Below are 51,103 nucleotides of genomic sequence, written 5' to 3'. Positions count from 1 at the left end.
ATGACTACGCCGAACCAACCGATGTAAATCCGGTTGTTGGTGCTGGTGATCCACTCACAGAATCGATCCCATACGTTGGCGCTTTCGCGGCGTTGTAAGGTTGCTGTCATTGTTTTATAAATGCGATTATTTGCGGATGAATTAGGTAGGTTTAACTACCTGTTACACATCTTAAATAATTTATTGCGTTTTGTAAAGTACTTTCAGAAAAATTTTCTGTTGGGATTTACGCATCCACAACACAAAACCCCCAGATCGCCGAAAGAAGGAGGCTCTCGATATTTACGAACGGCTATGCTACGCACTTTTATCATTTAGGTGCGTTGCCCCAAAATTCTCATACTTGCTCCTGGCATTGAAGCTTAGTGATAAATAGAAGAAATCTATTACCGATTAGCTATTCAGCCATTCTTCACCTAACACAAAACCATAGGCGAGTAAGCCAACAGTGCTTAAACTCAAAACAATCCCAAAAAAACGAGAATCCAGCAGCCGTAAAAAAGTGCTTTAATTTGCGGCTGGCTGCTGAGTGGGTATTGATTCGACACCCATCTCTGCTAAAGGTGGACGCAGGCACAAATAAATCAATGGACCGAATAACGGTATCAACGCTATTAACCAGAATATCTGTGGATTTTTCCAACCGCGACGCGCCATATCATCCCCTAGTAATGCGGGAAATAAAAGGCTAAGTAGGGAAAAATCTAAACTCATTACATTGATAAAGCGGTTTGTTTGCCACTGTTGCACAAAACTGCCCCAATCTCCTCCTTTTAAACCGTAGGCAACTAAAAGAACTGTGGTTACAGTCAACACAATCCCAGTCACACGAGAATCTAGCAGCTTGAGCAAGATATTCTTTTTACCGACAAACTGATTATTAGGTTCTCTAAGGGTTAGGTAGGGTAACAAGGCAAACATTCCGACTCCGAAAGAGGCTGTAGCAAATAGCCAAGCAGGTATTTTTTGCCCTCTACCATCAATAAACACTACTGCGCTGTAGATGAGAGGCCAGATGCCCATCAGGTTAAATAGTGCTATGACTAACGGGTTAACACCTTGCCACTGGCCAGTAGAAAGGTTTTTAATTAACTCGAATGTACCGGGTTGCTCAGGAGGAGCGAGGAAAAAAGCATAGATAGTGAATCCTAACCACAGGAAGCCAAAGGCAATTTTTCTAACCATGAAAGATTTAAGTAGGATTAATTATTGATTTTGCCACTATAAATTGGGTTATCTGCTTGCGATCGCATTATTCACTTATCTAAACTTGTAGCAGGTTATCCCTAAACATTACCTTAAGGATTGAAATAACTGAAGGCTTCTGAGAGGTAATCAGCAGCAGATGCCACAACTGCGATCGCACTTTCATAATCTAGGCGCGTTGGCCCCAAAACTCCCACGCTTCCTACTGGTATTGAACCTCGGCGATAGGTGGAAGAAATTAAGGTACAGGTGCGGATCGGTTCTAATGGATTTTCTGCACCAATACGAACCGTTACCCTTGATTTCCCCGCATCCTCTGGTTCTGGTTCCTCAAATATTAATCGCCATAGTTGGTCTTGTTCTTCTTCCAACAGGTGGATAATCGTTTGTACCTGCTGTAACTGAGAAAATTCTGGCTGGCGCAAAACTTCTGATACACCCCGAACCATAATTTGGGTTGCAGTAGGTGCATGAGTACGACGAGTCAATTCGGCAACTGAATTTTTCAAAAATTCCCCGTAGCGTTGGAATTCCTGATCTAGTTCGCTCCAGTTGAGGCTGGCTAATTCCAACAGACTTCGCCCCCGTAAATGGGTATTCAAAAAGTTAGAAACAATCTGTAACTCGCGATCGATTACCTCTGAATCCCGTTGTGTTTCTTCTGATATTGGCGACAAATCCATCAATTTGGAATGCGTCTCATAACCTTCGGTAACAACAATTAACATAATCCGCCCAGCTTCAATTTGCACTAATTGCAGATGTCGCAATAGCGCTGTTGTAGTTTGCGGCATCGTAATCAAGCTAATACAACCACTCAAGGTTGCTAAAATTTGTGCGGCTCCTTGCAGTAGGCTTTCTAAACTCCGATCTTCCCAGTGGAGATGCTTTTGCAATGCCGTCTCTACTTCTCGTCCTAAAGTTTCTGTCCGTGTAGCATCTGTTTGGGACACACTGCGCGAACGCAGAGAAGGTGTAATTAGCTGGTCAACATAAATGCGATAGCCTGAATCTGAAGGCACTCGTCCGGCAGAAGCATGTGGTTGGTAGAGTAATCCAGACTTTTCTAAAACGCCCATTACATTGCGAATTGTGGCTGAACTTACACCCAAGTCGTACTCTTCGACCAAAGCCTTTGAACCAACAGGCTCTGCTGTAGCAATGTAGTGACGTACCGTTGCCCAAAGTATATGCTGTTGTCGATTTGTTAACTGGACTTCCATAGGATATGTTTTGCTAGAGGCAAATTTTAATCAAAGTCTGGAAAAATTTCTGGATTTGATCGAAAAAAAAGAATATTAATAATTAATTAAGATAACAAATTATAGAATTATATTGTGATAATTAATTTTAAGGTTCACGCACAACACTTTTTAAAATTGCACTCTAAATAGAATTTAGGCTTTTGCAGCCAAAGCTGAAAATTTGGATTTATAACACCCTCTATCAGCTTATTTTTGCATTATTCTACACTGATAAAAGTATTATGGGATACGTATTTTTGCGGCGATCGCAGCGAAGATTTGGGTGGAAAAGTTCCGTAAGTATGTAGCAAGTTTCTCAACCTGCTAACTTGATATAGTGATGTTTTCACAATCACAAAAGCCAGATGGAAGAGTTAATTTCCATTCCATCTGAGTAATGCACCTAAACACAAGCTAATACTGGGGAATTGAATGGTCTACTAAGATGGAGTAAGCGTCAATACCGCCAGAAATATTTTGCACATTTGTAAAACCTTGAGCAATTAACCACTGGCACATCTGGGCAGAGCGAATGCCGTGGTGGCATAATACAAGGGTTTCAGCTTGGGGATTGAAGAGGGTAGGTACTTCATCTCCCCATTCGGCAAATTTACTCAAAGGTAGGTTGAGAAAGCCTTCAATGCTAGCGATCGCCAATTCTTCTGGTTCTCGCACATCCACTAGCTGTATACTTCCATCACCAGAGGAAAGACGTTTTGCCAGTTCTTCTACACTAATCTGGTTCATGGGTTGACTAAAAAAATTCCCTATAAACAGTCCTAATCTAATTTTATGGTGACAGAAAATCTCTGTCTTTGCATGAGTATCCATTCTCAAGAAGGCTGATAAATTCTGCTAGGCTTTCTGCTTAAATGGCTGTAAACCGTCTTTTTTAAAGGTTTAATGTGAATAGTCAACGTTCATTTATCGGTTTTATCGTCGCAGGTACGATCGCACTGCTAGTAATTGCGATCGCTGGCTTTTACTGGTTTTTCGCCAAAAGTCCAGCTAACTTGATTGCTTCTACCTCTCAGCCTGGTGCAGCCATATTCGTGTCGAAACTATCTCCTGCAATGGTTTCATTGCTGACTAATCCCGATCGTTTGCAGGCGTTAGAGCGTGAAGAGGAACTATCTAAACTTAAAACCAGTTTATTCGCCAAGAGTGGCATAGATTATAAACAAGACGTGCAACCCTGGTTAGGGAACGAAATTACATTAGCGATCGCCACCTTAGATATCGATCGAGATTCAGAAAACGGACAGCAGCCAGGGTATCTGTTAGCACTAGCAACCAAGCAACCAGAGAAAAGCCGCGAGTTTGTGGAGTTGTTGTTTTCCAAACGGGCGTTAGCTGGCGCAACCTTAGCTGTTGAACAATACAAAGGCGTGAAACTGATTTCTGATAATCAACCAAAGGGGGATTTGCTTGCAGGTGCGGTTGTTGGTGAAGGCTTTGTGTTGTTTGCTAACGATCCGAAAGTGTTGCGAGATGCAATCAATAACGTCCAAGCACCCGATCTAAACTTGACTAGCTCCCCCGAATACCAAAAAGCGACTAAAGAACTACCTAAAGGGGGTTTAGCTGTAGCGTTCTTGAATCTTCCCGTTGTGGCAAAATGGCAAGGCTTAGAACTACCAGAACAACTTTATAATAGTGAAATTATTTCTCTGGCGTTAAATCCCAAAGGATTGCTAGCAGAAACCACATTTTTGACTTCATCGGAAATTCTTTCTCCATCCTCGCCACTATCTAAACCTGTGGGAGCATTGCAGTATGTTCCAGCGTCGGCAGGTTTGGCAATTTCCGGCTCCAATTTGAGTAATTTGGGTAACAGTGATTTAGCTAAACTTTGGAGACAAGCAACAGCTACTGTATATGGTTCTGGTGAAGATGTTGTTTCTCGGTTAGCAAAACCTTTGGTAGATGTTCAAAAACGCTGGGGGATAAACTTACCAGAGGATATTTTTAGCTGGGTACAAGGAGAATATGCCGTAGCATTGTTACCTGAGAAAGAGCAAGCAACACCTCATTGGGTTTTTGTGGTGGAAAAATCTGAGAGTGTAGAAGAAGGCGTTGCTCGATTAGATGCGATCGCATCATCCAATGGACTGAGCATTAATACTCTGACTATAGACAAGCAAGACAAGCAAGACAAGCAAAAAATCTCGGCTTGGACAGAGTTAACTACGGCGACTAAAAAAAGTGATGTTAAAGAGGGAGCATCTTTCACTATTGAAACAAAAGTGCGGGGATTGCATACAGCTTTAGGAAATTACGAAATTTTCACCTCTGACTTAGAAACTATGGATGAGATTCTTACAAATAAGGATAATTCCTTAATTGACAATCCGAATTTCAAAGATAGTATCGCTGCTATTCCCTTACCCAACCAAGGCTACATATATCTTGACTGGATAAAGAGCCAGGATTTGTTAGAGCGTCAAGTACCAATTCTCAAACTAGCAGAAGTTTTAGGGAAACCGTTTTTTGATAATTTGCGATCGCTCACAGTCAGCAGTTATGGAACTGACACGCGATCGCTTAAAGGTGGCGTTTTCTTCCAACTTAATAATTCCTGAGATTTTCATAAAAGCTCAAGTGCAGAAACTTAAAAATTATTTAACTTTCTGCACTTTCTTAAATCATGATATTTATGTAGAGTTCCTGTAGTGTTTACTATTTGTAATTTCTGGATAATTACCGGCTACTAACCTAAAATTGTCTATCAAGTTGCGATAAATAGTATTATTTTAAAATTTTTGAACAGCCTTGTAGTCTATTTTTTGAATTCCACGATCCAAAATCTAAAATTGGTAGAAATCATCAGTTGGGAATTGTAGCTGCTGTTTATATTAAGAGAGAGCCTAGCAATTAGCTGCTTGTTTTAAAAACCCTTGATTGTGGCACATTTTAATGTGGCACAATCAACTGCAATTTCACTGGAATTTTTTCATTAGAATATGTATATATCATTACTAACTTAACAGCCTGTTGGAGGGCTACTATGAAATACTGTTGCCCCCGACTTCAGTTTACCGGCGGCTGGTTGTTGGCTATACTTACCGCCATCACAGCAACTCCTGTAATAGCAGAGACAGCGAATTTTGGTACTTTCAACTTGTCCGCAAACTTTAATGCAGCCCAAGGAACAGTGCAGGGGTTTACAGGTGGTTCTTACTCATTGTCTGCTATAAGTAACCGCGATCGCGATCAAAAAGCATGTATAGGCTTTGCCGATCCCAATCCAGATCACATTATGGTTTTGGAAAAGGACTTTTCCCAGTTGACAATACAAGTAGATAGCGGGGGAAGCGACACCACTTTAACCATCCAAGGCCCAGATCAAACTACGATTCGTTGCGGTGATGATACTGGCAAAAGTAAAGATGCTAGCGTTAGCGATCGCAACTGGAAAAGTGGCACTTATCGGATTTGGGTAGGTACATTTAATCCTGGGGTCAAACGCGATTACACTCTGACAGTAGAGCAGCAGTAATGGGGAGAGACGCGATTAATCGCGTCTGTACAAGAGTTAGGAATTAAGTGATTAATAACTAATGCCCAATTCCCCATTCCCAATTTTTACGTGCAACACCTGAGAGGATAATATGGGAGAGTAGCTTGTTGTGCTTTCCGAGGGTGCTATCTCGTGCTATCTATACTGCGTGCTGACTTTCGTATCATATTTGAACGTGACCCAGCTGCCCGTAACTGGTTGGAAGTTTTATTTTGTTACCCTGGTTTGCAAGCCCTGCTATTCCATAGGCTGGCTCACTGGCTGTATACTCTTGGTCTTCCCTTTTTTCCCCGCCTGATTTCTCACGTGGCTCGGTTTTTGACTGGAATTGAAATCCACCCTGGTGCAGCAATTGGGCAAAGCGTGTTTATTGACCACGGGATGGGTGTAGTAATTGGTGAAACTGCGATCGTAGGAGACTATACGCTAATTTATCAAGGTGTCACCCTTGGGGGTACTGGTAAAGAATGTGGCAAGCGCCATCCGACTGTGGGCGAAAATGTCGTGGTTGGGGCGGGAGCGAAAGTGCTGGGTAATATCCAAGTTGGCGATAATGTCCGTATTGGCGCTGGGTCTGTTGTTCTAAGGGATGTTCCTTCAGACTGCACTGTAGTCGGCGTACCTGGGCGGATTATATATCGTTCTGGAGTCAGGGTTGCACCTCTAGAACACAGTAATTTACCAGATTCGGAAGCTGAAGTGATTCGTGCTTTAGTAGACCGGATTGAGGCGCTAGAAGAACAAATACAAACTCTTCAACGCAGCAAGTATTCTGAAAAAACTCTTGTATTGGCAGGTTGTGTAGCTTCTAACCAAGCTGATGTATTACAACATGCTCCTGTGTGCAGCCTTAAAGATAAGGCAATACAGCAGTTTTTAGATGGTGCGGGTATTTAAATCAAGTTATACCGTTTCTTTGTGAAGCTGCATATCATTTACCCCCCGGCTACGCCGTCCCCCCTTGTGAAGGCTACGGTGTACACACATCTTTGTACAAACCCAAAATCGTTGGAGATCCCCCTAAATCCCCCGATAAATTGGGGGACTTTAAGAGACTTTTGCCCCCCTTTTTAAGGGGGGTTGGGGGAATTAAAAGCCTATGAGGCCACTCTCAAAGACTTGTGTGTACACCGTAGCTTGTGAAGGGGGGACTTATTATGTGCATCTTCATAAAGAATTGGTATTAGGAGTTAAGAGTTAGTGTGAAGAATAAAAATTATCTTTGCACCTCATAACTCCTAACTGAAAAAATTAAGGATTAATTTCTTCACAAAACCATTCCTGATTTTCATCGCGGCGATAAAACCTTCTATTTTGTGGTTCGCCGCGTAATTCTAAGTGGTCTACCTGCGCAGGGTCGAGTAGCAGTAGGCAAAAATTAGGTAATGGCTGCACCGAGTCGGGTGTTGGTGGTGCAAAAGCTTCTGGGGTTTGAACTCTGGGTTTACCAGGATGAGGCCAAGCAAACTGTAAACGTGCAGCATCACTCAATTCTTGCCACATTGCGATTCTGGCTGGCTGTAATTTCTGGTGAGAATCATCACTGCTAACTAGGGTCAAATCGCCATTGATGCGGAATTGTTCTCGTGTATTGGGGAAGTACCAGCAAATTTCTGCCCAAGGTTGTTGCTGTATCTGGTCGGCTTTAGCGCTACGGGCATCAGTGATAAATCTTAGCTGGTTTGTATCTTCTAGGAAGCCGCGAAAGACTAGGGTACGATTAGCGGGGCGACCGTTTGGCTGCACCGTTGCTAGTTGCAGGTAACGAGCATAAACAAGGCTGCGGTTGCGATGGAGTGCATGAGCGATCGCACCTCGCCAAGGAGCAAGAGACATTATACAATTCTGTTGGTAATCTAACGCCAGGTATTCCTGAACATACTACCACTTCAATACTCCTAGTTGAGCGCCAGTGATTCCTAAAAGTTCTCTAAGGCTAAGAGGGTGAATGAACAAGTATTTCACTGTGATTTTAGGCACTTTTAGATCCCCCCTAGCCCCCCTTAAAAAGAGGGGAACCCGGAGTCAAAGTCCCCCTTTTCAAGGGGAGCCACTGCGGTCTTGGGGTCTCCCCAAGTGAAGTAAGTGGCGTGGATTTAAAGGGATCTAAAACTTTTGATACCGACAAGAGAACTTTTCAAACATCCTCTAAGAAGCTTTAAGATTCCACTGCTGTAATATATATGTAAATTCTTAATATAAATAACATCTAATGAGTTCCTTACCCGCTAATCGTGCTAATACCCTCAAAGCTGCTTTTCGTGTTTGTGATGTAGCTCCTCTAGTTACTAGTAGAGATATTGAACGTTATTATGTTAATTTATAAAAAGTTCGCAAGACAGAGGCAATTAAAAAAATTAAAACTCGCTTAGATTTTCTTGAACCCGCAGAATTTTGTAGCCTTCTATTTACCGGACACCGGGGATGTGGTAAAAGTACAGAATTAAGGAAGATTCAGCAAGAATGGGAATCTCAATATAAAGTTATTTATATAGAAGCAGACGCTGAACTAGATATATTAGACGCAGAATACACAGATTTATATTTGGTAATTATTAAAAAAGTTGCTGATGTTTTATACAAATCAGAATTAAATTTTGATACAAACCTTTTAAATAATTTTGAATCTTGGTTTAAAGAAATTACTTAAGAAACTGAACAAACAGTTGAAAGGTCAGTAAGTCTCGCTGCTGAGGCAGAAGCAGGAATAAAGATTCCTTTTATATCAAAGCTCTTGGGTAAAATACAAGCTCAAATTAAAGGTGGTGACAAACAAAGAAAGACTGTTCGCCAGAATTTGCAAAAAGATATTGGGCGGTTACAAGCTGATATAAATTTGTTGTTGGGTGATGCTTTTGTCAAGCTTAAATCCAAATACCCGGAATATGAAAAAGGATTTCTAATTATTTTTGATAACTTAGATAGGGTTCCTCCCAATGTAGCTAAACATTTATTTTGTGATTACTCATTTCAATTGCAAAGTCTACATTGTACGATTATCTATACAGCGCCAATTTCTATAGTTTATTCTGAAAATAATTTGAGTAATTCCTTCGACACACCCAATATTGTGCCGATGGTCAATATATATGAGTTTGAACAAGACAAAAACGAGCTAGATTATAATCATGAGGGGATAACAGCAATTACGAGTTTAATTGAACAAAGAGTTGAAGTAGACGCAGTGTTTGAATCGCGTCAATTATTAGTAGATTTAGCGAAAGCAAGCGGCGGCCACATCCGTCAATTGATGCAAATAGCATCACAAGCATTTTTGACAGCAGCAACTCGCGATCGCAACAAAGTTACTGCCGATGATATCACTTATGCGATTAAGCAAGAGCAGTTTAATTTTGAGCGGAGTATCCCAACAGAATACTATTCTGCTTTGGCTGCGGTATATATTAATAAGGATGTTTCTAAAGATGAAATCGGCAGATTAATGCTGTTCAGCCTTTGGGTTTTTGAGTACAACGGCAAAAATCGCTGGAATTATGTTAATCCAGTTGTGAGGCAAATCCATGCTTTCCAAGAAGCAGTCAAATCAGCTACAAGTAACCCCTGAGTGGAATTTAGAAAAAGAAACTTTTGTGCAAATAAATCAGCAGTCATTAGCGGAACTATTAACCTTTATTGACTTTGCTGATACTCAGCTAACGATTGGGTTCGTTGCTGTTAACTTTGCTGAAGATAGAAATACTTTAATTGAAATCCTCAAAAATCATCCTCGATGTGATGATATTCAGTTTGAAATTCTCAATTTTGCCGATCCTAATTTGCGTTTTTTAAGGGATGAGATTGTTCGGGATTTAAAAGAAGTTGATTTAGAACCAGATAAAAAATTAGTTTTAATTGCGATCAGTTTAGAAAAATCGATTGGTTTGTCTGGGGAATATCCCCCTGTACTGCAAGATTTGAACTTTGTGCGAGACGCTTTTAGTGATAGCGTTCCTCACCCTGTACTGATATTTTTGCCAGATCATGCACTAATACGTTTGGCAAAATATGCCCCAGATTTTTGGGCATGGAGAAAAGGAGTATTTTATTTTCAAACAGTCAAGTCTACTCAAGAGTTGGCTATAAAAAAAACTATTCAGTCTGAGAGAATATTAGGAAGTTTAGATTTACCAGAAAGGCAAGAGCGGATTGATTTACTTGAACGCTTGCTAATGGAACAATCAACAGATGTACGTAGCCGTATTAATATTTTGAAGGAGTTAGGGGTAGCTTATGGAAGTATTGGTGAGGTACAAAAAGCAGAGGATTTTTTGCTAAAAGCTTTGAAGTTGACTGAAGAAGATGAAAATTTAGTAGGAATCAAAGCCAGCGTTCTCCACGAACTAGGTTACACATATCATGATTTGGGAGAATGGGATAAAGCGATCGCACTCTACAATCAGTCTTTGGAAATAAAAGAACGCATTGGGAATATCCAAGGCAAAGCGGCGACGTTGCACCAATTAGCAGGTATCTACGCCAAGAAAGGGGATGTGGATGAAGCGATCGCACTCTACAATCAGTCTTTGGAAATAAATGAACGCATTGGGAATGTCCAAGGCAAAGCGACGACGTTGCACCAATTGGCAATTATCTACTCCGACAAAGGGTATGTGGATGAAGCGATCGCACTCTACAATCAGTGCTTGGAAGTTTTTGAACGTATTGGTGATGCCTATTGGAAAGCACTAACGTTGCATAGCATAGCAAGTATCTACGCCAACAAAGGGGATGTGGATGAAGCGATCGCACTCTACAATCAGTCTTTGGAAATAAATGAACGCATTGGTAATGTCCAAGGCAAAGCAATGACTCTGTGGTGTTTAGGAGATTTGGCAGAAGAGCAGGGTGAATACACTAAAGCGATATCTTATTTGCAACCAGCTTTAGAGATTTTGCAGCGATTGAAGTCACCGGATGCTGAAAGTGTGAGTGCAAGCCTTGATAGGGTAATGGGTAATTCGTAATTCGTAATTACTAAAAGATTTTTGTCTCACGCAGAGGCACAGAGGAGAATGCAAAAGTGTAATTTAAGTAAATGAAAACTGCTGTAATGAGTCTTTGATACTCGCCGACGAGTGTTTGAGCTTCGTTCGTGAACCTCAGAGCTTTGTTAATGAACCTCAGAGCTTCGTTCGTGAACCTCGGAGCTTCGTTCGTGAACCTCGGAGCTTCATTCGTGAACCTCGGAGCTTCATTCGTGAACCTCGGAGCTTCATTCGTGAACCTCAGAGCTTTGTTCGTGAACCTCAGAGCTTTGTTCGTGAACCTCAGAGCTTTGTTCGTGAACCTCAGAGCTTTGTTCGTGAACCTTTGAGCTTCGTTAATGAACTTTGACAGCTATTTAGGTGAGAGAATCAGGATCTACACCAAGCGGTAAGTAGGTAGGCGTAATAAAATATAAGATCAAACCTCACCCTCAATCCCTCTCCTTAGTAAGGCTACGGTGTATACACTGTACAGGAGATCCCCCTAAATCCCCCTTAAGAAGGGGGACTTGAAGAGGCTTTTGCCCCCCTTTTTAAGGGGGGTTGGGGGGATCAAAAGCCTATGAGGTAACTCTAGAAGACTTGTGTGTACACCGTAGCCTTAGTAAGGAGAGGGAAGCCGGAGGCAGGGTGAGGTTTTATATTTAATTTTATCCACTTACTTAGACTCTTTAGTAATTCGTAATTCATATATGAAAACCTATGACTGGATTGTAGTTGGCGGTGGAATTGCGGGTGCTGCACTCGCTTATGAATTAGTCAAAACAGGTTTTGCTGTACTTTTATTGGAGCAATACCAAACACCACAGAATGCAACTCGCTATAGTTATGGTGGGCTTGCTTATTGGTCGGGGAATACGCCACTAACTCGGCAATTGTGCGAAGATGCGATCGCGCGTTACCATATCCTCTCTCAAGAATTAGACGCTGATATCCAGTTTCGGGAATTAGATTTATTACTGACTATTTCAGCCGCTAATGACCCAGAAGCAACGGCTGCATCATATAATGATTCTGCCATTCCACCCCGTTTACTCAGTGTTGAAGAAGCTTGTGAGTTGGAACCACTGCTAAATCCAGAAGCGATATCTGGTGCTTTAACTGTTAAACACGGTCATATTCACCCAGAAAAAACATCACTTGCTTACATCCAAGCTTTTCTGCGGGCTGGCGGTGAAATGCAGATTACCGAAGTATTGCAAGTACTGCAAGATGGTGTAAAAACCACCTCTGCAACTTTCCACAGTGCGAACGTCGTTATCTGTGCAGGTGGACTCAGCCGCCAACTCTTAAAATCTGCTGGTATTCCCGTGAAGCTGTATTTTACCCACGCAGAAATCATTGAAACCCCACCTGTGGATGTGCAGTTACGCACCTTAGTTATGCCAGCGAATCAGCAACGGTTTCAACTAGAAGCTGAATCTTCTCAAGTTGATGAATTGTGGGATGAACTAGGTAATGAGTTAGTAGCACCGATTTTAGATGCGGGTGCAATTCAGTTTCAAGATGGTAGTATCCGCATTGGTCAAATTAGCCGTGCGATCGCAGATCCTCATGCCAAGGTAAACTCAGAAGATAGTGAAAAGTGGCTGCGAAAAAGTGTTGGTCAAGTTTTACCAATATTGGGAAATTTACCAGGAACTTGGCATCATTGCTTGGTGGCATTTAGTAGCGATCGCCAGCCGTTGATTGGTACTATCCCAGGATTTGACAGCATTCATTTATTCTGGGGATTTAGCAGTCCTTTGGTGATTGTACCACCTTTAGCAAAGCGCTTTGCTAACTTTGCTTCTGGCAAGAAAGATGAAATTATTCTTCAGCTATCTATTCATCATTGACAATAATTTCAGAAGACCAAGCTGAACAAAGATTAATATTGGAAAGTTAGAGGAGGGGAGGAGGGTTATTAATTGAGGTGGGGGTGGTGGTTGCGATCGCACTCTTCCTTATAATTGTTATGCCAATGGTGCTGTCGGAGTTTCGCCTGAATTTGTTGGGGCGATTTCTGTCACTGGCGATTGTGGCTTTGGGTATTGATTTGATTGGGGGTATACTGGTTTATTAAGTTTGGGACATGGTATTTTCTTTGGTTTGGGTGGATATGCGATCGCAATGTACCTGAAACTGCAAGTCCCTACTAATGAATTGCCTGATTTCATGGGGCTTTATGGGGTTACGGAACTTCCGCTTTTTGGAAACCTTTTTATTCGTTTACGCTATGCAAAAAGGCGGTATTGTCGCCTCCGGTTCCACAGCCGAACTCAGCCAAGATGTGATTCAACGCTTCTTAGCTGTTTAATTTGGGATATTTCTATATCAATTGTGTCAGAAGCAATCAAGTCTGCTGCTTCTTGTAAAAGCTCATGCTGTTCCTTTTGAATTACTTCCAAGCGACTAGAAATTTCTGCTAATCGTTGTTGTTTATTTGGTTGAAAATTTTCCGGTGGTAAAGCTGGCAAGATATCAGTTGTTTCAGTAGCTGTAATTTGTTGAACAGCAAAACTACCAACTTTAGTTAAAGATAAAAAACCAACTTTAATCAAAACCTGAAGCAATTTTAACGGAACTTGGAGTATTGACCAACTAGCTGTTTCAATCAAGCGGACAATTGCTTTGATGATGCTCCAGATGATCGCGATCGCAAACAGCAAAATCACTATACTAATAATTGGGTGATTAGTCGCCCAACCTAGTATTTGAACTAACCTAAAAAATATCGGGTGTTGTGTCAGCCAATCACTTACAGAAGATGTCATTGCATCTTTAACTGCCCCAGATGTTGTACTTTTAAATTTCTCAGCAGTTTGCCAAGTTTGCTCTAAACTTGTTGCAACTGTATCAGTTGTTGTAGTTGCTGTTGTCTTTAAAGACTCTCCAACTAGCTGTGCTGAGTTACTTAGAGAGTTAACGCTTCCACCTACAAAATCTTTTACATTTTGCAAGCGTTGTAAAACTCCATTAGGCAAATGTATGTCTATTTGGGATTCCATAAAATGTTATAGACTTGCAAGTTGCAATTGTTCTTCTCTAGCTTTTTTGAGTACTTCTGGATGAGAATTTGATTACTTTTCATATTTCTCTAACTCGAAGCACTAGTATAAAACCGTAATGCAAACCGCCAAAACCAAGTAGAAGCGAAAAACAACGCTACTGCTAGTATTGCTGCACCTATCAACCAGCTAATTTCACTCTGACCCAATAGCGCTTGGGCTGGTACTGTAGTTAAAAAGGCTACTGGCATTACAAAGGTGAAGAAAAAGCGGTAAGCAGTGGGATATGCAGCAATGGGATATCGTCCAGCTTCCAATAAACCACGCAACACTTCGGTAACGTTGTATATTTTTACGAACCAAATACTCATCGATCCCAGCATAAACCACAGACTGTATAAAATTACGAAGCTGAATAATAACGGCAGCATCCCAAGTAGATAGCCGTTTATCCCTACACCGAGGCGTTTACCTGCATAGCCAATAATAATACAACCAAAAACTAAGTCCGGCAGTCCCCAAAGTGAAAGGGTATGAGTGGAAAGCCAAAACTGACTGCGGATAGGCTTTAATAATATAAAGTCCAAAGTGCCTTCCTGGACATGGCCGACAATGCGATTCAAGTTCGACGCTAAAAAAGTGGCAGAAAATCCTTGTAGTAAGGTAAAAATTCCGAGAACTACTAAAGCTGCTTCCCATGACCAGCCACTAAAAGTATAGCCAGTGCGGTAAAACAAGAATAGTCCAAAAAGGCTCCCCGCAAGATTTCCCAAGCTGGTGAGGCTAGCAATGAAAAAGTTAACACGATATTCTAACTCAGCTGCGATCGCAGCACCCCAAAATAGTCTTAGTACTTTCAAATATCTTTGCATCTTGCACCTCTATCTCAAAACGTGCTATTTGTCACTACATTTATCAAGATTACACAATAAAATTATGTAAATTTAATATTACTTTTTATTCAGGAAAATTGCTAAACGTTAAGATGTTGTGGATCTAATTGTTGAAAGCTAAAAAATTCTATGCATTTCAATTTACAAGACATAGCAAAAATTGGCTATTTTGGGGTGTGGGCGATTATCTTCGCAGAATCTGGCTTGCTAATTGGGTTTTTTCTACCCGGAGATAGTTTGTTATTTACTGCTGGATTTTTGGCATCGCTTCCGCAATCAGGGTTTAACATTTGGGTTCTGATTTTTGGTGCTTTTGTTTGTGCAGTCCTTGGTGATAATGTTGGCTACGCTACAGGATACAGATTTGGGAGAAAATTATTTCAGAAAGAAGATTCATGGTTGTTTCATAAAAAACACTTGGTAAAAACCCAGAATTTTTATGAAAAGCATGGCAAAAAAACGATAGTTTTGGCGAGATTTACACCGATTATTCGCACTTTTGCGCCAATTGTGGCTGGACTTAGTGCGATGCATTACCGAACGTTTATGTCTTACAACTTAATCGGTGGCTTTCTTTGGACATTCGGTATTACCATTTTAGGATTTGTATTAGGCAAATCCCTCCCACCTGAACAGGTAGATAACTATTTGTTACCCATTATTGGATTAATTATAGTTGTTTCTTTAGTGCCGTCGATTATTCATATAATCCAAGAAAATAGAGCAAATAAAAGTTAAAATATTTTTCGCAATTTATAGAGATGGGAACGAGTTAATTTTGGAATTTGGAGCCAAGCATGAAGAGTGCTGAGTTCCGAGTGCTGTTAGCGATAGCCGGGCGTTTAGCCCGTGCTGAGTTAAAAATTGAAGATTTACTCCTTAATTTTTAATTCATGATTTTTAATTATTTCGGGGGCTTATTGATTTTTGAATTGGTACTATGGATTGTTAACTACGCCATATATGTATCTCAATTGCCACGGCTGTTTCGTTGGGAAGTAGAATCCAACTCTGACGTTAGTTAAGAATTAATCGCAGAATTAGCCATTTTGATCAAAGAAGTGCGATCGCCTGCTTTCAACCCAACAACATATTGCACACCCTGTTGTCTCCAAGTCAAGGTAGCATCTGAGCAACCGGCACCACAAGTAAAATCTACAAAATAGCCAGTGAACCCCTTAGCTAAAGATACACGTTTCCCAGTCAGACGGGGTGTTTTGTGGGTTACAGCTTCAGCCGTAACCGCGCCCAAACGACAAGCAGAAGCACCATAACAATCGGGAGTGAAAGCCAGTAAAATCTCGTAGTTTTTTGGCGTAGCAGTTTCTATATTTGCATAGATTGGATTTTCCCCATCCGACTCAGGAATAAACTTCGGTAAGAGAATCCGAATCTGAGTCTTTTGGTTTAATTTTGGCAAAATAGATTTAAAAACTGGGTGTGGCTGGATTTTACTTTGCTGTGCTATTAGTTGGGACTGATTGTTTATATTGGCTATAGCTGAATTGTGAAAGCTGCTAATGCTGACTAATAAAAATACGCCACACACAGCACTGATATTTCTCAAGCTTAAAATCATCTTTGAAAACCTCTTTCATCTAAAGTCTTTATTTGTAATACCCATTTTGAGGATCAAATTACCTATTAAAGAGCGCTTAGAGTCAGCTAGACTAAAGAAGAAATTACTTAATAAGTTTTAATAATTCTGTGATGAGTACTGATTCACCTGTTAATTCTCCAGATAAGCCTGAATCTCCATTCTGGAAGCGTTTGAGAAACTTCTTAATTGTAATGGTAGCGATCGCTCTTAGCGTTGCCCTAGTCTTAGGATTGCAAACTGAAACAACTTCGGCAACCCTAGCCAAATTAAGCGAATCGTCCACACCACTAGAAGTAGCCGTCAGCAACGGTAAACCATCTTTAGTAGAGTTTTATGCTGACTGGTGTACTGTCTGTCAGAAAATGGCACCAGATATCACTCAACTGGAAACAGAGTATGCTGACAAGATGAATTTTGTCATGCTGAATGTGGATAATACCAAGTGGCTACCAGAGATGTTGAAATATCGGGTAGATGGGATTCCCCATTTTGTATTTTTGAGTCAGCAAGGGGAAACCATAGCCCAAGCAATCGGCGATCAACCCCGGACGATTATGGCTAGTAACTTAGAAGCTTTGGTTACTGGTTCGTCTCTCCCTTATGCCCAAGCTAGCGGGAAAGTTTCTAAATTTTCAGCCCCAGTAGCGCCAACTGCTAATCAAGACGATCCCCGCAGTCATGGCAGCCAAGTAGTAAATTAGCACTTTGGAAGCATGGGGTAGGAGTGCAGAAAAAGAGCGATCGCGCACCTTACCCTTTTCATTGGTACAGGCAGAAACCTCCAATCAAACCTGCCAAGCTTTGTTGAACAATGAGCGCAGTTATGTCAACAGCTTTTGTATAAAAACACCTAAATCTATTTTCTAATGGTTATGAGTAATTTTAAAACCGAGTTTCTCCATCCCCTTCATCGAATAGATTCCCGCTTGAGACGTTTGTGAGCGTACATTAATTCGTCAGATATAGCAATTAGCGCTCTTTTATTACTTTGAAAAAATAAAATATTTGTAGGTTGGGTTGAACATTCGTGTTACCCAACAGAAGCAGGGATTATTGGCGTTGGGTTTCGTTCCTCAACTCAACCTACCCATAGATTTATAGAAAATAGTAACAACAAAGGTTTCTGATTTTTATCTCGTGAGAGTCATAAAAGAGCGTTAGTTGTTCTAGTGACATATTACTTCCTGGTGAGTAACGCTCTATCCCCATACTCATCGAAAGTTCATAGCTACGGTTTTGCTGTTGATTAAAGTTAGCAATATTTTCTTGCAGACACGATTGGATGCTATTGTTTGTTTAGTTTGTTGATCAGCGATCGCGTAATTTTACAGCCCAGTCGAGATCATCTGGGCGCTTTTATGCAGAGATGATCCGATATAACATGCTGCTAAATCTCTCAACCTAGTGAAATAATTTTCTCTCCCTGGAGTAATTTTAAGTAACATATCAAACTTTAATTAGAGACTATTGATCAAATAAATCAAAAGTTAGGGTGTGTTATGTTGCGGTGCGTTAGGCGCTTCAATTATCTTTTTTGTAACCAAAATTCTCGAAATATGCGCCTCAATGCGGTTCGGTTAAGGTGTTTATTCCTCGAAGATCCCCCCAACCCCCCTTAAAAAGGGGGGCTTATAACCATCTTTTACCCCCTTTTTAAGGGGGTCGCCGTAGGCGGGGGGATCTTAACCGAACCGTATTGATATGCGCCTGACACACCCTACAGAGATTTTATTTTTCCTCGCTCAAAAATCTCTTAGTCTTTATACGACTCCAAAATCCCACTGCGAATCATTAATTGTGGCCAAAATAACACAAAAAATCCCATCCACGTCACTATAGGGATCGAGACAAGAATTGTTAGCCAGATAGTTTTAAATAGTAACCAGCTACCACTAATCAGGGTTACACCTGTGAGAACTATAGACCAGGGCTGACACCACCAAGGTTTATAGCTCCAAGGACTTATGGGCTTTTGTTCAGACATTAATTTTATTTAATAAAATTAAAAGTTTCCCTTTAAGCATTTTTAAGCTAGACGATCTACTAGGGTTCCAGAGTCAAACGCATCGCTATTAATATTATCAATATTTTGGCAAAGTTCGTCAGAAATATAACAGTAGAATCTAGATTAATTTTGGTTATCGTCCACTTCCACAAACTAAAAAAAATTAACAAGGGGATTTTGCCCCCTGTTATTAGTCTTGGTAAACTTACAAAAGTACTGATTCTGCTTCCAACTTCTCGCTTCTGTTCTTCAAGATGGTTGGTAATTCGCTGCTGAACGCTTCACCTTCAACTACTTGCGATCGGAAACCATCGGGCCCAACTGGAACGTCACCAGTTATCGTGGTGCGATAGAGGACGCGCTCGACTTCCAGATGATCCAGATCCTGCGGGGCTAAATGCGAGGTGGCACGATTGTCCCAGAAGGCAATATCACCGTTATTCCATCGGAAGCGGGTGGTGTAGGCAGGTTTGGCGATCTGGTTGAAGAACAACTCAAGCAGCAGGTCGCTTTCTTGTCGTGACACGTCAAGAATGTGCGACGTGAAGCCAGGATTCACATACAATGCTCGTTCGCCCGTCTCAGGATGAACACGTACTACCGGGTGGATTGAAACTAGGGGATTGGCTGCAATCCGTTGGGCAATTTTGCTATTGCTGGGCAGATTCAAACGCGCATTGAAGCGATGTTCGGCTTTCAATCCGTCTGCTAGCGCCCGCAAAGGTGCTGATAGACCCTCGTAGGCTGCAACTAGATTAGTCCATTGTGTGTCACCCCCGAAGTTGGGAACGTTAACCGCACGCAAAATTGATGCTGCGGGTGGGTTGACAACTGCTGTCACATCGGTATACCAGCGACTCTCGTAGCTGGAACGCCGTAGACCATTACGCCGTTCGTAGCGGCTGCGGTCAATTGGGAGAATTTCTGAAAAGCCATCTATCGGCTCATCTTCGTGGGGATGTGCGTAAGTCACTTCGCCGAAACGAGATGTGAATGCAATTTGTGCAGCATGATCGATGTTCTGACCACGAAAGAACACGACTTTCCACTTCAATAGTGCTTGACGAATTTCTTTGACTGCATCATCGTGCAAAGGACGTGAAAGGTCTACACCACTGATTTCAGCACCAATGAAACCAGCTACCTGTTTGACTTGAATGTGTTTGTTGCTCATGTGAATTCTCCATAGTTTGATTTGTTTCCTTTGGTATGTTGTTTGCACTTTATGGTTACATCCCAAAGGAAGCGATCGCATTGAAAAACATCATACTATTAATCGATAGATTTACAGTAGTATGAGAGCATAGAATTTTAGACTGCTAAACCTTCCCCGCAAGTGGCGCGAAAAAATCCTTGTTTCCCAAGGTAGGTAGAAACCCCACCCCAGGTATCTGGCTGTATTTAGGAACGCGGATTAAATAAAATACAAAACTTCATCCTATCTCTAGCTTCCCTCTCCTTTATAAGGCTACGGTGTACACACAAGTCTTTGAGAGTAGCCTCATAGGCTTTTGATCCCCCCAACCCCCCGATAAATTGGGGGGCAAAAGTCTCTTAAAGTCCCTCAATTTATCGGGGGATTTAGGGGGATATCCAACGATTTTGGGTTTGTACAAAGATGTGTGTACACCGTAGCCTTTATAACGAGAGGGATTGAAGGTGAGGTAAGCGAGGGACATAAACTGTATGTTATTTAATTCTTATTCCTTAATTTTGAATTTTGAATTGATTCATGGGGATTCCTCCTGTCTCCTTAAGAATTATTCGTTAAGGATTTCCAAGAACTGCGCCTCGCTTAACTGCGTAATTCCTAAAGAGAGAGCTTTTTCTAATTTAGAACCGGCATCTTCTCCTACCACCAAATAATCTGTTTTTTTACTCACAGAATCAGTCACTTTTCCACCGGCTTTTTGAATCAAAGCCTTTGCCTCATCTCGCTTTAAGGTTGGTAATGTCCCTGTAACTACAAAAGTCTTACCTGCAAACTTTTGATTACCATCACCAACTGTTTTTGTTTCTTCTGGGGCAGTTAATTGCAATCCTTCTGCTTGCAAGCGTTCTATCAAAGTTTGGTTGGCATCAATCCGAAACCACTGGTACACAGATTGGGCAATTTCAGCACCGATACCGTAAATTCCTTCAATATCTGATTGCTTTGCTGTGGCTAACTGGTCTACGGTGAAATATTTCTGAGTCAACAATTGGGCATTCACACTGCCAACGTGACGGATGCCTAAACCATACAATACCCTTGACCAAGGTTGATTTTTTGATTGAGCGATCGCATCCACTAATTTTTCTGCTGACTTTTCCCCCATCCTTTCTAACGCACACAATTTGTCTGGTGTCAACTCATATAAATCGGCAACGGAATGCACCAAAACTTTATCAACAAGTTGATGCACGCATTTTTCGCCTAAACCTTTAATATCCAAAGCATCACGACTTACCCAATGTTCAATAGAACCTTTGAGAATCGCTGCACAGGAAGCATTAACGCACCGAGTCACCGCCTCACCTGATTCTCGCACCACAGGTTGATTGCACACTGGGCAATGGGTGGGCATAACGAAGGGTTCGGTGTCAGCAGGACGGAGTTCTTTTAATACCCTCACCACTTCTGGAATGATTTCTCCAGCTTTGCGGACAATGACAGTATCACCAATGCGAATATCTAATTGAGCAATGCGATCGCTATTATGTAAAGTTGCGCGAGAAACTGTTGTTCCCGCCAGTTGCACAGGGCGCATCTCGGCTAACGGCGTTAACGCCCCCGTTCGTCCGACATTTACAGCAATATTTTCTACACGAGTAGGCGCTTCTTCGGCGGGGTACTTTAATGCAACTGCCCAGCGAGGAAATTTCTGGGTAAAACCTAACTGTTCTTGGAGTTTAAAAGAATTCAGCTTTACTACCACTCCATCAGTCATGTAGGGTAAATTCAGGCGTTCCGTATCCCAATATTCATAATATTTTGCCACTTCTGCGATCGCGGGACAAAGTTTGTGGTTGGGGTTGACTCGAAAACCCATCTTTTCTAACAACTCCAACGCTTCCCATTGGGTATTGGCAATACTGGTGTCATCTCTACCAGGAATATGCAAAGTGTAGCCAAAGAAATCTAACCGCCGTTTAGCGACAATGCGCGAGTCTAATTGTCTGAGTGTACCTGCTGCGGCATTCCGGGGATTGGCGAATAATTGCTCGCTCGCTTTTTGCCTTTCCTCATTAATTTGTTTAAATACTTCCAAAGGCAAAAACGCCTCGCCTCGGACTTCCACCCTTTCGAGAATTTCTAACCCTTCAAAATTCAAACGTAAGGGAATTGAGCGAATTGTCCGTACATTTTGGGTGATATCTTCACCCATCACCCCATCACCCCTAGTTGTCCCTCTAACTAGAATCCCATCTTGGTAGGTAAGAGCCAAAGCAGAACCATCAATTTTCAGTTCAGTGACATATTCCACCGAATCTATTTTCGGCACTTGTCGCCGCCAACGCTGATCCCACCCTTGCAACTCATCAATATTGAATGCATTCTCTAGACTGTACAGGGGGATATTATGCCGCACCGAGGTAAACTGCGTTGCCGGTCGCTCACCCACGCGCTGAGTCGGACTATCGCGTGCTGTCAACTCTGGATATTGAATTTCTAGTTGTTGCAATTCTCGATATAGCTGGTCATAGACTGCATCCTCCATCATTGGAGCATCTAAGACGTAATAAGCATAACTAGCTTGTTGTAATAACTGGCGCAATTCTTCTGTGCGCTTTACTTCCGGCTTAATCTGTGTCATTAGAATAATTACAAAATATCTAGCGAATAGAATTTAAAGATAATGAAGCCTATTGTTTGGATAGTCGCAACTAACCAGTGAAATCAAGGCTTTTAGGAATTAATCTTTATTATATTCTACCCAAATTGGATGTCTTGGTAGGCGATCGCCACAACAAGGGCAAGGAAGTATCGGATATCTTTCAGCAGCTTTCATCAGAGTAAACCGATCCTGATTTATCGCATCTCCACAATATAGAGTCGTAATCATAGGATTAGCTGTTTTTCCTCGCCAATTGCAAAAATTACAGCTTAAAGTTTCTAACTGGACTCTTTGAAACTTTGATTCTATTTCTAGAAAAATATATGGCATCCAATTCTTGAAATTTGATATCTTTCCAAGCCCTAAGTGAATTTCAGGATATTTTTGAGTCAACTCAAGCGCCGGCCAAAGCAAATCTAAAACAGCTAGTGGCATATCATCAATAAAGGGGTTGAATCGCAAAGTTTCCCATTCTTCTTGGCTGGGGAATAATATCTTTTGACCGTCAATATAAATGTGTTTTGTACTAGATTTCTTTGAGTTCATGGTCTTGTATTGCGACTTTCATTAGCTATTATCGGCAGAAACTAAGCTAAAAATACATAGTAAAGCTATGCTAAAAAAATACAAATTAAACATCAGTATCCTGAATTCAGGAATCGACTGTAAATCAGGGGTATACACAATTGCCAGCATTGCTAACTCAATACGGTTCGGTTAAGATCCCCCCGCCTGCGGCGACACCCTTAAAAAGGGGGTAAAAGATGGTTAAAAGCCCCCCTTTTTAAGGGGGGTTGGGGGGATCTTCAGACATATTAAAACGTTAACCGAACCGTATTGGCATTGCTAACTGGGTATTGCATAAAAAAATAAATCCAAACCTATTTAGTAAGCACAGTCCAAATTTAGAGTTTTATTTTCCTAATATGTTTATCCGCTCTTTAACATTTACTGCCTCTAGTGCAGCGTTACTTGCAACTTTAATCAGTTCCGCTTTTGCCGCTCCTATTAACTTTGCTAATAGTGTCAGCAATACCAAGACAAACACAAAAGTAATTGCTCAAAATGTTGTCCAGTTACAGAGAATTCCTCATGACACAAGACAAGCAATAGCTAATGGACAAAACCGATATGCTGCTATTTGGGTCAAGTCTGGTGGTTCAGCTTGGGAAGCACGACATGGATTGACCTCAGCCCAGTATCAAGCGACTTTTGACAAACTGGTTGGTGAAGGATATCGGTTGGTTGATGTCAGTGGTTATGATATCAACGGACAAGACCAATACGCGGCTATTTGGGTGAAGTCTGGCGGCCCAGCTTGGCAAGCGCGACATGGATTGACTTCATCTCAGTATCAAGCGACTTTTGACAAACTAGTTGGCGAAGGATATCGATTAGTTCACGTTAGTGGTTACAGCGTGAATGGACAAGACCGATATGCCGCTATTTGGGAAAAGTCTGATAGCCCAGCTTGGGAAGCACGACATGGATTGACTTCATCTCAGTATCAAGCGACTTTTGATAAACTGGTTGGTGAAGGATATCGATTAGTTGATGTCAGTGGTTATGATGTCAACGGACAAGACCGATACGCGGCTATTTGGGTGAAGTCTGGCGGCCCAGCTTGGCAAGCGCGACACGGATTGACTTCAGCCCAGTATCAAGCGACTTTTGACAAACTGGTTGGTGAAGGATATCGCTTGGTTGATGTCAGTGGTTATAATGTCAACGGACAAAACCGATACGCTGCCATTTGGGAAAAGTCTGGTGGTTCAGGTTGGCAGGCGCGACATGGATTGACTTCAGCCCAGTATCAAGCGACTTTTGACAAACTGGTTGGTGAAGGATATCGATTAGTTGATGTCAGTGGCTATTAGTACAACATCTCCAATTATCATTGCACACCGAGGCGCTAGCGGCTATCGTCCAGAACATACTTTTGAACTGAGTAAATTGCGTAGACGCGGAGCGGCTTGTCGCCAGACATCGCCTACATCTTTAGTGACAGATGCTCATGTGGCTGGTTTGCTGGTTCATGTCTGGACTTTCCGCAATGAAGACTGTTTTTTACCACTGGATTTTCAAGGAAATCCTGAAGGAGAATATGAACTAGAGCGTATTGCAGGTAAATGAAGTACACGTGTAGGGACACAACATGTTGTGCCCCTACGATGATCTGTACCTCACGCCTGTTGCAATCTGCTGTATTTTTCAGCTTAGGTGTTGATGGCGTATTTAGCGACTACCCAGATACAGCAGGTTTCCACTTTAGTGTTTGGCGATCTAGTGTTCAGTGGTAATTTAGTAGACCAATAGAAAATCGCAGAAAAGTAACATGATTTTACTTAAGTGGAAATCTTGTATCACAGCAACTGCATAATCACTAATCTGGGTATCCTCCCTATAGCTTAGGTGCTTAGACGCGCAGCGACTTGTCGTCAGATATCGCCCTTGAACAGGACTATTTTTTACTACGATGCAAATTATATCAATCTCTAATTTACCCATTCATCAAATCCAGTATCTGACAGCAGCTTCTGGTGGTATTGGTGTTATTGTGAGATATTTACCAGTTTTATTAGGAGAAGTTGATTATTTACCGAATATTTTAGAGGCAATTACGATTACAAGCGATTTACAAGGAATTGACCCTAAAAATCAACAACTTCTCAGTTATCTTGTCATAGAAGAATTAGAAAAATTGGCAGATATCGGAAAAATACCCTCGCTAAAAAATACAGGTATTATATTAGCAGGTGATTTATATGCAGAGGTCAATAGGCGTAGTGGAGTAGTGGGCGACATCCGAGACATTTGGCACGCTTTTAATGAACAATTTTGTTGGGTGGCTGGTGTTGCTGGAAATCACGATAGTTTGGGAAATACACAAGAAGAAATTCAGGTTTTTAAACAAAATCGGAGTATTTACTATCTTGATGGTGAAATTAGAAAAAATGGTGAGCTTAATCTTGCCGGAATCTCTGGTATTATTGGTAAAAAAAGCAAACCCTTCAGACGTTCTGAGAAAGAATTCATTAAAGCAATTCGGGAACTTATAAAGCAGTCACCAGATATTTTAATATTACACGAAGGCCCAGATTACCCACAAGGTAATTTGGTTGGTCAAGAATCTATCCGCAAGGAGTTAGAAAAAATCAATCTAACTAATAACTTATTAGTTATCTGTGGTCATTCTTATTGGAAAATTCCGACGATCGCTTTAGAAAATGGTATCCAAGTCATCAAAGCCGATAGTCGCGTTATTGTACTTCAGGTGAAGAAATAACGGCTTCATTTGGATCTGCCAAATAAGTGTATGGTTGCATTTTTACAAGAGAATTAATGGCAAATTTGCCTTGATTCTCAGAAGAATAGCTAATTTGCCCAAACTTTTCTTGAATACTTTCCCTCAAAATAGAAGAAGCTAGTTCTTCTACAGATATTTCTTTGAAAGCAGCAGCTTTAATTAGAGATTATTGAGTTTCTTGATTGATGTAAATATTAGTACCAATCATTTTTCACTCTATCTACTTTTTTAGATGATATCAAATATCATCAGCAAAAATTTTAGTCATGTAATGTTGGGTTTCCTTCCTCCAATCAAGTAACGAGATCGGCGATCGCTTCTGATGTAGAAAGTGGGGCTTCAGGTTGATAGCGGATACCTGCTTGCTTGAAGCGGTGTAAAACTTCACCCAAGCGATCGCAATCTGCAATCAAACTTATCCGTACATAACCCTCACCTGCAACCCCAAAGGCATTACCTGGGGTAAGAACAACACCAGTTTGCTGCAATACATTCAAAGCAAAATCTGTGGAACCCATGCCAACGGGACACTTCACCCAAAGATACATTGTCGCCTTGGTTTTGGGAATATCCCAACCCAACTCTCCTAACCCATCAATAAGAAAATCACGGCGGGTACGGTAGCGTTGTTGTACTTCGTGCAAATAGACATCTGGTAGTTGCAAAGCTGTTTCGGCTGCTGTTTGCAAAGCGGCAAAAATGCCGTAATCCAAGTTAGTTTTTAGTGTCCGTAAACCTTGAATTACATGGCGGTTCCCCACCACAAAACCAACGCGCCAACCAGCCATATTGTAGGTTTTAGATAAGGTGTGAAATTCTACACCAATATCTTTTGCGCCGGGAATTTCTAACAAGCTAGTGGGTTGATAACCATCAAAAGCTAACTCGGCATAACACAAATCATGCACCAGCAAAATCTCATATTTGCGGGCAAAGGCGACGATTTCTTCAAAAAATTCGCGGGGTGCGGTGGCAGCAGTAGGATTACTGGGATAGTTGAAATAGAGAATCTTAGCTTGTTTTGCAACCTCATCAGGAATGGCAGCTAAATCAATTAACCAGTCATTTTCTGGTTTGAGAATCAAGCTGTGGATTTTCCCGCCTGCGATCGCTGGGCCACGAAAATGGGCAGGATAAGCTGGGGAAGGAACCAAAACTAAATCACCAGGGTTAACGTAGGCAAGTGCTAGATGGGTTAATCCTTCTTTAGAACCCAGCAATGGCAAAGCCTCACTATCAGGATCGAGAACCACACAATAACGGCGATGATACCAATTGGTGATGGCACGGCGAAAACTAGCAGTCCCCTCAAAGGGCGGATAACCGTGATTGGCGGGATCTTTTAAAGCAGCGATCGCCGCTTCTACAACCGGTGCTGGTGTTGCACCATCGGGGTTTCCCATCCCCAAATCAATTAAATCTAACCCTTGTTCCCGTGCTTTCGCTTTTAGTTCATCTAAACGGGCAAATACATAGGGTGGCAGTTTTTGTATACGTTCTGCTGGGACAATCCAATCTAAACTCATGCTTCAACCTCGTCACTGATTCCCTTGGGCGAAACTCGATTTGTAGTGTCTCTACTATCTATAGGTGCAGTGGTAGAAACCATTGCTGCCATCAACTGTTCTGGCGCGACTTTAAATGGTAGTCGATGGATGTCAGAATTAGGAACTAGAGCAATTTCAGAGGCTGTTTGCAACTCGCCTAATGTTATATTGCCCAATCCCAAATCACTTAATTTTTGGGGTAGTCCAATTTCTGTGTAGAACTTTAACAGCTGTTGTCGTGCCGATGCTGCTAGTTGATTGGCTTGTAGCATTTCTTCTAAACGCAGTTGCACCAAAATTCCAAAAGCGACTTTTTCGCCATGAATACTGCCATGTCCTGAAATATGAGTTAAACCATTATGCACGGCATGGGCAGCCACTGTGCGACACTGCGCCCCTCCAAGTCCTCCAACTACCCCAGCTAATAAAACACTTGCGTCTACCACTTCACGCCAAACTTCACTACCTGGTTCTTTCAATGCGGCGGCTGACTTTTGCAACAATATATCTCGCAAAACTCTTGCTTGTTGCACCGCAGCAATAATTAAAGTGTCTTGCAAATGCCCGCTACTAACCGAGGCTTCATACCATTTAGCGATCGCATCACCAATTCCAGCGACTAAAGTCCGTTGTGGTGCAGTTTTAATCAAGTCATAATCCAGTATCAGTAAATCGGGACAACGAGACAACCCTACATCATAGAGAAACGCTCCATCTTCCGAATAAACATTCGACAAAGCACTCCAAGCGGCACAGGTAGCGCCTGATGTCGGAATTGTCACCACTGGCAATTGTAATTGCTGCGCGAGTAATTTCGCTGTATCTAAAGCTTTGCCGCCACCAACACCGATAATTACATCAGCTTTATGTTCTTTTGCCTTCTTCTGTAAAGATTTCAGGCTAGCTTCACAACAGTCTGCACCATAAGAAGCTTGGACAGGATCTAACTGTTGCGCTTCTAAAACTGGTTGCAAATTCTTTCGGCTGATGGCAAGAGTCGATTCACCTGCCACAACTAAGGGACGACTTCCCAAACAGGCGATTTCTGTTGCGGCTGCTTGCAACACCCCAGAACCACGGATAACTTTTGCTGGGGCAACTGTGAGGGTAAAGAATGAACTAGAGGTTTGAGTAGACAAAGAAGGTTGAGTAGAAATTTGATTAGACATATAATCTAGTTTGCCAAAACCTTGATATTTCTTAATCTAATAGACTTACATTGAAAGATGCTTGTTGCCAAATAGCTACAAACTTGTATCTGACTCAACTAGGTTTTAACCGATATAGTCGCGCCAACTGGTTAAGCCATTTAACGACGTTGCTCGAATCTGTAATGTCCATTAGCCTGAAATTCCGAACTATCAAAGTTTTGAATAACCGTATAATTAGTTAACATTACCACTCTCAGATTCTCAAGAAAAGCGACTGAGAACTGAATCATCTAATAATGGTCATTCCAGCTAGGGATAGGTGCGTCAGAGAAATGTACATTCCCACACGGTTACCCTTAATGCAAAAAAATGTAAAAATGTCAATAGTTGCAATTTAGGATAACAACCTGAGACAGACGCTGCAAGGTATCTGTCTTAAGTGGTCTCGGTGAACCAAGAATCCTCTCTTCGAGACGCTAACGCGAACGCGCCTTTAGGAATAGGAGTGTCAAAAATGTCAGTATCCATTATCCGCACGCTGATTGATCTTTTTCCACAGTAAAATCACGAAAGTGTAAATATCTTAATCTAATAATAACTATTAATGTATCGGTAAATACAAAATAAATTATGTCATTCTGAAAACAAGCATTGGGAATTGGGAATTGGGAATTGGGCATTGGGCATTGGGTATTGGGGAAGAAACTTGTTAAATAATTAATTCCCCCTTGTCTCCTTCACCTCCCCCTGCTCCCTGCTCCCTGCTTCTTTCCCATTCCCAATTCCCTTAAACGTTAGGTTTTGGCAATTGGGCGAATTTGTCTGTGTAAATTTCCACTGTGACTGGTGAATTTTGGTGAGAAACTAGCGATCGCTTGGCCTCACCCAAGTAAACTGGTACAGAAGCCCCTGGTTCCGGGTGAATAATGGTGCGGGCGCGAACTGTCAAATTTTCGTCTTCTCGTGTACCGGAACGACCATAAGAAAAAAGATTACTAGCTGCTTGACGTAAAGTTGCTTCTAATTGTGTGGGTGTAATTTGGGGTGATGTAGCAATCACTGCTTGGTTTGAGCCATTGTCATAGACTAAAGTGTACTTGGTTGCTCCTGGAATCACAGTCCGGCTCAAGGGGACTATTGACAGTCCAAATAAACCACCTGTCAGTACCAGCATAAAGCCAGTCGTACCCACCAGCCGAAAGCGGATGCCCCATTTGAGAATAAAAGCCAAAGCTGTTAAGGCAGCGAATGCCAAGGTAGCGATGCCTGACCATTGGGTGTACTGAAGAAAATTAGCTGTTGTGAGCATAAGGTTGGTTATGGATGCGTCTTTTTTTCGTTACCGACACACCCATTTTACCGAGAGCTTACACCATAAGCGTTATCGTAGTCATTAATGCCAATCAAAATATTGGGTGCGTAGACGCATACTCTTATGGATGAAACAGTTATACAGAGAGTTGACTTGGCTAACGTTCAAAACAGTATTGGCTCACCAGAGACGAGATGGGAATTTTTAGATGTTTGCAGCTTAGTTTGAACACTATCAATAATCTCTAGCCAATCAGCATCTTTGTTCCACTCAGAGCGAATCCTGGTTTTAGTTTCTGCATCGTAGAGGTTACAAAAAACCACATTCTCTTTTCCAGCAATTGCACCAATAATCAGGGGCTTGGAAAAGTCTTGGACTTGGGATATAGCTAAAAGGAAAGTTTTAGCAAAGTTCGTTTCTATACCAGTCCTAACAATATAAACTTCATCCGCTCTAACAACAATATGTAATTTATTGTTTATATTTCCCTTAAATTCTCCTGATTTTAATTTCAGTTCAGATATATACCCAGTTAGCCCTGTTTTGTGGACAGGAATAGTTTGATCGTTATTGATATCGTAGTTATACCACAAGTAAGATTCCCCGTTTAGTTCTCCGCTTTTGACATGCAAATAAATAGGTTCTGGCGGGTTGCAAAGACCTAATTTAATTTCAGCAATCATGTTTTATGTTCCTTGATGAAAGATAAAATTTTTCAGATATTCCATTAAATTGAATATTTTTTAATTGTGCTTAATTAACTGAATAAAAATAATAAATATACAAAAGGGCATCTACAAGAGATGCCCGTCATGCAGGAAAACCCCAAAGGGTTGTCCCTACACCTTCCCAACAATCAGCAACAGTGACTAATTAGGTATTAGTCACACTCACAGACGTGAATATAGTAATCTTATTAACTTCAAACTCTAAACGTCCCCAGTGCATACACGGAAAATGAACTGATGATATTCTAAGTTGCTGTTTGTCATTTCCTCACTAATTTGAACGAGATGTAAACCTGTCTTGTTCGTTATAACGATGTAATACTCCACAAATGGCAGCTAAAACTAACCATGAAAGTACATTCAAACGAAAATCGAAGAGAGTTACATCTACTGTATTCAATAGAAGCCACGCAACAAAAGCCAGAAGATAACTAAAAAATATCAATCTATCTTCTGTATTTATATATTTTGACTTTCGTAGTAATTGAATACCTGTAATCAAAATCCAACCAAGTAAGCCGCAAAATAAAAGAGTACTGGGAAAACCAGTTTCGGCAGATAACATCAAAAAAAAGTTATGGGGATGACCCAGGCCAATGTGCATCTGCGCTCTGTAGAGTCTACCAAAACTGCGTAACCCCCAGCCAGTCCAAGGATGTTCCTGAGCTAAAGACCAGGCAAATCCCCACTGAGTTTTTCGCATTAAAGCGACTGGTCTATTTGGATACATATCGTCATTTAATCTTGCCCAAAAGAAGGCAGGAATTACCTGGCGAAAAAATTGGGCGACTGGCGAGGGAGCAAAAGCTGCCAAAATTACACTAGAAACGATCGCAGCGACACCACCCACAAGAATGCGCCAGCCTTGGTAGAGTGCATAAGCTAAACAGGCAAAAATAGCGATCGCCCACCCATTGCGCGAGTTAGTGAAAATCAAGGCAATGAAATTTGTAATCAGCGCAATGGTTAAGAAGAGAAAGGGGATTGGGGACTGGGGATTGGGAATTGGGGATTGGGGACTGGGTAGTGAATTTTTCCTAATACCTAATCTTCGATTAGCAATAAACAATCGCCATTGTTCTAACCACAAACCTAAACCAAGGATGAAAACTATTGTTAGATAAGCTGCGAAGGTGTTAGCGTGCAAGAAGAATGAGGCTATGCGACCTGGTGGATTTCCTCCGGGTGTGATCGTCCAACTCAATACAACCCACAAAATCTCTAATTTAAAACTCCAGCCTAAAAATAACTGCCCCAAGCCGAGAATTATTACCGGCACCGAACCGATCGCTAAAACCCAAGCCATTTGCCGCAATTGGACAAAGGTTTGAATCAGAGCGCTATGGGCAACGAAAAGTAAAAAGAATGGTAATAAATTAAATAAGCCGAGGAAAGCTGTTGTCTTCTCATCGGCAAATGCAGCACTCACGATCAGCAATGCACTCAAAAGGGCAAATCCCCAGTTGAGGGGGCGGCGATTAATTTTGCGGGATTGTTTCAGCCAAGTTATTAATGAGACAAAACCGATAGTTACAGCCCCCAACAATGGACTCAATGGGAAGATTAACAATGCCCACAGAGAGTAGTTCCAAGAAGATTTCCAACGAGACTTAAAATAGTCAGAAACTTTGTTCAAGCTGGCTCCCAACATTCCTCACGGGTGAGGCGAATTTGAGCTAGGGCGAAAATAGTAGGAATGATCCGACCATAGTTAGTGGCGATCGCTCTCCAACCTAAATCTGCAAAAAACCAAGTCCACATCATGGGCCCAATCACGGCAAACATCGTGCGTGCTGCCCCATAACGAGCAGCACTAACTGTCATACCCCGTTGCGCCATTTGCATAGCTACATAGCTTTGGAATTGCGTTGTAGCTGCTTCTGTGCCTGTAATTGCCGCTTGTCTAGCTACTTCATAAGTAGCAAAGTGGATAGCAAATTGACGGGCAATTTGCTTAAGTACAAGTGGCTGGAGAAGTGAAGTAACCGCGATCGCACTACCGCCTTTGAAAAGCAACCCCAAGGGGTCAGGCTGCAACAAAATTGGTAGTGGTTCTTTTAGTTCTGATTGCACAAGGTGACGCTGCACTCCAAGAGTCAATTTTTGTTTTTCCTGTTCAGGTAATTTTTTCCATACCTGTCCTAGCAGATGCAAAAATACTTCTGCTTCTAAATCAATGGTTGGCAGCTGATGAGAATAGGAAATTTTTAGATACTTACATACTTGAACTAAAGCTTGTCGGTAAGTTACCTGGCCTGTACGTCCCCGTAATACCGTTATCCCATCTGCCGCCAAAAAACGAAAGCGTCCTTCTAGTGAATCTAACCAAGCTTTGCGGTCTTGGCTTTGCACTTCGATAGGTTCGGGTGTATGTACATAGTCTAGGGGATTGAACTTACGACTAAATAGAATTGCCGTTAAATCTTGCAATTCTTCTTCGGTCGCTAACTCTAGCGCCGCCCTCATTTCATCCAATTTCCCTTCCTCCCTTCCATGCAGCTTTCTGTACCTTATTCTACTATTAGCTTTCAGCACTCATTAGTAGTAATTTTGTCCTTTGATAATAACCTAATGACCAATAACCAATGACTAAGGATCTATGGACTCATGACTGATATTGTAGTGATTGGTGCCGGAATGGCCGGTTTAGTCTGCGCCCAGCAATTAAGTCAAGCTGGGTATTCGGTGCTAGTGGTGGATAAGTCCCGTGGTTTGGGAGGAAGACTAGCTACCCGCCGCTTGCATGGAACTTGGGCAGATCATGGGGCTTGTTATCTGAAGCCAAAGGGTGAATTATTTAGACATTTTGTGGAGATATTGCGATCGCGCCATATCCTGGAAGTTTGGACAGAGGAGGTTTATGAACTCACCGCAGGCGCTCCTTTATCTGAACCAAAAAACCGCAGTCCGCGATATGTTGCACCTGCGGGAATGAGTGCGATCGCTAAATCCCTTGCCCCAGGTTTAGAAATATTACTGAATCAGCGTGTCATCGATATTACCCCAACTCCCGAAAATAGTTGGTGCTTGACTCTCGAATCTAGCAACGAAGAATTAACTGCAAAAGCTATAGTCGTTGCCATTCCTGCACCCCAAGCGGTCATGCTGTTAGAACCCTTGGGTGAAAGTGGATTAGATAAAGCCTTTCTTGATAACTTGCGTTCTGTAGAATTTTATCCCTCAATTAGTGCGATCGCTGGATATCCTCCCACATCCCACCCATTCCCTCAGTGGAAAGCCCTAACTTTTGTCGATAATGCTGATTTAGCATGGATTGGTTTGGACAGCAGCAAGCGTTCTAACCCTCAACAACCACATTTTGTAGTCCAAAGTAGCCCTGATTTCGCCCAACGTCATCTAGAAATCCAGGATTTACAACCCGTTGGAGAGCTTATGTTGCAACGAGCAGCTGAATCTCTGTCCCTTCCTTGGCTGAATACTCCTGAATGGATGCAAGTACATCGTTGGCGTTATGCCTTTCCTAGCCGTCCTTGGCACGAAGCTTTTTTGTCTGCCAGAACTCCCTTACCTTTAGTTTGCTGTGGTGATTGGTGTGACGGCAATCTTGCGGAAGGTGCGATGCTTTCTGGATTAGCTGCGGCGGATGAAATTAATCATCAGTTGCGTCATTTACCTTTAGATAATGTGAACTTTCTAAACGTTTTTACCCAATCATTTGATCAGTCGCTAGACTGATTTTGCGCTCTAGCGAGTCTATATTTGTCTGACTTCCTAAATCAATGTGCAACAAATAAGTTTTTTAAACGAAACAAAAATTTTTTCAGCAAACTTCAAGAAAAGTCAGATTGGATTAACCATCGTGCTTGTGAAACACTTCAGCCAACTTGTGAAGTCTCTCGCTGGTTTGGTTAATAGTTTGCAATTTTAATTTTTGAGCTAATTCCACGGCTTTTAGTGGTGGAATTAGCTCAATATTTTTTAAGTATCCTGCTTTTGAAGTGTAAACTTTGACAATTACTAGGTTCAAAGGACATTCCCAGGATATGAGAAAAATAACTACTCTAATGTTAGTCAGTATTACTGTGACTGTCGGACTGGGAGCATTAACACCCAAAGTCACTAATGCCCAACTATTTTATCCACCGGCAAGCGATCGCCATTCATTAATGGTAATTGGTCAAGGGGTAGTGAGAGTAACGGCAGATACAGCCGATATTGAATTGGTATTCAGTAGCGGAAGTAGCAATGATGAGTTAGAAACCCAACCCTCATCTCTACCACAAACCCGCGGCATATCCTCACCCTCCGGGTATGCCTCCGGCACGCCAAAGGCGACCGGCAGTCTGGAACAACAAAACCGGGCTGCCTCACGGACTCTACTCTTAAATTACAAAACAGCAGCAGAATCTTCACCAAGCAAAAAATCCTTAACTAAAGCAACTCTCCAGCCTGTAGTTAATAGCCTAGTTGCCAAAGGGATTAGTACTGATAAAATTCAAGTGCAAATTAGCCCTAATTCCAGTGAAAATAACGCCAAAATACTGGTGAGACTGGAAAAGCCCACACGCGATCGCGTTCAGGAAATTGTTGCTACAGCGAACAAAGCCACGAGCCAACTTGAAAATATTTCCGTCAAGAGTGTGGGCGTTGAGTACGCAGTTAATGATTGTCAGGCTTTGCAGAGTTCAGTTTATCAGTCAGCGATGAAAGACGCTCAAAGCCGCGCTCAGGCTTTAGCAACTGCTATGAGCGTTAAACTTGATACCCCTTCTGTAGCCGAACCATTTTACACATTATTCTATCCCTCATGTAGTTCTAAAACTGGAGTTCCTTTACCCTCATTTGCTAGTTTTTTATTATCGCCAACTTATAATCCCGATGCTCCAGCCGAAGTTGAAATGAAAAAGGATATTTTTGTGACGTATACAACTAAATAAGCATTGAGATTAAGTGTGTCGCACTTTGATTGAGTCACGATTTAAAGTGCGATCGCTTAACATTTATTCAAGAGCGATCGCTACTTTCTAATTAAAAAACTCCAGAAATGTTTGTGACAAATCTGGAGTCAGGAAAGATACGCATTTACCTATACCAAATTTTCACCGTTAGAGCATCCTACGTCATCAGGGTATACACTCAAATACAGTCAATAATGTCTGAGGATTAACTGTTTGCTTTACACAACTTTTCTGTTTGAATAGCATTTACGCACGAATTACGGAATAAGTAACCGCAGTTTTACTTACAACCTAAAGTGTCTCGCGTTGACATACCCGTAACCGGATTTACCCCATCTGCCCTTTGACACATTAGCGACACTTGATAACGGTCAATCAAAGCGTCGGTAAAATCAGCACCAGTGATATCAGCATCGTAAAAACGGCTACTCGTCAAAGTGGCTTCTGTAAAAATGGCATTTTTCAGGTTAGCACTATCCATAGTGACACGATCGACTAAAGCACCTGTCAGATTCGCGCCTTCCAAATTTGCTTTTAACAGAACTCCTTTAGTTAGAATTGCGTTGGTTAAATTCGCTCCTTGAAAATTTGTCCCTCGCATTTCTGCTGCTACAAAAGTTACACCTGCCAAATCAGCATTAGAGAAATCACGATTTTCTAAATTTATATTGTTGTAGTTGATTGTGTTGAGTTGAGCAAAAGCTGGTTTCGGATTAAGTATTATCCAGCAAAATGCCAGTATCAAAATCCCAATCAAACCCAAAAATCGCAGTAAAATCTTTTTCATAACTTTATTATTTGTCATTTGTCCTTTGTCATTAGTCCTTTGTCATTTACCAATGATTAATGACTAATGACTAATGACTAATGACTCTTGACTATTTCCAGTCTTTACCAATCCGAATTGTGAGGTCAGATTCTAAATCACCAATAGCCGCCACCTCAATTTGACCTAAGCCTAAGACTTTTTGCAAATCAACTCCAACTCGCCGATTGCCTTTTTGGACAATAATTTGAGTTTGACGTTGAGTATCTGGCCAATCAGGCACTTTGTAAATTTTAGTAAAGCCTTTCTGTTTAAGATAAGCAATAACTTTTTCAGTTAGCTGAGGTTGATTAGAGGCATTTTGAATAGCAATTTTGAGGTTAGGAACCTGACGCATATCTGGTTTAAGACCAGGTACATTTACCCCAACATAATCATTCAACAAGCTCTGTTGTCCAGTCATATCTAGCCAATAGCTATCAGGGTCTTTGCTAAAGCGGCTAAAAGTACCAGGCAACACCGTCATTTGGAAATTATCTCGATCTAGGTTGAGTCCGAAGTTGACCAACGCCATCATTTCTTCCATCTTCAGGTTGGTATCAAAGTATTTTCGCATCAAGCGAGTTAATTGAGGCAACCGGGGTAAGATGGTAGGACTATTTAAGCGTTGCAGTAGGGCTGCTGTTAGTGCTTGCTGACGCTGCACTCTTGCCAAATCTCCCAAACCTGGTTCGCGGAACCGCACAAACTGTTCTGCTTGTTCGCCGTTGAGGGTTTGCCAGCCACTGACTAAATTAATCGACAGTCGACTGCTAGAGTCTTTATATGCCATTGATTGGGGGACAAAGACCTCTACTCCGCCTAACTGATCGACTAACTGCCGTAAGCCGCTAGTAGAAATACGGATGTAGCGATCGATTGGAGCATTATTTAATGTCCGGCTAACTACCCGTGCCGCCAAGACTGGGCCGCCTTTGGCATTGGCATCAGATACCTTAGTTAATCCCTTTTCTCCCTTTTCGGGGATGGCAATCATCGTATCTTTGGGAATCGAAAGCACCCGTACAGATTTTTCACTAGGGTTAAGCCGTACCATCAGCATGGAGTCGCTTTTGCCAGCAAAGCTTTCTGGTGAACCATCAACAGTACCGTTAACTGGTTCAATCCCCATAATTAAGATATTCATGGGGCGTGAAAGCTGGTACTGGGAAAGTTTACCCCACAACTCCCCTGGTAACGGGATTTTTATCTCGTCTTTAGCATTAGTTCCTGAATCTTCATCTGTTCGATCGAGATTGCTCCACAAAGGAGTCCACAGCGCTAAAGTTGAGACTAGCAGCCCAGATAAGATGATGCCGATGACAATCGTCATAATCCACAACAACCATCGAGGCATGGTTAAGCCAAGTCTCTCGTAAAGCTGATTGGGAATCGCCCCCACTGATTCGACGACGCTACGATTCGGATTGGTTGGCGGGTTTAGTTCGACATCCTCCTCCTCTGAGTCGGCTACTGGCGCTGGCGTTACCTGATTTTCCGTGCGTTGAATTTGGTGCGATCGCACATCAGTTTCAAATTCTATTACTTGCTGAGATGTAACCGGATTTTCTGACCATTCGACTTGTTTTATCACAATTATCTCCCCACTCAACCACTCCCTAAAAGTATGTTAATCCAAGCTACAGATATTGCCAGTGGAAAGGCTCACTGTAAACTTATAATGTTCTTCGGTAGGCGTGTATGACAACATGAATACTTTATTGTTCCCCGTGATCCTTGCTGGTGGTAAAGGTGAACGTTTTTGGCCCCTGAGCCGCAAAGACCGACCTAAACAATTTTTAAGTCTTGATGGTAGCTCTAGAAGTTTATTACAAGCAACCGCCGATCGCTTGTTACCACTCGCGGGCGGGTGGGATTCCTTGTGGGTGATCACTTCTAGTCAGATAGCTGAAGGGGTACGACAACAATTACCCGATCTACCAGTTGAAAACTTACTAATTGAGTCGGAAGGCAGAGACACAGCCGCAGCCGTTGCTTGGACAAGTTTAGAAATCAAACAGCGCTATGGAGAAGACGCTGTTATTGGCTTTTTCCCTGCTGACCACTGGATTGCTGATGAAGAAGCGTTTGCACACACATTAAGCGCGGCTACACAACTAGCAGCAAACACAGCAGCGATCGTTACACTGGGGATAAAACCTACTTTTCCATCAACCGGTTACGGCTACATTGAACAAGGTGAAAAGATAGGTAGCTTTAATGAGTTGCCAGCTTATCACGTCAACCGCTTTACTGAAAAGCCCAACCGTGAAACGGCAGAGACTTTTTTATCTACGGGACGTTTTAGCTGGAATAGTGGAATGTTCGTTTTTCGGGCAGGGGTTGTTCTTAAGGAACTACATACCCATGCTCCAGAAATTATCGAACCTCTAGAACAACAGGGTACTGATATCTATCCCCAGTTGCCTAAGAAGAGTATAGACTATGCGCTAATGGAAAAGACAACTTTAGCATACGTTTTGCCAGTTGATTTTGGTTGGGATGATTTAGGAGATTGGAATGCGATCGAGCGCTTACTTAAAACAGAAGAGAATCCCAATGTGGAACTTGCTACGCACGTAGGGCTAGATACGCAGGGGGCGATTATTTATGCCTCAAATCCAGAGGATGTAGTTGTTACAATTGGTTTAGAGGACGTGGTGATTGTGCGCGATCGCAATGTCACCCTCGTTGTTAAAAAAGAACGTACCCAGGAAATTAAGCAGATCCTTAAAATTCTCCAAAGCGATCCCCGATTTACCGACCTGCTATAAAAGTTAAAACCCTTGGCAGAGGCGAAAAAGTCTATTTTCCGATTATAACTTGACTGTCGGTTATTTAATCTGACAGTTATGGACATTATTAGCTTTGAGCCTCTGGCCAAGACAATGGCAATCGAGTCTATTACCTACCGCTTATCAAAAATATATTTCTCCCTCTAAAGGATTTAGTTGCTGCCACCGCTTATTACACTGTGGGGATTCTTGCTCTAATTACGTCAAACGAATGCTGAGTGAACAGAAACTCCACGAAGCCGTACAATCATCCCTAAAAAGATTCCAAGATTGTGGCGCAGCTAGAAGAACTTTAACCAGTACCAAAGCTAGAGCCAACGGTTGTATTGTCATCCCCTGCTGCTTACCTCTTTAACTCGCTGCGTCTTTGCAGTTATTTACAAAAATGTTCCTCACCCAAACTGTTCCCCGTCAACGAGAAATTCTGGAAGTATTCCTTCGCAATGGTTGGGACTATATGCGAAGGTTACTCACTGGTGGCAAAGCTGATGAACCCCAGTTACCGACACCTGCGGTTTTAAAAAATATCTTGGTAGACTTGGGGCCAGTTTACGTCAAACTTGGTCAGCTAATGTCTACGCGTCCAGATTTACTGAACGCCGCCTACATTGAGGAACTATCAACCTTACAAGACGAAGTACCAGCAGTACCTTGGTCAGAGATAGAAATAATTCTTCGCAAAGAATTAAAACGTCCACTAGCAGAAACCTTTAAGACAGTTAACCCGATCCCAGTCGCGGCGGGATCAATTGCCCAGACACATCGCGCTACATTAGCAGATGGTAGAGAAGTTGCTTTGAAAGTGCAACGTCCGGGAATCGATCTAACTATTGGCCAAGATATTGCTTTAATTCAAGGGATTGCCGATTTAGTGGCGCGGACTGAATTTGGGCAAACTTACGAAATCAAATCCATCGCTGAAGAATTTACCAAAGCCCTAGAAGCCGAGTTGGATTTTACACGGGAAGCAGGTTTTACAGATGAACTGCGGCGCAACTTATCTAAAAGTCGCTGGTTTGATCCCACGCAAATAGTGGTTGCGGAGATTAACTGGGAATTGACCACAGAAAAATTACTAGTGATGGAATGGCTTGATGGTGTGCCATTCTTGTCGGCGGATTTGAACAATAACAATAATGGTAAAGATCCTGCCGTGGAGCGTAAAGAAATAACTACTTTGTTATTTCGGGTATTTTTTCAGCAACTGTATATTGATGGCTTTTTTCATGCCGATCCTCATCCAGGAAACTTGTTTTATCTCAAAGATGGGCGGGTTGCCCTCTTAGACTGTGGCATGGTGGGAAGACTTGATCCCCGTACACAGCAGATATTAACAGAGATGTTGTTAGCGATCGTTGATTTAGATGCTCAAAGGTGCGCTCAGTTAACTTTGCAGCTATCAGATTCGGCTCAACCGGTAATTTTATCACGGTTAGAAAATGATTACGATCGCATGTTGCGAAAGTATCACAATGTCAGCCTGACGCAAATAAACTTCAGTCAGATAATTTATGAAGTTTTACAAGTTGCCCGTAACAATAAAATTAGATTACCTAGCAATATGGGTTTGTATGCCAAAACCATAGCGAATTTAGAGGGTGTAGCGCGGACATTCAACCCAGAGCTTAATTTTTTCGATGAAGTTAAACCATTAATTACAGACTTGTTTCGTCGGCAATTATTGGGCGATAATCCAGTGCGATCGCTATTACGAACAGCCTTAGATATTAAAAGTTTGTCTCTGCAATCTCCTCGCCAAATAGAACTGCTATTAGACCGAGTTACCTCAGAAACCTTACAGTGGAATCTATCGCTACGGGGATTAGATGGCGTGCGGCGCACTATGGACGATGCTGCTAACCGACTCTCTTTTAGTATACTAGTGGGTTCGCTGATTATGGGTGCAGCAATTATATCCACCAGAGCGCAGACAAGCCAGCTATCTTTTTTAAGCACCGCCCTCTTTGCCGTTGCTAGCTTATTAGGTTTGTGGTTAATTATCAGTACATTGCGATCGGGACGCTTACGTTAAAGTCTATGTGTTATGCGTAATGCTCACCAGATGAAATCATGATATGTCACTGGCGAAAATCCCTGCTTTCGGATTTTGAACCACAGTTGAAGAATTCAAGAGTCAAAATTCAATTCTGTTAGCGGATAGCTAAGGTTTAGCCCATTCTGACTCCTGAATTCTGTTTGATAAATAGCGCTAAACACCCATAAATTATGTGTGTTTATCTGTATACATCCGTGGTTCTAATATAAAAAATATGTCAATCATTGTTGCTGAAAATTTGAGTAAATCTTATCCAGTAGCAGTTAAAAGTCCGGGTATTAAAGGTACAATCACCCACCTTTTCCGCCGTACCTACCGCTCAATCAAAGCAGTTCAGGATGTTTCTTTTGAAATTTCCCCTGGCGAAGTAGTAGGGTTTTTAGGGCCAAATGGTGCTGGTAAAACCACTACACTAAAAATGCTCACGGGGCTGATTCATCCTTCTAGCGGTAAAGTCACAGTAGCTGGACAAATTCCGTTTCATCGGAAAGAAGCATTTTTGCAAAAAATTACCTTGGTGATGGGGCAAAAGCAACAGCTAATTTGGGACTTACCAGCACTGGATTCTTTGAGAATTAATGCTGCTGTATACGACATCTCTGATAAAGAGTTCCAACGGCGGGTAGGAGAATTAACAGAGATGCTTTCCTTAGAAGGCAAACTTACCCAACCAGTACGGAAACTATCTTTGGGTGAGCGGATGAAGGCAGAATTGCTAGCAGCACTTTTGCACCGTCCCCATGTATTGTTTTTAGATGAACCGACTTTGGGACTAGATGTAAATGCTCAGGTGGCGGTACGCGATTTTTTGCGCGACTACAATCAGCGTTATCAGGCTACAGTGCTGTTGACGAGCCATTACATGGCTGATATCACAGCTTTGTGTCAACGAGTGCTGTTGATTCATCAAGGACACCTGATGTATGACGGTAGTTTAGATGGACTACTAGAACGTTTTGCCCCTTATCGGGAAGTTCATATCGAGTTAGCTCAACCTCTACCGATAGAAAAACTTATGACCTATGGAGATGTGCAACTCTTAGAAGGGCGATCGGTGCATTTTATGGTATCTAGAGAGGCACTTACTCGCACGGTATCGAAGATTTTGACGGATTTGGAGGTAATTGATTTAACTGTCACGGAACCGCCCGTAGAAGAAGTAATTGGACGAGTTTTTCAGGCAGGTGTTGTGTAGTACGATGCGATCGCTGCCAGAAATAGAGTTGCCGAGAGGAGAATACACCATAGATGAAAAAATTTATTAGAAAAGCTCTAACTTTGCTGGCAGTATACTACGCCTATATGGTTGAGTACCGAGCAGAACTAATCTTATGGGTTTTGGCTGGATCTTTGCCGATTATCCTTATGGGTATCTGGATACAGGCAGCACAAGGTGGGCAATTTGGACTATCACCTGTGGATTTTGCCCGTTACTTTATCACGGTTTTCGTTGTCAGACAATTAACAGCTGTTTGGGTAATTTGGGACTTTGAAAAAGAAGTAGTAGAAGGTAAGCTTTCGCCCAAGTTGCTACAACCACTCGATCCAGTCTGGCATCATGTTGCGGGGCATATTTCTGAAAGATTTGCTCGGCTAATGTTTGCTTTTTTATTAGTGGCATTATTTTTTATTCTTTATCCCCAAGCTTTTTGGGTACCAAGTTTGAGTAGATTTTTGCTGTTTACATTGGCTGTGGTGCTAGCTTTTGCTTTGCGGTTTACGATTCAGTACACCTTTGCCATGTTCGCCTTTTGGACAGAACGGGCTACTGCTTTAGAAAATTTTTGGTTGTTGTTTTATCTATTTTTATCTGGTTTGATAGCACCTTTAGAGGTTTTTCCAGAATCTGTGCGGCAAATAGTTATGTTTACGCCTTTTCCATATTTAATTAATTTTCCTGCGAGTCTTTTGGTAGGGCTACCCGTAGATATAGGGCGGGGATTTTTATCAATGTTCGCTTGGCTATTAATGTTTTTGGGTGCGAATCGTTTGTTGTGGCGTGCAGGTTTGAAGCGATATTCTGGCATGGGAGCATAAACAATTTATAATTTCTAATTCAAAATTAGGATCTTTGCCATCCCAGATTTTGGCTAAGTTGAGGTAATTTAAAACTTTCTTGATAAAAGAAAGATATCTCGAAGTTTGACATATCCCACCTCGCAATTTGCCAAACTCAAAGAAGTTCTATGACTTCAAATGATTTGCCGTAATTAATCTAAAGTATTGACACTTTTAATTCCCTGCTGAATTGCCTTTAATTTATCTAAATCAGCAATTTGAGAGATTTATGGCATGAGTTACAATCCCTCTTTGCCAAATTTTATCTGATTTTACCCAATTTTCGGGTGCGAGGCTGATTAATCGTTTGGTGCTAATATATGCTGCTCTAGCCATAAGGGATGTTGATGACCATAGTTTTAGTTTATGGCTAAAGTGGCAATATCTACGATGGGTTAAGTCTATGCACTAATGTACTTTACTAGAGATTTATTTTATAAATTACTTGGTATTGTCTTAAACTTTTCTGCTGTCCCCAAAGAATAATCTTCTAACTTAAAATCAGCAAAAGGCTTTTTCTCTAACCTATCCCGTAGTGCTTCATCAAGAATTACACCTGCGGATTGCTTTTTTACACCAATGATTATAATACTTCTCTGATATTTAGTTAAATCCTGATTTGTCTGACAATCACTCCGTTGAAATTGTCCCAAATTTAAGATTCGATAACGTTCAACACTTGGTGTATTAATAAATATTCTTTTTACTAAAAATTGAATTTGTTTAGAACGTTCTAGAGCCATTCGCTCTTGAACTGCTATATTACCTTTACAAGAAATACCTACAGATATAATCTCAGTGGGAGATTGCATTATATTCTGTATTCCTTCTTGTTCTAAGTTCAGTTTTAAAAGGTCTAGACTAATAATTTCATCATTATATTTAATCTGGAAATTGCTACCTAGAAGCCATTTATATTTTAGTGATAAAACAGCGATATTAAATTCGGCGGATTTCCCATTTCTATCTCTACCCTCTTGATAAGAAAAATAATCCATATTACCTCTTTTGTCAGGAGATTGACCATAATTTGACCTCACAATAAATTGTGAGTTTCGCATTGCTAAAGCCACCATACTAAGTAATCCTAATATCACTAAAAGGACTGCAAAAAATTTTAGTAGTGGTACTTCATCTAGCTCTTTCTGTGGCGATGACAAAGGTTTAGGAATTGGCGTTGACAACTGTTCCGTGTTTAAATTGATTACTAAATTAATATTTTCAGGAGTAGTTTCTGTTAGCTGACTTTGAATAACAGGGTGTGAAGGAATATTATTTTCTGGCTCTTGCTCTAACGGCAGAGAGCTTGGCTCTAAATCCTCTACTTCTAAAAGTGGCTCCCGTTTAGGTGGGGTTGAATCCTCAGATGAGGATAACTTTTTGCTTTCTTCAATTTGTTCTAGGCGCTGTAAAATTTCTTGGGCATTAGCAGGACAATTTTTTATATCTGGTGCTGTTAGCCAATCAATTAAATTTAATAGTAAGGGTGAGATATCGATGGCATGATTTTGCCAGTGCAATACATTTTGCTGAACATCATACATATCTAAAGGATGGTGTCCCGTTAGCAAAAATACAAAGGTGCGTCCCAAGGCAAAGAAATCTGATTGCGGTACTGCTTGACCATTCATTTGTTCTGGAGCGCTGTAGCCAGATGACATAAGTGCTGTCATCCCGTCGCCGTTGCTAAGTTGGTTTTGGTCAGTTCTATCAATTTTTGTGGCGGTGCCAAAATCAATCAGTACTAAATCCCCCCAATCCTTGCCAATGGGGGATCTAATCATGATATTAGATGGCTTAATATCTCGATGCAGGTATTTTTTACCATGCACTAAATCCAAAATTTCTACTAATTGTTTTAACCAAGCTAGAGCTTGTTCTTCGGAAATGGGGCGATTCTGCTGCTGTAGCCACTGTTCTAAGTTGTACCCGTCGATTTTTTCCATTGCAATGCAATGCAACACTAAACCATTTCGCGTTTGATACTGGAAGTAACTATCTTCCTTGGGAATACCGGGATGTTGGAGTTGTTCCAGTACAGTTACTTCTTGCTGAAATAGTTTTACTGCTTTGGCGTTACCTGATAAATCCTCTTTAAGGATTTTGAGGATTTTAGGGGTATCTTGTTCATAAGCTTTATAAACTTTACTAAACCCCGTTTTGTCACTCAACAGGCATGTCACCCGATAACGCCCTAGCAATTCCAAATGGGAACCACAACTTTGACAAAAGCGATTTTGTTCATTATTCGGATGATTTGGTGTAGGGCAAACGGGGTTGATACAAAGGCTCATGAGTGGTTTATCCGTACTTTAACAGTTATCAGTTATTAACAGGATTTACGCAAAGAATAGCCAAAACCCTGATTTTCAGGTAGGGGAAATTTATAAATTTCCCCTAAGCATCTGTAGTTTTGGGTAAGTCCTAATTATTTATCAGTAACCAATGAATGCTGATGACTGATAACTAATAACTGATTTAAGAGGAGCGTAGCCGCTTATTGCTAAACATCCCTCCTATTAATTCTTCTGTTGCCGGATGATAATCCCGTCTAATAATAATGAGATTTTCTATCTGTGTTCTGCCAAGAAAGCTGCTACAGTTTGGTTAAATGTCTCTGGTTGTGTCAAAAATGGCCAATGATTGCCAGTAACTTGGCAGATGCGTAATTTTTTGAGAGAGGTTTTGTAGGGTTGGATTTGCCAATCTTGGCGATTCAGTCCTTGTTCTGGTTGGATAAAGAGAGCATGTGTATCAAGGGGAATTGTAAAACCAGGCACTTGCATGACTGCTTCAAAAATCCCATCGCGGGCGGCGATGGTAAATTTGCTACCCCAACTACCATCGGATTTTTGTTCTATTGCTGCCCGGAAAACTTGCTGCTGTAAGGAACTCCATCCTTGATATTGCTTTAACTGCCGTGCTTGTTGTTCGGCTTCTTCATAACTGGCAAAAGGGCCCATGCTTTTAAGAAAGGGTAAGAAACGATACAACATGGGAAAAGTTAGCCTGAGAAGGCTAGGCATTTTCCAGATGAAAATTGGATCGACTAGAATTATACTCCGCAAACGCTTTGGGTTTTGTCTGGCCCAGATAGCGGCTAATTTACCTGTCCACGAATGACTGACAATATGGGCAGATGTCCATCCGAGACGATCCATAAGTGCTTCAAGGTCTGCGATCGCACTTTCAAAAGTATAATCTCTCTCAGGCTTAGTACTTTCGCCATGTCCGCGCATGTCTGGGGCGACTATGTGGTAGTCTGTCGCTAAGTAATCTCCTAAACTAGACCACACTAGAGCATGGTCGCCTAAGCCGTGTAACAATAGTAAGGGTTCTTGACCTTGGCTCCATTCTAAGTAAGAAAGTTGGATATCAGGCTTTGATAAAGTTTGACGTACAGGCATCATTGCACATCCACCAATGAAGAGATAGTTTCGCGTTTATATAGTACTGCGAAACAAGCTGGAGGGAGGGCAAAGATAGGGCTTTACAGCTATAACCAAGCCTTGTATATTCTTCCCAATTTTAACTTTTATCGGCTCTCAAACTACTTGGGTGCGATCGCGCATTTGGAGTCAGAGTAATTAAATCGTCTATATTCCGTTTCATTGTGGCGCAAATCGTATCTAGAGGTAAGTCGTTAGGATCGTAACCAAAGGGGTTTTCTATCTCCAAGCCGATTGCTTCAATTCCAAATACTGTAAAACCAACTAAAGCCGAAATTAAACCCGTCCACCAACCCAGAGTCGCCACTATTTGAAAGGGTAGCAGTAAACAATATAGTAACAATAATTGCTTCAGATGAATGGCATAGGCTAATGGCATAGGTGTTTTTAAAATTCGTTCACAAGCACCTAAATTATCTACAAGATTGTTTAATAATTCTTGCATAGATGTTAGCTGATAACTATTAAGGCAATTGCGATGATACTGCTCCTGTAAATAATCTCCTATCCAAAAGGCAACCTCTATGGGAGGATTATTCATAATCTTCAGTTTGATATACTTACTAGATGGCATTAAATCTTCTAACTCGCTATTGACTGGTTCTTCACGCAAATGTAATTTAGTTGTGACAGCAAAAGCTACTAATAAATTTAATGCTGTAATTTTATTTTGTTTATCTTCTGGAGATATTTCGTCAATCGATACCCAAATTTGTCGAGCTAGATTTCGGATGTTATTTACTAGAGATCCCCAGCATTTTCTCCCTTCCCAGAATCGCTCATAAGCAGTATTTGTCCGAAATACAAGTAATAAACCTAAAACAATACTAGGAATAACATTTGCTAAAGCGGGTTGGGATACACCCAATTCAAAATGATAGAGTATCGAAATCAAAAAACCGAAAGCTCCGCACACTAGGATATGCTTGTAAATTGCTTTAACAACCGAACCTTTAAATTGCAATGTTGTACGTAGCCATGTGATTTTTTTGGCTGTCATGCAGTCACCCCAAGATAATATTTAGTGAATCAATAGATTAAATATCGATACTTTAGAAATAATAACTATATAAATAGCACAATTGGTAAATAGGATATTTCTAGGGTGAAAATGACACTTGATTGGTTGTCACCGGCAGAAGATGATGTTTCGCTTGCTTGACAAAATCCTAAGTATCTATAACCCTAACAGTATAAATTCGATAGGCTCCTTGGTCAAGCCATAACTCCAAGCCCAGCATTTGTTCGTAGAATTCTGTAGAGGCATTGAGATTATGGGTGTAAAAGAAGGTAATTTGCTGTTCGATTTGCGGATGAGTAGCCATAAATACATTTGAGTATATACCCCAACGACATATAGCGATCGCATAGGTCAAAATTAATTGATGTTAGAAACCTGTTACTACTCCAGAATGCCTTAAGTGCATCTGGAGTTTCTTTTTGGAAAATTGCGATGTCTACGACAGGCTGCGCCTACGCAATTTTCCAAATCATCCTGTTAAATAAAAAAATGGAACAACGTCTAGGTAAAGATGCTAGCCGTCAACCAAATTTCGCCGGCTTTGACATAAACCTAACCCCCCAGCCCCTTCCCTATAAGGGAAGGGGAGTAAGATTCTAAGCCTCTCTCCTTTGAAAAGCTACGGTGTACACACAAGTCTTTTAGAGTTGCCCCACAGCGTTTAGATCCCCCCAACCCCCCTTAAAAAGGGGGGCAAAAACCTCTCAAAGTCCTCCTTTTTAAGGAGGATTTAGGAGGATCTTCAAGGATTTTGGGTTTGTACAGAGATGTGTGTACACCGTAGCCTTTTAAAAGAGAGGAATGGAAGTGCGGTCAAACTGTATTGCATCCATATATTCAAACAGGAGTTAAAACAGGTTGAAAAGGTTGTAATAAAATACCCAAGATTTTATCAACTTCTTTAATATAGTACTCAGTCGAATCTATATAAACAGTTGTCTCTTCTAAAAATAAAAATTTCCAGTTAGTTCCACTAGTAACCGAGCCATAAATTCGCCCGACTTCATTACCTTGGTTTTGATTAAACAACTGCGCTGCAATCATTGCTGCTACACATTGACCAAGACCGCCGATAATATCTTCTTTTTTCGCCTCAAAAATAAACATTACCGGAGCAGAAATAAATAATTGCTCCTGGGAATTGCTGATAATGTAATCGCAAAAACCTTGCAAGCCTTGAGTTGCATCAACATTAAATTCATTGCCAGAGAATAGGGAGATTTGATTATTTAATAAACGTCTGACCTCTGCCAGAATTGGTGCAATTAAAAACTCTGATCTTGCTTTCTCGGTTGAAATTGCAGTTGCTAAAGGAATGTAATCTATTAAAATCGTTCTAAGAGTTTCTGATGGTGTAACAGGTTTTGTATCAGCAAATAAATTATGAGTTTCATCGAGTGTTAAGTCAAAACTCTTTTTCACCTTAGCGAGACTAAAATCGCTGTATGCCATCCTTTTGCCTTGTGATTATCTATTTTGTCTATTCCATATTGATACAAGACAAGGGGACAAGGGGACAAGGGGACGGGGGGACGGGGGGACGGGGGGAGTATGCTTTATTGACGAATCACCCAAACAGAAGGGTTGTTAATCATGCTCACCAATCCTCCGAGAACTTGGTTATAAAGTCCATACAATTCTCGGCCTTGTTCTAAATCTAAATAGTTACATTTAACCGCAAACTTAAGCCAGACTTGAGTTTCTGCCGCCTCTGCTTCACAATCATTCAGTTTAGCGACAAAGGCTGCCTGATATCTTCGCTTGCGCCAGGCTTCAGCTAAATTAGCACACACAGAGCGAGATGATCGGCGAATTTGGTCAGTTAAGGAATATCGCTCCTCAACAGGAAATTTTTTCGAGATTTCAAATATTTTCATCGCTGCGGAGAACGCCAGCTGATAAACCTCTAAATCTTCATGAGTCTTGATAGATTCTTTTCCCATCCCTTGTCCCCTTGTCCCCTTGTCCCCTTGTCTCTTATTCCCTCTTACCTTGATTCGCCAACTCTTTCGCCCTCGCCTGGGAATCAAACTTTAATTTATTATCCCACTGCTGTGCTTTGCCAAACTTTTCCACAGCGCCATCAATATCATAATTTCGCGCTAGCTTCTCACCTTGGATGACTAACACTGTCGCACCTTGCGCCTTACGTGATGGAGTTTGGCACGATCGCAACTCTTCTAACACTTCTGGATGGCCAATGAAATAATTATTCAGCAATTTGCAACCACTGAGTAATAAATTATCGAAATCCAAATCCCATAAAATTATTGTTTTGTCAGTACTTGCAGAAGCTAACTGTTGTCCATTGGGGCTGTAGGCGACGCTAATGACCCAACTGCTATGACCAGTCAGGGTTTTGAGGAATTTACCACTGCTGACATCCCAGATTTTAATGGTGTTGTCAGCACTAGCAGAAGCTAACTGTTGTCCATTGGGGCTGTAGGCGACGCTAATGACCCCACTGCTATGACCAGTCAGGGTTTTGAGGAGTTGACCACTGCTGACATCCCAGATTTTGATGGTGTTGTCAGTACTTGCAGAAGCTAACTGTTGTCCATTAGGGCTGTAGGCGACGCTAATAACCGACTCGCTATGACCAGTCAGGGTTTTCAAGAGTTGACCACTGCTGACACCCCAGATTTTGATCGTCTTGTCAAAACTAGCAGAAGCTAACTGTTGTCCATTAGGGCTGTAGGCGACGCTATAGACCTGACTGCTATGACCAGTCAGGGTTTTCAGGAGTTGACCACTGCTGACATCCCAGATTTTGATGGTGTTGTCCCAACTAGCAGAAGCTAACTGTTGTCCATTGGGGCTGTAGGCGACGCTATTGACCGCACTGCTATCACCAGTCAGGGTTTTGAGGAGTTGACCACTGCTGATATCCCAGATTTTGATGGTGTTGTCAGTACTTGCAGAAGCTAACTGTTGTCCATTGGGGCTGTAGGCGACGCTAATAACCGACTCGCTATGACCAGTCAGGGTTTTCAGGAGTTGACCACTGCTGACATCCCAGATTTTGAGCATCTTGTCATCACTTGCAGAAGCTAACTGTTGTCCATTGGGGCTGTAGGCGACGCTATTGACCGCACTGCTATGACCAGTAAGGGTTTTCAGGAGTTGACCACTGCTGACATCCCAGATTTTGAGCGTCTTATCATTACTAGCAGAAGCTAACTGTTGTCCATTGGGGCTGTAGGCGACGCTAATGACCACATTGCTATGACCAGTCAGAGTTTTGAGGAGTTGACCACTGCTGACATCCCAGATTTTGATGGTGTTGTCCCAACTAGCAGAAGCTAACTGTTGTCCATTGGGGCTGTAGGCGACCCTATAGACCCAACTGCTATGACCAGTCAGGGTTTTGAGGAGTTGACCACTGCTGACATCCCAGATTTTGATGGTGTTGTCAGCACTAGCAGAAGCTAACTGTTGTCCATTGGGGCTGTAGGCAACGCTATAGACCTCACCGCTATGACCAGTCAGGGTTTTGAGGAGTTGACCGCTGCTGACATCCCAGGTTTTGATCGTCTTGTCCCAACTAGCAGAAGCTAACTGTTGTCCATTGGGGCTGTAGGCGACGCTAATGACCACACTGCTATGACCAGTCAGGGTTTTCAGGAGTTGACCACTGCTGACATCCCAGATTTTGATTGTTTTGTCATAACTAGCAGAAGCTAACTGTTGTCCA

General features: G+C 41.7%; 46 protein-coding genes and 4 pseudogenes. 21 read left to right on the top strand and 29 right to left on the bottom strand.

The annotated features are described in order from the left end of the window. From V7K38_RS09805 to V7K38_RS09785, 5 genes and pseudogenes are all read right to left on the bottom strand, one after another. Positions 1–110: pseudogene (locus V7K38_RS09805) on the bottom strand (photosystem II q(b) protein); the annotation flags it as partial. 397 nt (positions 111–507) lie between these two features. Then, entirely contained in the window at positions 508–1,185 is a 678-nt protein-coding gene (locus V7K38_RS09800) for a DUF2834 domain-containing protein (RefSeq protein WP_334857371.1), read from the bottom strand. 113 nt (positions 1,186–1,298) lie between these two features. After that, positions 1,299–2,429 (bottom strand): heat-inducible transcriptional repressor HrcA, encoded by a 1,131-nt coding sequence (gene hrcA, locus V7K38_RS09795; protein WP_334857370.1) that lies wholly within the window; start codon positions 2,427–2,429, stop codon positions 1,299–1,301. 239 nt (positions 2,430–2,668) lie between these two features. Further along, the gene (locus V7K38_RS09790) at positions 2,669–2,800 is read right to left on the bottom strand and encodes a hypothetical protein (RefSeq protein ID WP_334857368.1); all 132 of its coding nucleotides are present in this window, start codon (positions 2,798–2,800) and stop codon (positions 2,669–2,671) included. 64 nt (positions 2,801–2,864) lie between these two features. Next, on the bottom strand, positions 2,865–3,197 hold the full coding sequence (locus V7K38_RS09785) for a rhodanese-like domain-containing protein (protein WP_334857366.1): 333 nt from the start codon (positions 3,195–3,197) through the stop codon (positions 2,865–2,867). Positions 3,198–3,355: 158 nt separating this feature from the next. On the opposite strand from V7K38_RS09785, the gene V7K38_RS09780 reads away from it, so the two are divergent. The 3 genes from V7K38_RS09780 (at position 3,356) to cysE (ending at position 6,867) form a co-directional block, all read left to right on the top strand. Then, positions 3,356–5,032 (top strand): DUF3352 domain-containing protein, encoded by a 1,677-nt coding sequence (locus V7K38_RS09780; RefSeq protein WP_334857365.1) that lies wholly within the window; start codon positions 3,356–3,358, stop codon positions 5,030–5,032. A gap of 425 nt (positions 5,033–5,457) precedes the next feature. Continuing rightward, entirely contained in the window at positions 5,458–5,949 is a 492-nt protein-coding gene (locus tag V7K38_RS09775) for a hypothetical protein (protein WP_334857363.1), read from the top strand. 153 nt (positions 5,950–6,102) lie between these two features. Continuing rightward, positions 6,103–6,867, top strand: coding sequence for a serine O-acetyltransferase (cysE, locus tag V7K38_RS09770; RefSeq protein ID WP_334857361.1), 765 nt, complete (start codon positions 6,103–6,105; stop codon positions 6,865–6,867). 354 nt (positions 6,868–7,221) lie between these two features. Here the strand turns inward: cysE and V7K38_RS09765 are convergent, their stop codons facing one another. Continuing rightward, the gene (locus tag V7K38_RS09765; protein WP_334857360.1) at positions 7,222–7,806 is read right to left on the bottom strand and encodes an Npun_F5749 family FMN-dependent PPOX-type flavoprotein; all 585 of its coding nucleotides are present in this window, start codon (positions 7,804–7,806) and stop codon (positions 7,222–7,224) included. Positions 7,807–8,704: 898 nt separating this feature from the next. Here V7K38_RS09765 and V7K38_RS09760 point away from each other — a divergent pair. The 5 genes and pseudogenes from V7K38_RS09760 to V7K38_RS09740 form a co-directional block, all read left to right on the top strand. Beyond that, positions 8,705–9,535, top strand: coding sequence for a hypothetical protein (locus V7K38_RS09760; protein WP_334857358.1), 831 nt, complete (start codon positions 8,705–8,707; stop codon positions 9,533–9,535). Further along, a complete protein-coding gene (locus tag V7K38_RS09755; RefSeq protein ID WP_334857356.1) occupies positions 9,492–10,934 on the top strand; it encodes a tetratricopeptide repeat protein in 1,443 nt (480 codons plus the stop codon). The genes V7K38_RS09760 and V7K38_RS09755 overlap by 44 nt, the downstream gene beginning before the upstream one ends. Positions 10,935–11,647: 713 nt before the next feature. Continuing rightward, positions 11,648–12,793, top strand: a complete 1,146-nt coding sequence (locus tag V7K38_RS09750; protein WP_334857354.1) for an NAD(P)/FAD-dependent oxidoreductase — start codon at positions 11,648–11,650, stop codon at positions 12,791–12,793. A 119-nt stretch (positions 12,794–12,912) separates the two neighbouring features. Continuing rightward, positions 12,913–13,201: pseudogene (locus V7K38_RS09745) on the top strand (ABC transporter permease subunit); the annotation flags it as partial. Next, positions 13,165–13,254, top strand: a pseudogene (locus tag V7K38_RS09740) (ABC transporter ATP-binding protein); the annotation flags it as partial. The pseudogenes V7K38_RS09745 and V7K38_RS09740, both read left to right, overlap by 37 nt. Here the strand turns inward: V7K38_RS09740 and V7K38_RS09735 are convergent. Further along, positions 13,217–13,945 (bottom strand): hypothetical protein, encoded by a 729-nt coding sequence (locus V7K38_RS09735; RefSeq protein WP_334857352.1) that lies wholly within the window; start codon positions 13,943–13,945, stop codon positions 13,217–13,219. The pseudogene V7K38_RS09740 and the gene V7K38_RS09735 sit on opposite strands and share 38 nt — an antisense overlap. 89 nt (positions 13,946–14,034) lie before the next feature. Further along, on the bottom strand, positions 14,035–14,817 hold the full coding sequence (locus V7K38_RS09730) for an ABC transporter permease (RefSeq protein WP_334857351.1): 783 nt from the start codon (positions 14,815–14,817) through the stop codon (positions 14,035–14,037). Between the two features lie 150 nt (positions 14,818–14,967). On the opposite strand from V7K38_RS09730, the gene V7K38_RS09725 reads away from it, so the two are divergent. After that, positions 14,968–15,576, top strand: coding sequence for a DedA family protein (locus V7K38_RS09725; RefSeq protein WP_334857350.1), 609 nt, complete (start codon positions 14,968–14,970; stop codon positions 15,574–15,576). Between the two features lie 283 nt (positions 15,577–15,859). Here the strand turns inward: V7K38_RS09725 and V7K38_RS09720 are convergent, their stop codons facing one another. Then, positions 15,860–16,417 (bottom strand): hypothetical protein, encoded by a 558-nt coding sequence (locus V7K38_RS09720; protein WP_334857349.1) that lies wholly within the window; start codon positions 16,415–16,417, stop codon positions 15,860–15,862. Positions 16,418–16,548: 131 nt separating this feature from the next. Here V7K38_RS09720 and V7K38_RS09715 point away from each other — a divergent pair, with 131 nt between their 5' ends. After that, the gene (locus V7K38_RS09715; protein WP_334857348.1) at positions 16,549–17,139 is read left to right on the top strand and encodes a thioredoxin family protein; all 591 of its coding nucleotides are present in this window, start codon (positions 16,549–16,551) and stop codon (positions 17,137–17,139) included. Between the two features lie 4 nt (positions 17,140–17,143). Next, complete coding sequence (locus V7K38_RS09710) at positions 17,144–17,305, top strand: hypothetical protein (protein WP_334857347.1); 162 nt, start codon at positions 17,144–17,146, stop codon at positions 17,303–17,305. Between the two features lie 886 nt (positions 17,306–18,191). Here the strand turns inward: V7K38_RS09710 and V7K38_RS09705 are convergent. The 4 genes from V7K38_RS09705 to V7K38_RS09690 all read right to left on the bottom strand — a co-directional run bounded on the left by V7K38_RS09705 (position 18,192) and on the right by V7K38_RS09690 (position 22,807). Continuing rightward, positions 18,192–18,422 (bottom strand): DUF6737 family protein, encoded by a 231-nt coding sequence (locus V7K38_RS09705; protein WP_334857346.1) that lies wholly within the window; start codon positions 18,420–18,422, stop codon positions 18,192–18,194. 226 nt (positions 18,423–18,648) lie between these two features. Beyond that, complete coding sequence (locus V7K38_RS09700) at positions 18,649–19,617, bottom strand: TauD/TfdA dioxygenase family protein (RefSeq protein ID WP_334857345.1); 969 nt, start codon at positions 19,615–19,617, stop codon at positions 18,649–18,651. Positions 19,618–20,203: 586 nt separating this feature from the next. Next, complete coding sequence (ligA, locus tag V7K38_RS09695; protein WP_334857343.1) at positions 20,204–22,240, bottom strand: NAD-dependent DNA ligase LigA; 2,037 nt, start codon at positions 22,238–22,240, stop codon at positions 20,204–20,206. A gap of 99 nt (positions 22,241–22,339) precedes the next feature. After that, the gene (locus V7K38_RS09690) at positions 22,340–22,807 is read right to left on the bottom strand and encodes a hypothetical protein (protein ID WP_334857342.1); all 468 of its coding nucleotides are present in this window, start codon (positions 22,805–22,807) and stop codon (positions 22,340–22,342) included. A 380-nt stretch (positions 22,808–23,187) separates the two neighbouring features. Here V7K38_RS09690 and V7K38_RS09685 point away from each other — a divergent pair, with 380 nt between their 5' ends. The 3 genes and pseudogenes from V7K38_RS09685 (at position 23,188) to V7K38_RS09675 (ending at position 25,547) form a co-directional block, all read left to right on the top strand. Further along, positions 23,188–24,138, top strand: coding sequence for a hypothetical protein (locus V7K38_RS09685; protein WP_334857341.1), 951 nt, complete (start codon positions 23,188–23,190; stop codon positions 24,136–24,138). A gap of 109 nt (positions 24,139–24,247) precedes the next feature. Then, a pseudogene (locus tag V7K38_RS09680) lies at positions 24,248–24,561 on the top strand (hypothetical protein); the annotation flags it as partial. A 176-nt stretch (positions 24,562–24,737) separates the two neighbouring features. After that, a complete protein-coding gene (locus V7K38_RS09675) occupies positions 24,738–25,547 on the top strand; it encodes a metallophosphoesterase family protein (RefSeq protein WP_334857340.1) in 810 nt (269 codons plus the stop codon). Positions 25,548–25,861: 314 nt separating this feature from the next. Here V7K38_RS09675 and V7K38_RS09670 read toward each other — a convergent pair whose 3' ends face one another. From V7K38_RS09670 to V7K38_RS09645, 6 genes are all read right to left on the bottom strand, one after another. After that, positions 25,862–27,094, bottom strand: a complete 1,233-nt coding sequence (locus V7K38_RS09670) for an aspartate aminotransferase (protein ID WP_334857339.1) — start codon at positions 27,092–27,094, stop codon at positions 25,862–25,864. Then, on the bottom strand, positions 27,091–28,284 hold the full coding sequence (locus V7K38_RS09665; RefSeq protein WP_334857337.1) for an iron-containing alcohol dehydrogenase family protein: 1,194 nt from the start codon (positions 28,282–28,284) through the stop codon (positions 27,091–27,093). Before V7K38_RS09665 ends, V7K38_RS09670 begins: the two co-directional genes overlap by 4 nt. Before the next feature lie 769 nt (positions 28,285–29,053). Next, the gene (locus V7K38_RS09660) at positions 29,054–29,575 is read right to left on the bottom strand and encodes a Ycf51 family protein (RefSeq protein WP_334857336.1); all 522 of its coding nucleotides are present in this window, start codon (positions 29,573–29,575) and stop codon (positions 29,054–29,056) included. 167 nt (positions 29,576–29,742) lie between these two features. Continuing rightward, positions 29,743–30,261: a hypothetical protein gene (locus tag V7K38_RS09655; protein WP_334857335.1), complete on the bottom strand. Its 519-nt coding sequence runs from the start codon at positions 30,259–30,261 to the stop codon at positions 29,743–29,745. A 316-nt stretch (positions 30,262–30,577) separates the two neighbouring features. Continuing rightward, positions 30,578–31,957: an O-antigen ligase family protein gene (locus tag V7K38_RS09650; protein WP_334857333.1), complete on the bottom strand. Its 1,380-nt coding sequence runs from the start codon at positions 31,955–31,957 to the stop codon at positions 30,578–30,580. Beyond that, positions 31,939–32,781 (bottom strand): YaaW family protein, encoded by an 843-nt coding sequence (locus tag V7K38_RS09645; RefSeq protein WP_334857332.1) that lies wholly within the window; start codon positions 32,779–32,781, stop codon positions 31,939–31,941. Before V7K38_RS09645 ends, V7K38_RS09650 begins: the two co-directional genes overlap by 19 nt. A 132-nt stretch (positions 32,782–32,913) precedes the next feature. Between V7K38_RS09645 and V7K38_RS09640 the strand changes: the two genes are divergently transcribed. Further along, positions 32,914–34,002 carry an NAD(P)/FAD-dependent oxidoreductase gene (locus V7K38_RS09640; protein WP_334857330.1) on the top strand — a complete coding sequence of 363 codons (1,089 nt, stop codon included), beginning with the start codon at positions 32,914–32,916 and terminating at the stop codon, positions 34,000–34,002. Positions 34,003–34,117: 115 nt separating this feature from the next. Here V7K38_RS09640 and V7K38_RS09635 read toward each other — a convergent pair whose 3' ends face one another. Further along, a complete protein-coding gene (locus V7K38_RS09635; protein WP_334857328.1) occupies positions 34,118–34,294 on the bottom strand; it encodes a hypothetical protein in 177 nt (58 codons plus the stop codon). 37 nt (positions 34,295–34,331) lie between these two features. On the opposite strand from V7K38_RS09635, the gene V7K38_RS09630 reads away from it, so the two are divergent. Continuing rightward, complete coding sequence (locus tag V7K38_RS09630; protein WP_334857327.1) at positions 34,332–35,204, top strand: SIMPL domain-containing protein; 873 nt, start codon at positions 34,332–34,334, stop codon at positions 35,202–35,204. A 301-nt stretch (positions 35,205–35,505) separates the two neighbouring features. Here V7K38_RS09630 and V7K38_RS09625 read toward each other — a convergent pair whose 3' ends face one another. Both V7K38_RS09625 and V7K38_RS09620 read right to left on the bottom strand, forming a co-directional pair. Continuing rightward, positions 35,506–36,012, bottom strand: a complete 507-nt coding sequence (locus V7K38_RS09625; protein ID WP_334857373.1) for a pentapeptide repeat-containing protein — start codon at positions 36,010–36,012, stop codon at positions 35,506–35,508. 91 nt (positions 36,013–36,103) lie between these two features. After that, positions 36,104–37,624 carry an LCP family protein gene (locus tag V7K38_RS09620; protein ID WP_334857326.1) on the bottom strand — a complete coding sequence of 507 codons (1,521 nt, stop codon included), beginning with the start codon at positions 37,622–37,624 and terminating at the stop codon, positions 36,104–36,106. A 115-nt stretch (positions 37,625–37,739) separates the two neighbouring features. Here V7K38_RS09620 and V7K38_RS09615 point away from each other — a divergent pair, with 115 nt between their 5' ends. The 5 genes from V7K38_RS09615 to V7K38_RS09595 all read left to right on the top strand — a co-directional run bounded on the left by V7K38_RS09615 (position 37,740) and on the right by V7K38_RS09595 (position 42,918). Then, on the top strand, positions 37,740–38,804 hold the full coding sequence (locus V7K38_RS09615) for a mannose-1-phosphate guanylyltransferase (protein WP_334857324.1): 1,065 nt from the start codon (positions 37,740–37,742) through the stop codon (positions 38,802–38,804). 94 nt (positions 38,805–38,898) lie between these two features. Beyond that, positions 38,899–39,180 carry a membrane protein insertion efficiency factor YidD gene (yidD, locus tag V7K38_RS09610; protein ID WP_334857322.1) on the top strand — a complete coding sequence of 94 codons (282 nt, stop codon included), beginning with the start codon at positions 38,899–38,901 and terminating at the stop codon, positions 39,178–39,180. A 30-nt stretch (positions 39,181–39,210) separates the two neighbouring features. Continuing rightward, a complete protein-coding gene (locus tag V7K38_RS09605; protein ID WP_334857320.1) occupies positions 39,211–40,857 on the top strand; it encodes an ABC1 kinase family protein in 1,647 nt (548 codons plus the stop codon). A 238-nt stretch (positions 40,858–41,095) separates the two neighbouring features. Next, a complete protein-coding gene (locus V7K38_RS09600) occupies positions 41,096–42,076 on the top strand; it encodes an ABC transporter ATP-binding protein (protein WP_334857318.1) in 981 nt (326 codons plus the stop codon). A gap of 53 nt (positions 42,077–42,129) precedes the next feature. After that, positions 42,130–42,918: an ABC transporter permease gene (locus tag V7K38_RS09595; RefSeq protein WP_334857316.1), complete on the top strand. Its 789-nt coding sequence runs from the start codon at positions 42,130–42,132 to the stop codon at positions 42,916–42,918. A 455-nt stretch (positions 42,919–43,373) separates the two neighbouring features. Here the strand turns inward: V7K38_RS09595 and V7K38_RS09590 are convergent, their stop codons facing one another. From V7K38_RS09590 to V7K38_RS09560, 7 genes are all read right to left on the bottom strand, one after another. After that, positions 43,374–45,233, bottom strand: coding sequence for a serine/threonine-protein kinase (locus V7K38_RS09590; protein ID WP_334857314.1), 1,860 nt, complete (start codon positions 45,231–45,233; stop codon positions 43,374–43,376). Positions 45,234–45,509: 276 nt separating this feature from the next. Beyond that, entirely contained in the window at positions 45,510–46,346 is an 837-nt protein-coding gene (locus V7K38_RS09585) for an alpha/beta fold hydrolase (protein ID WP_334857372.1), read from the bottom strand. 121 nt (positions 46,347–46,467) lie between these two features. Continuing rightward, positions 46,468–47,388: a bestrophin family protein gene (locus V7K38_RS09580; protein ID WP_334857312.1), complete on the bottom strand. Its 921-nt coding sequence runs from the start codon at positions 47,386–47,388 to the stop codon at positions 46,468–46,470. 169 nt (positions 47,389–47,557) lie between these two features. Then, on the bottom strand, positions 47,558–47,713 hold the full coding sequence (locus V7K38_RS09575; RefSeq protein WP_334857310.1) for a hypothetical protein: 156 nt from the start codon (positions 47,711–47,713) through the stop codon (positions 47,558–47,560). Between the two features lie 533 nt (positions 47,714–48,246). Beyond that, positions 48,247–48,861: a hypothetical protein gene (locus V7K38_RS09570; RefSeq protein WP_334857308.1), complete on the bottom strand. Its 615-nt coding sequence runs from the start codon at positions 48,859–48,861 to the stop codon at positions 48,247–48,249. Between the two features lie 104 nt (positions 48,862–48,965). After that, positions 48,966–49,352, bottom strand: a complete 387-nt coding sequence (locus tag V7K38_RS09565; RefSeq protein ID WP_334857307.1) for a four helix bundle protein — start codon at positions 49,350–49,352, stop codon at positions 48,966–48,968. A gap of 34 nt (positions 49,353–49,386) precedes the next feature. Next, on the bottom strand, positions 49,387–51,103 hold a 1,717-nt coding region (locus V7K38_RS09560), incomplete at its 5' end, for a WD40 repeat domain-containing protein (protein WP_334857306.1).

The sequence above is a fragment of the Nostoc sp. genome (assembly GCF_036917465.1).
GTDB lineage: Bacteria > Cyanobacteriota > Cyanobacteriia > Cyanobacteriales > Nostocaceae > Nostoc.
The sequence above is the reverse complement of the archived record's forward strand: the minus strand, read 5'-3'. Positions and strand labels throughout refer to the sequence as shown.

What these genes read in the sequence shown, in the direction of transcription:
- V7K38_RS09800 (WP_334857371.1), bottom strand. Translation starts at nt 1,185, where the DNA reads ATGGTTAGAAAAATTGCCTTTGGCTTCCTGTGGTTAGGATTCACTATC.
- hrcA (WP_334857370.1), bottom strand. Translation starts at nt 2,429, where the DNA reads ATGGAAGTCCAGTTAACAAATCGACAACAGCATATACTTTGGGCAACG.
- V7K38_RS09785 (WP_334857366.1), bottom strand. Translation starts at nt 3,197, where the DNA reads ATGAACCAGATTAGTGTAGAAGAACTGGCAAAACGTCTTTCCTCTGGT.
- V7K38_RS09775 (WP_334857363.1), top strand. Translation starts at nt 5,458, where the DNA reads ATGAAATACTGTTGCCCCCGACTTCAGTTTACCGGCGGCTGGTTGTTG.
- V7K38_RS09765 (WP_334857360.1), bottom strand. Translation starts at nt 7,806, where the DNA reads ATGTCTCTTGCTCCTTGGCGAGGTGCGATCGCTCATGCACTCCATCGC.
- V7K38_RS09755 (WP_334857356.1), top strand. Translation starts at nt 9,492, where the DNA reads ATGCTTTCCAAGAAGCAGTCAAATCAGCTACAAGTAACCCCTGAGTGG.
- V7K38_RS09750 (WP_334857354.1), top strand. Translation starts at nt 11,648, where the DNA reads ATGAAAACCTATGACTGGATTGTAGTTGGCGGTGGAATTGCGGGTGCT.
- V7K38_RS09735 (WP_334857352.1), bottom strand. Translation starts at nt 13,945, where the DNA reads ATGGAATCCCAAATAGACATACATTTGCCTAATGGAGTTTTACAACGC.
- V7K38_RS09730 (WP_334857351.1), bottom strand. Translation starts at nt 14,817, where the DNA reads ATGCAAAGATATTTGAAAGTACTAAGACTATTTTGGGGTGCTGCGATC.
- V7K38_RS09725 (WP_334857350.1), top strand. Translation starts at nt 14,968, where the DNA reads ATGCATTTCAATTTACAAGACATAGCAAAAATTGGCTATTTTGGGGTG.
- V7K38_RS09720 (WP_334857349.1), bottom strand. Translation starts at nt 16,417, where the DNA reads ATGATTTTAAGCTTGAGAAATATCAGTGCTGTGTGTGGCGTATTTTTA.
- V7K38_RS09715 (WP_334857348.1), top strand. Translation starts at nt 16,549, where the DNA reads ATGAGTACTGATTCACCTGTTAATTCTCCAGATAAGCCTGAATCTCCA.
- V7K38_RS09705 (WP_334857346.1), bottom strand. Translation starts at nt 18,422, where the DNA reads ATGTCTGAACAAAAGCCCATAAGTCCTTGGAGCTATAAACCTTGGTGG.
- V7K38_RS09700 (WP_334857345.1), bottom strand. Translation starts at nt 19,617, where the DNA reads ATGAGCAACAAACACATTCAAGTCAAACAGGTAGCTGGTTTCATTGGT.
- ligA (WP_334857343.1), bottom strand. Translation starts at nt 22,240, where the DNA reads ATGACACAGATTAAGCCGGAAGTAAAGCGCACAGAAGAATTGCGCCAG.
- V7K38_RS09690 (WP_334857342.1), bottom strand. Translation starts at nt 22,807, where the DNA reads ATGAACTCAAAGAAATCTAGTACAAAACACATTTATATTGACGGTCAA.
- V7K38_RS09685 (WP_334857341.1), top strand. Translation starts at nt 23,188, where the DNA reads ATGTTTATCCGCTCTTTAACATTTACTGCCTCTAGTGCAGCGTTACTT.
- V7K38_RS09675 (WP_334857340.1), top strand. Translation starts at nt 24,738, where the DNA reads ATGCAAATTATATCAATCTCTAATTTACCCATTCATCAAATCCAGTAT.
- V7K38_RS09670 (WP_334857339.1), bottom strand. Translation starts at nt 27,094, where the DNA reads ATGAGTTTAGATTGGATTGTCCCAGCAGAACGTATACAAAAACTGCCA.
- V7K38_RS09665 (WP_334857337.1), bottom strand. Translation starts at nt 28,284, where the DNA reads ATGTCTAATCAAATTTCTACTCAACCTTCTTTGTCTACTCAAACCTCT.
- V7K38_RS09660 (WP_334857336.1), bottom strand. Translation starts at nt 29,575, where the DNA reads ATGCTCACAACAGCTAATTTTCTTCAGTACACCCAATGGTCAGGCATC.
- V7K38_RS09655 (WP_334857335.1), bottom strand. Translation starts at nt 30,261, where the DNA reads ATGATTGCTGAAATTAAATTAGGTCTTTGCAACCCGCCAGAACCTATT.
- V7K38_RS09650 (WP_334857333.1), bottom strand. Translation starts at nt 31,957, where the DNA reads ATGTTGGGAGCCAGCTTGAACAAAGTTTCTGACTATTTTAAGTCTCGT.
- V7K38_RS09640 (WP_334857330.1), top strand. Translation starts at nt 32,914, where the DNA reads ATGACTGATATTGTAGTGATTGGTGCCGGAATGGCCGGTTTAGTCTGC.
- V7K38_RS09630 (WP_334857327.1), top strand. Translation starts at nt 34,332, where the DNA reads ATGTTAGTCAGTATTACTGTGACTGTCGGACTGGGAGCATTAACACCC.
- V7K38_RS09625 (WP_334857373.1), bottom strand. Translation starts at nt 36,012, where the DNA reads ATGAAAAAGATTTTACTGCGATTTTTGGGTTTGATTGGGATTTTGATA.
- V7K38_RS09615 (WP_334857324.1), top strand. Translation starts at nt 37,740, where the DNA reads ATGAATACTTTATTGTTCCCCGTGATCCTTGCTGGTGGTAAAGGTGAA.
- V7K38_RS09605 (WP_334857320.1), top strand. Translation starts at nt 39,211, where the DNA reads ATGTTCCTCACCCAAACTGTTCCCCGTCAACGAGAAATTCTGGAAGTA.
- V7K38_RS09600 (WP_334857318.1), top strand. Translation starts at nt 41,096, where the DNA reads ATGTCAATCATTGTTGCTGAAAATTTGAGTAAATCTTATCCAGTAGCA.
- V7K38_RS09595 (WP_334857316.1), top strand. Translation starts at nt 42,130, where the DNA reads ATGAAAAAATTTATTAGAAAAGCTCTAACTTTGCTGGCAGTATACTAC.
- V7K38_RS09590 (WP_334857314.1), bottom strand. Translation starts at nt 45,233, where the DNA reads ATGAGCCTTTGTATCAACCCCGTTTGCCCTACACCAAATCATCCGAAT.
- V7K38_RS09585 (WP_334857372.1), bottom strand. Translation starts at nt 46,346, where the DNA reads ATGCCTGTACGTCAAACTTTATCAAAGCCTGATATCCAACTTTCTTAC.
- V7K38_RS09580 (WP_334857312.1), bottom strand. Translation starts at nt 47,388, where the DNA reads ATGACAGCCAAAAAAATCACATGGCTACGTACAACATTGCAATTTAAA.
- V7K38_RS09575 (WP_334857310.1), bottom strand. Translation starts at nt 47,713, where the DNA reads ATGGCTACTCATCCGCAAATCGAACAGCAAATTACCTTCTTTTACACC.
- V7K38_RS09570 (WP_334857308.1), bottom strand. Translation starts at nt 48,861, where the DNA reads ATGGCATACAGCGATTTTAGTCTCGCTAAGGTGAAAAAGAGTTTTGAC.
- V7K38_RS09565 (WP_334857307.1), bottom strand. Translation starts at nt 49,352, where the DNA reads ATGGGAAAAGAATCTATCAAGACTCATGAAGATTTAGAGGTTTATCAG.